The sequence below is a fragment of the Trichocoleus sp. DQ-A1 genome (assembly GCF_039961955.1).
GTDB lineage: Bacteria > Cyanobacteriota > Cyanobacteriia > Cyanobacteriales > FACHB-T130 > FACHB-T130.
In genome coordinates this window covers 57672-114557 of the sequence record NZ_JAMPKE010000017.1, presented here as the reverse complement: position 1 = coordinate 114557, position 56886 = coordinate 57672, and the positions used below count along the sequence as shown (strand labels likewise).

The following is a 56886-nucleotide window of genomic DNA, read 5'->3' as shown; positions in this document are numbered from 1 at the left end:
AATGTACTCATCGGCAAACTGGCGCAAGGTCTTGTTCGCATCCACCACCCGAAATTCTTGGGTCATGGCGTCTTTCGCCACGATCTGAAGCAAGGATTCTTGGAGGGTGGTCATCTGGTCGTAGGAACGGGCGTTGCGAATCCCAAACCAGCCGAGTAAGGAAATCCAGAAGCCACTGAACCACTGATCCTTGAAAGCAATAATCGCCACTCCGACAGCGATCGCGCCCCAACCTAAAATTAAACCGCTTTTGGCTGCCCAACGGACGCCCTGAAAGCGGTCTCCGGTGAACTTCCACACGGCTGCTTTCACAACTTGTCCGCCATCTAAGGGGAGACCAGGAATCAGGTTGAATAATGCCAAGACTAGGTTAATCTTTGCTAAGTCTAATGCCATGACCTGCACGATACCGGAGATTGGCAGTCCATGAGCCACTAAGTAAAATAGCGAGTACAGCACTAGGCTGACCGCAGGGCCAGCGATCGCGACTTGAAAGGCTGCTTCTGGGGTTTTGGATTCCCGGTCAATCGCCGCAATCCCACCAAAGAGAAATAAAGTAATCGAATTTACTTCAATCCCTTGCGATCGCGCGACTAAACTGTGACCCAATTCGTGCAGTAAAACCGAACCAAACAGCAATAAAGCCATTAATAATCCCGCACCCCCGCCGAGGACTGGACCCAAGACGGGTGAGAAATCCAGGGCATTCGCAAAGGCGATCAAAGCTAAAATAAAAAACCACGAATAATCTATAAATAGCGGAATTCCGAATAGAGAGCCAACTCGCCAAGCTGCCTGCATCAAACTTTCCCATCTAAATCCTTGCACTTACCAGGATATACGACGGCTCTTGTAGAAGCATGAATGATGGAAAATGAAGCGTGAAGTAGGAGAGTGAGCCTTGCCGACCTTTGGGGTAATTGGTGAGCAGTGTCCACCCTACTAACTTCACTGAAAAGACAGTTATTATCGAGCGAGGGCTTCTAAAGGAGACCCGTATTGGTCAGTCCTAAGATGGCACCTGTTCCCAGGATATGTCCAAAACTCAAACCCGCAATAAATTGAGCGGCGCTAAAGTTCTTACCAAAACCGGGCAGTGGGAAAGGCAGTTTAGGGCCAACTCCCGGCTTTTGGACAGCGTTGCGGGCCAGAAAAAGACCCAGAATGTTGAAAGCAGTCATGACAATGAATACACCAGGGCCGATTGTTGGTGTTGAAGGAACTGTCTGCTGCAATGCTGCAAGTAAACTTAAGTCAATCAATTTCTTTTCTCCTGCTTTGATAAAATCAGCAACGAAGGGATTATAAAACGCGGAGGGAACTGTTGATTCTTCCTGATGGATGAGCTAAATTTTTAAGTCACCCAAAGCAGAAACAATTGCCTTTTAAAGGGCACCCGCGTTGGTTAATCCGAGGATGACGCCTGTTCCAATAATGTGACCGAAGCTCATTGTCGCTAGGAGTTCAGGCACTGTAAAATTGCGTAACAAAGCGGGTTTAGCGAGAGGCAGGTCTGGTCCTACTCCTGGCTTCTGGATAGCGAAGCGACCGATGGCGATCGCCAACAGGTTGCACAGAATCATCACCAATCCGACCATTGGAGTCCACGATGGGGTCGCGGGAACGGTAGATTGTACGGCGGCGAGTATTGTCAAGTGAATCAAGTTCTTGTCTCCTGCTTGGACACAAATATCAAAACCCAAAGTATTATAGAAACCTCTTAGTAAAAAGTCGGAATTTGTTTTAACAGTTAACAGTTATATTAATTTTTGATACAAATCGAAAAAAATTTAATGCGAGTCAAGATTTGCGGGATTACCAAACCAGATCAAGGGCAAGCGATCGCGCAACTGGGAGCAACCGCCCTAGGATTTATTTGCGTGTCCTCCTCCCCGCGCTACGTCAGTGCAGTTCAAATCCGCTCCGTGATGGAACGCTTACCCCCTGACGTTGAGCGGATTGGTGTCTTTGCCAACACAACGCTGGAAGAAATCTATCAATGTGTTGCCGTCGCCAACTTGACAGGCGTGCAGTTACATGGCGGAGAAACACCAGAATTTTGCCGTCAGTTGCGCCAATTGCTGCCCAGCGTGGAAATCATCAAAGCGCTGAGAGTGAAAACTCTAGAGGATTTAACTCAGGCAGATGTCTATGCAGAGTGTGCGAATACCTTGTTGCTGGACGCTTATCATCCCCAAATGTTGGGAGGTACTGGCAAAACGTTGGACTGGAAGAACCTCCAACAGTTCAATCCTAGCTGTCCCTGGTTGCTTGCCGGTGGCTTGACACCAGACAATATTTTGGATGCGATCGCGCAACTGCATCCTAGCGGGATTGATTTATCGAGTGGCGTTGAGCGATCGCCTGGAGATAAAGATTTAAATCGAGTTGCGGATTTGTTTGAGAAACTGCGGGGAACACGGTTCAAGTTGTAGGGAGCTTCGCTCTTTTGGCACGATCGCTTCCTGCTAATGGGTGAACAGATAGAACGAGAGCAAACCAATCCAGTTAGTTTACCCGACTGTGCGAAGTGACAAGCACTTTCTTAAAAGTACTTTGGAGATGTAGAACACCAACAACTCCAAAGGACTCCACATCATGCTTGCTAACGAATCCAATCAAACCTTCACGAATCAAGCTCAGTTTAATAAACCCGTTCTAGGGTTAGGCAGCTCTGGATCGGTAGTTAGAGAATTACAACAAATATTAACTGATAGATGCGCTTATTTCGGAGCTATTCACGGAATTTTTAATCAAGAAGTAGAATATGCCGTCATTGTTTTTCAGAATTGGGTTTTTCTCAAAGAAGATGGCATTGTCGGGCCGTTGACTTGGCAAGCACTTTATACAGGCGCTCCGGTTAATATGCCCATGCTGAAGCGCGGAGCTAAAGGTGAAGCGGTAATCACACTTCAGCAGGTGCTATTTGTAGCCGGTGACTTTAATGATGAAATTAACGGCGTATTTGGGCCACGCACCGATGCTGCTGTTAGATTCTTCCAAAAACGCAACGGTTTATTAGTAGATGGAATTGTTGGTGAAAAGACTTGGTATGCTCTTTCTCAAGTGCGTCAGCAAATGGGGGGATGCTGATTGTAAAACCATTTTGTTCTTTTGTTTGCAACATCTAGACTTCTTAGCCTCCCAATTTATCGGGGGGTGGGGGAATTGTTAATGTAGCGCTTTATGAACCAAATGGTATAAAAACCCGATCCATTAACCGTTATAGGGACACGGCAAGGCCGTGTCCCTACTTTAAGAAATTAGGAGTTTTTCTCTTGATTAGGAGCGAAATCTCCCTGCTGTTACTGCCAACAACGCTTAAAAGAAAGCGGGTTGGTGACGAATTAAATTAAGGAACTCTTCACGAGTTTTTTGCTCGTCCTGAAATACGCCGACCATCGCACTGGTAACAGTCCAAGAACCGGGCTTCTGGACGCCTCGCATTACCATACACATATGGGTAGCTTCCATGACAACAGCGACTCCCTTCGGCTCAAGAATCGTCTGCACCGCTTCAGCAATCTGGCGCGTCAGCCGTTCCTGTACCTGCAAGCGGCGAGAATACATCTCAACAATCCGAGCAAGCTTGCTAAGACCTACCACTTTTTGGTTAGGGATATAGGCGACGTGCGCCTTACCCATAAATGGCAGCATATGGTGTTCGCAGAGGCTAAAGACATTGATATCCCGGACAAGAACCATCTCGTTGTGACCCTCATCAAAGATAGCTCCGTTGACAAGGTCTTCTAGCGACTGAGTATAGCCACTGGTAAGAAAGCGCATTGCTTCTGCTACTCGCTTAGGCGTTTTGAGTAAGCCTTCCCGTTCCGGGTCTTCACCCACTCCCAGTAGCAGCGTCCTTACAGCACTCATCATCTCATCGTTGAGTTCTTCCGGAGGCGGCTGCAAATTGGGTTCTCTACCATTCATTGTGTTGCGGTCAGGTCGCGGCGGAGCAATTTTGGCGCTCAAATCGCCTGATGGGTTAGAGCCATTAGAACCGTGGGAAGAAGCAGTAGTCATGATTCAGTCTTTGTTAAGGTTTGGAGTGGTTAACGGAGTGATGAGTTCGTTAGGGATTTTTTGAGACTGTTGAGTGATGAATTTAGGTTTAATTCATCATTCAAAACTTACAACTCATAAAACGCCAGCGTTCGGCATTAAGGTTAATTCCTCAATCACTGCCTGTTCTGGCACGAGAGCCATGTGCAGAATCGACTGGGCAACGATTTCTGGTGTTAACATGGCTGAACGGTTCAGTTCGACTTGAACCGTTTCTGTGTCCCAAATTGGGGTATTGACAGCACCTGGAGAGATCGTTACAACGCGAATGCCTTTGGCACGTTCTTCTGCTGCGAGGGTTTTCGATAAGGCAATCAGAGCCGCTTTGCTAACGTTGTAGGCACCCCAGCCAGGAAAAGGTTGCTGACCGGCAATAGATGCCACATTAATAATTATCCCAGAGCCGCGATCGCGCATCGAGGGCAAAATTCCCTGGATACACTGAAACGCGCTGGTGAGATTTAGGTCAATCACTTGTTGCCATTCGGATAAAGGTGTTGACATAATCTCGCCGGTGTAGCCCATCCCGGCATTGTTCACCAGAACATCAATCGAGCCAAAGGAGTCAGCGATCGCGGCGACCTTTTCTCTTACCTGCTCAATATCGGCTAGATCCAGGGCATACGCTTTTGCTGTCACCCCAGTCTTCCGAGCAGCTTCAGCGACAGCCTCTAATTTAGACTCAGAGCGGCTGACTAAAGCCACATGGAATCCTGCTTTCGCAAATGCCAAAGCTGTCGCCTTGCCAATCCCACTACTGGCCCCGGTAATCAAGGCACGCCGTTCGATTGGAGAAGTCATCAATTCTTCCCGTATTTTTTGATTAGGTAGCCATCAGCTCTTTGCTTACTTTTCCTACTTGGTTTGGCTACCCTGTAGGAAAGCAAAATAAGCTCAAGCGATCGCCTAGGGGAACGCTTACTACGTACAGTTCTCATTTTTTGAGTCGTTGTCTACGATCGATTCGCTGCCGCCGTTAATTGCTTGCCAGCTCAGCGCTAATTTCTTAAAAGACAACTCCTCTCAACTGAGAACTTGTAATAATTTGTTACCTTGTTGATTATACCACTCGTCACAGCGTCTTCTAAGGTAAACCCCCGCTAGGCAGAGATTTCCGTATAAACGCCAATACTCCGAAACTTTTGATAACGTAGCTCCCGCCGCTGTTGAGAGGTCATCTGGGAGAGTTCTTCTAAGTTTTGCAACAGAGCGTCTTTTAAGATGGCAGCTGCCTTTAGCGGTTCGCCATGAGCGCCGCCAACAGGTTCGGGCAACAGAACATCGAGAATGCCTAAGTTTTTCAAATCCCAAGCCGTAATTTTTAGTGCTGTGGCTGCTTGGGGAGCTTTAGAAGCATCTTTCCACAAAATTGCTGCACAAGCTTCGGGGGTCGCAACGGTATAAACGGCGTGTTCAAACATTAATAGTCGGTCGCCGACGCCAATTCCCAACGCACCGCCAGAACCACCTTCCCCGATAACGGTGCAGAGGATCGGGACATCCAAGCGGAACATCTCCCGCAAATTATAGGCGATCGCTTCTCCCTGCCCCCGTTGCTCGGCTTCCACACCCGCCCAGGCTCCCGGCGTATCGATAAACGTGAGAATCGGCATTCCAAAGCGATTGGCGTGTTCCATTAACCGCAGCGCCTTGCGGTAGCCGCCTGGAGCAGGCATCCCAAAATTCCGGGCGACATTATCCTTAGTATCGCGGCCCTTTTGATGACCCAGCATCACAACGGGACGCCCACCCAGACGAGCTACGCCGCCGACTAACGCTGGGTCGTCATTCCCACCGCGATCGCCGTGTAGTTCCATCCATTCATCGCTCATGGCCTGGATGTAGTCTAATGTACTGGGACGCCGAGGATGCCGAGCCAGTTGCAGCCGCTGGGACGGGGATAAACTATTGAAAATCTCCTCACGAAGTTGCACTGCTCGTGCCTCCAACTGACGAATCTGATCGGAGACATCGACGTCCTGATCTTCTGCAAGTTCGCGAATTTGGTCAATTCGTGCCTCTAGTTCGGACAGAGGCTTTTCAAAATCTAGAAGTAACGGCTTGCGCTCAGAAGAAGTTGACATAGTTCCTAGTCAGCGATCGGTGGTCAGTAGTGCAGCGACGAGCATAGGGGGTCGCCCTTACAATGCTCAGTAGTCAGTCAGTTGTCAGTAGTCAGCCGTCAGGAGTTAGGAGTCAAAGAAAGAAGTAACACTAGACAAAAAATAACTAGCCTTTTTCTATCAACTGACAACTGACTCCTGACTCCTGACTAATAAGTCAACAAAGGTCGGAATCCATGCCTCACGGAGGATTCACCGATTTGCTCCATCTTCTCCACGGTAATTTGATTGCGTCCCCAAGAAAAGTTGGTGTGCCACTTTTCAAATTCCAATAGCATCGATTCGGCAAAACAGGCGAATAACTGGCGTCCCGGAGCTTCCATCAAATTGACGATTTTCATAATCCGCCAGTCAATATCCAGGGAATGCTCAACAATCCCCCCATTGACGACATAGACGCCCGGATGCTGAATTTTTGTTGACAGGTTTTTCGGGTAGCCCCCATCAATCAGCAAACAAGGTTTTTTCAAAACCGTGGGATCAATTTCCATCCCTTTGGGCATACTGGCTACCCAAACTACAATATCAGCCAAAGGCAGCGCCTCTTCCAATCCCATGATTTTGCCTCTGCCGAGTTCCGCCTGCAAAGCTTGCAATCGCTCTTGCTTCCGGGCAATCAGCAACAGTTCTGGCACTTCAGTTCGAGCATCTAGCCAACGACAGACAGCGCTGCCAATATCGCCTGTAGCTCCACAAACCGCCACAGTTGCTTTACTGAGATCGATGCCCAGCTCTTTCGACACTTCTTCCAATTGGCGACAGATAATGTAAGCCGTATGGGTATTGCCGGTAGTGAACCGCTCAAATTCCAGTTTGATATTGCGAACCTGCTTACTTTCATGCAGGTTGAATTCTTCAAAAATAATCGAGGAAAAGCCGCCCAGCGCACTAATGTTAATGCCATGTTTTTGAGCATGAGCCATTGCGTTGAGAACTTTCCGGACTGCTGTCTTACCTCTCCCACTGGCTAGCATTTCTGGTACAAAGCAAGATTCCACATACCGACCTTCGATTTTTTGCCCGGTAATGCTGGTGACAGTGATGTGATCGACGATTTGAGGCGGAGCGCTACACCAAAAATCTAGCCCTTGATCGGCATATTCTGGGTAGCCAAGCTCTCTAGCCACAGATTGAGCGTGTTGCAAATTAGTAAGGTGACCGATTAAACCAAACATGAATGGTTCTAACTACGCCTCTGGATAGGAAAGGAAGGTGGAAGGGAAAAAATAGTTAAATACTCTTAACAATAGTACAAAAAATTGCCGCTCTTCTGAGCGGCAGGTTGATTTACATTGATAAATGGCTGTTTTCTTGCCTTCTAGCGAGCGAAAAGCTCGGATCAGACGTTTACAAGCGCGGGTTTTTGTTCGGTTGAGGCTGGCGTAGCGATCGGATCGTAGCCGAGCTGTTGGGTAATCCGTTCTCTGGCTAAAAGGCGGTACTCCCAAAAATGCTCTCCAGCGGCACATAAGCCGAGATACATATTTAGGAATTGAGGCTTTTGGCGTAAAATCAGCCAAAGCTGTCGCCAAAATTGACCGCGAATTTCAGGTCGCCGAATGCCCTGATGCCAAATTAACTGGGCGACTAGCCGCAGTCCTTTGCCAGCGGGGAAGTACATATTTTGCGTTCTTCCTGGCGGTGGAACGATGTTGAGGCATTGATTAAAACAGCGTCTGAGATAGTTCTGGGGTTCGTACATTGTCCAGAAGCCTTCTACATACTCTCTGGCAATGTCTGCTAGAGGTCGGCTGGGCGTAAAATTCATCAAGGAATTCTGATCGCCAACTTCGGTGATGCCAACTCCTTCTAATAAACGCTGCTCTTTTTGGAGCCGAGTCCACAAAGCCGTATTCGGCAAGGCCTGCAAAATGCCGAGCATGGGTTGAGGAATACTAGTTTCTTCGACAAAGGCTTGAATGCGATCGCCAGCACCCGCGCGTTCTCCATCGAAGCCGAGAATAAATCCTGCATAAATTAGCATTCCGGCTTCGTTGATCTTGCGACACGCTTCTAAAAGCGGGTTGCGGGTATTTTGAAGCTTTCGAGTGACTTGCAGGCTGTCTTGATCTGGGGTTTCAATACCGAGAAAGACGGCGTAAAAACCGGCTTTTTTCATCAACTGTAGTAGTTCATCATCCTCTGCTAAATTAACAGAGGCTTCCGTCATGAAGGTGAAGGGATAGTTGTGTTCCTGCATCCAAGGAATCAATTCTCGTAGCAGGCGCTTGACGTTGCGCTGATTGCCAATAAAATTGTCATCGACGATGAATAGGGAACCCCGCCAGCCTAAGTCATAGAGGCTTTGCAACTCTGCCAACACTTGAGCCGGTTCTTTGGTACGCGGTTTGCGACCGTAGAGGCTGATAATGTCGCAGAATTCGCAGTTAAATGGGCAACCGCGAGAAAACTGAATTGCCATCATCAAGTAGGCATCTCGCTTCAGTAAATCAAAGCGAGGAAGGGGACTTAGGGTAACATCCGGCTTTTCGATGGAGCGAAAAACACCTTTTTCTTGACCCTGCGCGATCGCTTGCAGGAAGTCCGGTACTGTTAATTCTCCTTCATCCAAAATCAGGTAATGCGCGCCTGAAGCGAGAGCATCTTCAGGAACAGACGTTGGATAAGGCCCTCCAACTGCCACCTTTTTCCCCAACTGGACAGCCTTTTTGATCAGGAAATGAAAATCTTCCCGTTGTGCCAGCATCGCCGATAGAACAACGATGTCGCACCACTCCCAATCGGCCTCCGTCTCAGTCTTCACATTGCGGTCATAAAACTTGATTTCCCAATCTTTTGGCAACAGTGCTGCAACTGTAATAATTCCCAAGGGAGGGATGACCGCTTTGAGTCCAGCGATTTCCATAAAACGGTCATAAGACCAAAAAGACTGGGGAAAAGTGGGGGAGAGTAAAAGTGCCTTCATTGACTCTGTCCTCAAACTAGATGACTTGCCTTCAGGCAATTCCCCAGTCTTACTATTGCACTACCTGACTTGACATCCCCCGCAAGCTATACTAGGAAACTATGCAGCGGCAAGCCCGTAGGCTGACATCCGCATGATATCGCGGGTAGTAAAGCCAATATTGCTCAGCGCTTCGCCGTATTGAATCATGAAGTCTTCAACCAGAGATTCTTTGTCCATTCCCAGAACACTGGCGTCCTTCTCAACTTCGTTAAGCATCCGCCAGACGATGGGAAGGTTCTGACGATTGGCTGCTTCAAATTCTGCTTTAGATTCCTCGAAATGGTTTTTCAGCCACACTTCGCCGTAGTTAAGATGGCTGTATTCATCTTTAACAACACCCTCAGTAATTTTACGGGCGAAGTCATCGGCAACCGGGATATAGATGTTGTAAGCAGCGATCGCAAAGCATTCGATAATTAATGCTTGAATCAACAGGCAGGTAACAATCCCGCCTTCTGCTGCCGCATCTTGGAAATTTTGGTGCAATCCGGAGAAGAACTTGCGAGCAAATTCTAAATCTGGCGTCACTTGGAGATTCCGCCCGCAGGCTTCAAATCCTTTCTTGTGACGATTCTCCATTTTGGATAAACGGATTAACTCCTCCTTATCCTCTGGCAGCAATTCTGCTAACTTGATGTAATTCTCATGAGCCTCTTGTTCGCCTTCAATCACAATCGCATTGATGCGGCTGTAGGCGTCCTTGTAGGTTTCACTGTGGAAATCAATTTCTAGGCTGGTTTCAAGCGACGGCATAAATCTCCTGTCTGCTCCTCACGAATAGGTCGGTCTCGGATCGACCTAAATTTCTGTGGAATAGTAACGTAACTTAATCTAATAATTGTACTGTACCTATCCTGGAGCCAAACGGGATCAGTCAATTTAAGTAAGTATTCATGCCTAAGGAAAATCCACAGGATCGATTGTCAGTCACTCAGCTTTCCCAGTTTGCAATCCCGCTGTTGCTGTTGCTGGGCGCTTGTGTCGTGCTACTACCGCTTGGCATCGTCTTCCTTACCTCTTTTGACGAAGTGGGTGCGACACCTGGAGGAAGCTTCTTTCCATCTCACCCCGGCTTTGCCAATTACCGCGAAGCTTGGAGGCGCGGTAACTTTTTATTAGCGTTTGCCAATTCAACCCTAGTGGCGCTAGCTGTAACGGGGTTTCAGACGATTACCGCTGCACTCGCCGGTTATGCGTTGGCGCGGCTGAAGTTTCAGGGGCGTCAGGCAATTCTGCTGATTGTCTTGGCTACGCTGGTAATTCCCTTTCAACTGTTGGTGATTCCAATTTTTTTGGTTTTAAAGTGGGGACACTTGATCAACACTTACTGGGCGCTGATTTTACCTACGGCGGCGAATGGATTTGGGATTTTTCTGTTGCGCCAGTATTTTCAAACCATTCCAGTGGAGTTGGAGGAAGCAGCGGCGCTGGATGGGGCAAACCGCCTACAAATTCTGTGGCGGGTGATGCTACCGTTGTCTCGTCCGGCATTGGTGACGCTGTTTTTATTCACATTTATTGGGGAATGGAACGATTTGTTTAAGCCCCTAATTTTTACAACGCGACCGGAATTGAGGACGGTGCAGCTAGCGTTGGCAGAGTTTCAGGAGCAATTTACGAATAATTGGCCTTTGCTGATGGCGGCTGTTGCGATCGCTACTGTACCTGTCGTGTTACTGTTTCTCGTCGGACAGCGTCAGTTCATTCGGGGGATTGCGGCGACGGGGATTAAGAATTAATCTGACGCTTGCAGGGGATGTCTTCTATATCCCTACAAGATATTGTGCATATATCCTGTCAATCTTGTTACAGTTTGTCACAATCAGGAGTATGCAGAAACTCGGTATATTTTTAATTGTTTTCTCTTTCCTGCCTTGGGTGGCAATCCTCTCAGTGGTGCCCTTGCTACCGCTAGCGATCGCCCAAAAAGCCATATTAGTTCCGATTCTTGCGGTTGTGGGAGAAGTTGCGTTTTGGGTGGGTTTAGTGCTAGTCGGAAAAGAAGCCGCAACCAAATATCGGGCTTACTTGAATCCGCGAGCAATTTGGAGGAAAGTTAAAAAATCGATCCGCCCCAAGAAAAGATCGAATTGACCTATCTTGGGATATCTCTGGAGAAACGCGATTAATCGCCTCTGAAGAGAGCGTTTTAGGCGTTATCTGCGATGACTTTGAGGCGAATCGTGCGATCGCCTTCATCATCCAAACTCACCTCCACAACTTCACCCGCAAGGCGTTCCAAACAAGAAAGGAGCGATCGCAAATGAGGGCTACTTGCGCCAGTGTCTACATACAGCCTATCGGTCAGACTGCCCAGCCGCTTCCAGGTCATGTAAAATTTGGCAATCGTCTGTTCCAGTTGCGCCGCCTGCTTCACCATATCGGCGGCGGTATTTAAACAACCCAGACGCAAAGCTTCCTCTAATGCCATTTCCACGTCAATAGAGGTGCGCTCAATTGCCTGAACTTGAGCGGCGGCGTCTAAGTATTTAGATAAATTCCGGGCATCTGATGTTACCTGTTTAACCGTATCGACATCGGGGTTCCCGGCGACTTCCTCTTTCAGGGCGCTGATGTGAGATTCAGGTAATTTCTCCATTTCCCGCACTAGAGGAGACAGAAAGCGAGGGGGAAGAGAACCCGCGGCTGCCTTTTCCTTGACTTCATCTGGTAGCAATTCTGAATTCATCGCTGTCCATTCGTCGGAGAGTTGCCGCACTTCGCGCCTAGTAATGCGATCGCCTTTATTCGCTGCATCTGTCACCAGTTGTTGGATCTCTGGAGAAGCTTTAGAGGTTTCAATGAAGGCGCGTTTGCTGAAGCTACGAATCGCATCCGGGTCAAGATGTCCCTCTTCTAAAAGGGTATCAGCACTATTTGCTAGTTGAATTAAGGAATATGCCTGACTTTTACTGATTTCCCGTTCTTTCAGCCAATTGAGAAATCCGGTACCGCGTCCGTCACCGCCTTGTTTCTCTCTATCTCGGACTATCCGCAAAATCCGCCCCCGCCAGATTTCTGTCTGCAAGTCGAAGCGATCGCACACCAGCCAAGCATTCTCTACCAGTTGCTGAAACTCAAACTCTGGAATCTGCTCATCCTCTGGATCGGGCAGATCGAAATTTAGATCGACTGGGTTCTGAAGGGCAGCAGCAAGTTCGCTGGGAGATTCGGGTGATTGCACCATTAGTAGCGCTCTATGGGGGTCGATCGCCTTATTATGACACAACCCGTAGCCGCAGACTCTCTAACACAAAAGCGCGATCTTTGCAACGTTAAAATATAAGTCAAATCTTATAGAGGTAAATATGTCAACTAGGACCAACATTGGAAAATTAATTGTGCGTACTCCAGAAATCTGTAGAGGTCGTCTGCGAATTGCAGCGAGGAGAGTTTCTGTTTAAACAATCGCCCTAATCCAACCCGAGCAACAGCATATTTTAAGTGCAGGTCGCTTAGAGCAAAATTCCCTCAATTGCTACCGTTGCATCTGTGGCTAAGATTCTGGCGTTTATTTTGATTCTTCAACCGGAGGTGTAGGGGAAGCTTGAGGAATAACGGTAGCACCTCGATATTTTAATCCCGATGTCGGTTGAGACACCGGCATATTTTCTGTTTTGCGGACTTTACAAACCTGACCCCGGTATTTTCCTGTAACTTCAACTTCTGCTACTTCAACAGTTGAAGGGGTGGATTCGTAGTTAATCCCGCGATAGCTGAGTTGAGTCTTGTCGTCTTCCTGAAATTCAGGCTGAGGCTCAATCTTAGGCTCAGATTGCGTGTCAAATTGAGCCTCGACTACAGGCTGACATTGCTGCAAAAGTCGTCTCGCGCTTAGCAGTACAACCAATAGCAGCAATACCTGAATTTGCCAAGGCGCTACAACCAAACTTACAAATAAACCAACAAGAGAAATTGCGGCGGCGAGATAGGAAATTTCGTCAGCAGAATTTTGAAGTATATAGACAGCTAGCAGGGTAATCGCTAGCGGCATGATGAAAGACAAGGACATATTTATCACTTCTGAAGTTACCTCTGAAACTAGAGTGCGAAGTGTATTTAAAAATATAAGCGAATTATTACTAATCAGCCTACTACTGGTGGATTAATTTGGCTCATCCTTTTGGTTGAACAGTTGAATCCTAAATCGGTCGTATTTAAGAACTGGCTGAGGTTCCAAGCAGAGAAGAAACTATCATAACTGGCGGGAAAGCGATCGCAGCCTAACAATACGGCGACAGATCTCTCTCAGCGCTCACTTTTGACAGCGGTGCGGACTTTGTTTATATAGCGAGTAAGACGAGAAAATCCCGCCTCTACTGGAATTTAGCATCAAATGAACAATACTTAGGAGACTTTTACTGCTAAAAACGATACAAAGATTCTGAATTTAGAAAATCTGTATCGCGCATAAACTCAAGAATCTCGGACGCGATCGCATCTGCGTGACTTCCCGCCGCATCATGACCGCAGTCGGGGATAATCTTAAACTTAGAGCTGGGCATACAGGCATGAAGTTTTTTGCCATCAGCAACTGGGAACCATTGATCTTGATCGCCCCAAAGAATTAGAGTCGGACAGGCGATCGCACTCAGGTTATCTTGAACGTTACGAATTAAATTCGGTTCATTCTTTACCAATCGCTGAATTTCTTGCGCCGCGTGTTGTAAATCCTCGGCAGTTTTTGTCAAAGCATTCGGAAATTCAACATACGGATAAGTAATCCAGTAAACTTCTTCGGGTGTGATTCGTGTCCAATCCACTACAACTTCCCGACGCCCGAAGGCTACAATTTGCCACAGTAGCGGTGCAAACAGTTGAGTCACGCGCAGATGATCCGCTATCTTAACTAAATCTAACGGCAAATCTGCTAATAACTGCATCCCCCAAAATGGCAATCGTTTGAGGAAAATCGGTACATTAATTACAACTAATCGATCGAATAAATCTGGATGCGCTTGGGCGGTGGCGAGGGTCACTAATGCCCCCAAAGATAGGGCTACCACAACAGCCGGTTCATCGCATAACGCTCGCACGATCTGCTCTAGTTCGAGCGATTGATGACCGAGTATTTCCGGGTGTGATGGCATCTCGGAAAAACCGTGTCCTTTCGCATCGAAACAGATGACGCGAAAATGTTGTGACAACGGCTCAATTGCGTAACGCCAATTGTAGCTCCAGCTCGCCATTCCATGCACTAAAAATAGCGGTTTACCTGTACCTTTTTCGCCATAAGCAATTTTTACAGGATTCCCGTTAGCATCAGAAATGGTTATCGTTTGACGCCCGTTTGGAAATGTGGCTTCCCACCAGTCTTTCTTACTCATCTGTTGTACAATTCCCTTGAGAATCGAATTCAAGGGTTAGCCAATAAACTTTGCTTGCAAGGAATTAAAAATATCAGATTGGAAAAGAGAAACGAATTAAAGTTTTTAATTTTTAATTTTTATTTAGTTATCGTTTGCCACAGCAGATTCAGGATAAAAAGACTGAAAGCAGCAATGCAAATCACAAAGAGCATCAACCCACCCAACAGCAGAATGATAAACCACCAATCTGCCTTTTGACTCTGCCGAGGAGAAGCGAGATGAGCTTCTAGAAGCATCATGTTTTTAGCATTCGCTTTCCAGGTAGCGTCAAAGAAATCCCCCAACACCGGCACAGTGCCAACTAAAGTCTCAAAAATAATATTTAGCACCATCCGCACCAAAGCTTCGCGCGGTAGTCCCAGCAGCGCTGCCTCCAGCACGATATATCCTGATAAGGCACTTCCTAGTATATCTCCGCCTCCAGGGAGCAGTCCAAGTAGAGGATCGATGCCCACGCGGTAGGAAGTTCCCGGAATCGCGATCGCATTATCCAGAATATAAGTAAGCGATCGCAGGCGCTTAATTCTAGCTGACTTGGCGTCCGTCGATCTTATAGGAGGTTTGGGAGGAGGCTGAGACATCAGAATCGATAATGGGGGAGTGAGTAGCGGATAGGGAAAAAATCGTTACCACCTACTACTGACGGAAAAGGAACAAAGCTTCGTCTTGCTATTGGAACGTCTTGCTGTTGGCATCAGTGTTCAACACCTCAAACCCATCCCTTCTGGAGGTACGGAAGACATTTCTTGCTCCATATCCGTTAGCGTTGTCAGCGTTGAGCTAGGAGTTGCAACTTGTTCGATTTGAGTTAACAGGGTTTGCGCTTGTGTCTCTCCCTTGTCAGCCAGTTGCTCTAGGTAGAGCTTGAGTTCGTCGGCAAGGGCACTGGGAAGGTACATGGCTACCACTCCGTCTTCCGGTGTGAGCTTCTTTTATGCATCATAGCTTCGTCGGGCACTAGAATTAAGCCCCGATTCTTGCAAGTTAACAACTTGCAAGTTAAATGTTTAAACTAACCTAAAATTTCTCCTCCTTTCAAGCTTTAATCTTCTATTCCCAAAGACGGTTGACATCCATCAGCGTGTTTGATAGCACCTATCTATAGGTTGAGATTGTTTAATAGACGACAGACAGCTTAGAAGAACTCGCTAGAATTAAGAACAGAGGAGGTTCAAATATTTCCCCTCTTTTCACTGTTTCATTTGATCGTGTTGAGTTTGCAATTATCTTTTTATGGAATTAAGTAGCCAGTCCTCTAACTCTTCTGACCAACCTCCTCCGCAAAGGTGGGCAGAGTTACTAGGAACTGCAATTGCTTTGTTGACTTTGACCTTACCTGTGTTTGCGATCGCTCACTACTCTCCAAGCGGCGCTCAAAGCTTGCAGCAGCAAACCAGCTATTCAATCCCGATACCCGAAGACTGACCTTCAAGATACAACAAATGGATATCGCGTAATCCTGGAATCTGGGTAAACAGAAGATTCTGTGTTGACCTTCTTCCCGTAGAATGCTCACAAGGGCTATCTGAAAGGATGAAGGATGAAGGAGGAATATTCTGATTCCTCCTTCAACAACGGGTGCGATTCGTAGCGGCTGTAAAGTAACTACGTTAAGCCTCTACAGCCTTCAAACTGAACATCAGGGCACCCCTAATACTTTGTGTTGCTTGGAGAAACTGGAGAAACGTTTTGGATTTAACACGCATTCCTGCTCAACCCAAACCAGGTCTCATTAACGTCCTGGTTGAAATTACCGCTGGTAGCAAAAATAAGTACGAGTACGATAAGGACTTACAAGCCTTTGCCTTAGACCGGGTGCTTTATTCTTCGGTGCAGTACCCCTATGACTACGGCTTTGTACCCAACACCCTAGCAGATGATGGCGATCCCCTGGATGGCATGGTGTTAATGGAAGAGCCAACATTTCCAGGGTGTGTTATTCAAGCGCGACCTATCGGAATGTTAGAGATGATTGACGGGGGAGATCGGGACGAAAAAATTCTGTGCGTTCCCGACAAAGATCCGCGCTATGCCCAAGTCAAATCTCTCAAAGACCTTGCGCCACACCGACTAGACGAAATCGCAGAATTTTTCAAGACCTACAAGAATTTAGAGAAAAAGGTCACGGAAATTCTGGGTTGGCAAGATGTCGATAAAGTGATGCCACTGGTGGAACAATGTATTGAAGCTGGCAGCAAAGGGTAGGCCTACGAGCGCTAGGTGAGCGAACTAGGAAAAAATTGAGGGATGAAGTGGTTTGAGAACGTTAGAATCAGCTTTAGCTGAGAAAACTTTTCATGCGCCGAACCCTAGTGCTGATAGATACAACATGAGGAAAGTGCAGGCATAGCAGGAGAAGCAATCAGCGCCTTGCACTTTCTCAATGGTGTTAATTACCTTTCTTGTATGCAGCGATCGCTTCTTCTATCAAAAATTCATAGTTGCACGCTTACTAGGGCAAATCTTGACTATGTAGGGAGTATCAGTATTGATAGAACCCTGTTGGATGCCGCAGGTATACTACCTTATGAACAGGTACAAGTCGTGAATGTCTCGAATGGAGAGCGCTTGATTACTTATGCAATCGCGGCACCTGCAAATTCAGGGGCAGTCGAACTCAATGGTGCGGCGGCTCGTTTGGGAATGAAGGGCGATCGCTTAATCATCATGACCTACGGGCAATTTAGCCCAGAAGAACTGAAAACTTATCAACCTAAAGTTGTCCTCGTAGACGGGCAAAATCGGTTAATAGAAGTCCGCCGCTACGACGATCTGCTAAGCGTGCAGCTAACTTCTTGAGCGAATATATGTCTTCAAAAGAACCAGCGGCACCAAATCCTCAAATCTCCAATCCTACAGCAAGTCAGTCAACCCAAGCTGACGCAGAGTTTGTGGTGCAGTTTTGGGGTGTGCGGGGCAAAATTGCCGCCGCTGGCAAGGAGACGCTTCGCTACGGCGGCAATACTCCCTGTGTGGAAATGCGGGTAGGCTCCAAACGATTAATTTTTGATGGCGGCACCGGCTTGCGGTTACTGGGTAATCAATTACTGCGTCAAATGCCGGTGGAAGCTTACGTATTCTTTACCGACTCCCAAAGCGATCGCATTCAAGGCGTTCCTTTTTTCGTTCCTGCCTTTATTAAGGGCAATTGTTTTCATATTTATGGGGCAGCAGGATCTGATGGAGCATCGATTCAACAAAGTCTCAGCGACCAGATGACGCCTCCGAATTTTCCAGTCCCTATACAGGTGATGCAATCAGAACTACAGTTCTACGATCTAACTCCCGGCGAGACGCTCGCGGTAGACGATATCACGATTGAAACCTGTTTAACCAACAATTCCCTGCGGACAATAGGCTACCGAGTTACCTGGCAGGGACGCACGGCTGTTTACGCTACGGGTGCAGACAACGATCCGAATGCCCTTGATGAAAATCTGCTGCACTTAGCCCGTGAAGCCGATTTACTCATTTGCAATGCGACTTCCCCGGAACTAGACCAAGGTTTGGGGGCAAACGGTGAGTCTTCTCATGCAGGTGACTTTGCGATTCAACCCTGCGAAAATCCCTTCTGGCAAACCTGCGTTAAAGCGGCTGATGCGGCTAACGTCAAAAATTTGGTGATGTTTAGCTACGAACCAGACTACAGCGATGACTTTCTCGACCAAGTAGAAGGACAAATCCAGTCGGCGTTTCCGAATGGATTACTCGCCCGTGAAGGAATGATTTTAGCCGTTGAGTAATCGGTCATGAGAGTGTAGAGTTTTGAGCCACAAAAGAGTTCTTTAATTCAAAATTCAAAACTTTTTTCTGGTAATTCAGAGTTTTGATCCCTCTTTTGTTACTTTAGGAAAAGAGGGATGAGTGACAAAAGAGTTCTTAAATTCAAAACTCAAAACTCAAAACTCAAAACTTTTTCCTAATCCTCCTCCTACCGACTACTGAAGACTGAAGAACTTAAAGAAGAAATCACCCGACTAATCTCCTGTAGTTTCTGGGCAACTTGACCGCTACCCAATAAAGTTTCTGCCTGAGTCAAACCGGATGATAAATCTGGGGCGAGACCGCAGTGCCATAGGTAAAAACCACCGTTCCAGATAGCTGCTTGCATAAGTTCGCTCTTGTTACCTTGCAGCACGGCTTGCATTTCTTGTACCAATTCAGTTGCGGAGTCTAGGGCAACTTCCTTTCCCTCAAAGCCGTAGTCACGGGGATGAAGCAGGAGGCGTTGCGGAGACGAACCGGGTTGCCAAGTTCCAATAATCGCCGTGCGATCGCGCGGTAAATCGCAGCTACCTTCTAATCCTTTCACCGCTGTGAAATACTGGGGGTTGCCTCGCAATGCCGAAGAGTCTTGAAACATCCCTTCCGTGGGAGGATGGACAAACCCTGCCACAACGTGAGCTTCCCCTGCATAGGGACACCACATTAACTCCATCGTTGCAAAGGGGGGACGTTTGCCAATTTGGTCGCGGTAGGGAACCAGTCCTGCCGCTTGGGGGAAATGCTTGGGCAAATAAACAAATCCGAGTTGAGTTGCCTCAAACACCTGCTGGACGACAGGGAGGGATAACTCAGCCCAATTGACACCCAACGCCTGCCAAATCTCAATCAGTGGCAAGCCTTCCTTGGTAGGCATCCGGTCGCCCCCGTGCATCACCACCGCCTGTCCAGTGGTTGCCAAGATTAAAGCTGTCAGTGGCGTTATGGGTGCCGTGCGCGATCGCCCATCGTAGGGCGTCCCCAGAACGATAACCGGGCGTTCTGAGTCGATGGGTTGCAGTTTTGGCCCTAGTGCGTCGTAAGCGTCTAACATCCCTGCCAATTCTTCGCCGGTGGGACGCTTAATCCGATGGGCGATCATAAATGCTCCAATCTGCGCTGGTGTTGCTTCCTGTAGGAGCATCATCCGTGTCGCTTCCTCAGCTTCGGAGCGACTTATATTTTCGCCCGTATGGACGCCACTACCCACTTTTCGCAGAATTTCCCTGAACTCATTACTCATAGTATTTTGTCGTAGTCAATCGTTATCAGTTTTTGCGAATGGCTAATTCCCAAAAGATTTTTTGCAATAGCCATTAACCATTAGTTAACAGGTATAGAAGCATCCGAACAGATTATTGTGTTGCCAATCGCTCCTGCAAATTGCATCGGGACTAACTCGCGTACCATCTGGCAAAAGTGCTGAATGGGGGGAATCAGCAAGCGATCGCGCGTTGTTACCATCACGACCTGACGAGACAAGCTGGGATCTGCCAGCGAGTCGGCTAAGTTTGGCGTCCCTGGCGCGGGTGTGGAATCAATGACTCGAATCGCCAGCGTTGCATCCTGGCGAGCATCTACCAAAGCTGACTGGGGCAAAAGGGCAATCAATTCTCCTTGCCGCACAACACCGCGAAAGGCATCAAGCGTATTTAACTCCATCACCGCCTGAAGATTAGCGCCTTGCCGCAAAAATCGCTCTTGTACCAAGCGTTGCATCCCGTACCCATCCTTAAATACCACTTGCGGGTAGTGAACGAGTTCTGACCAGGGCACCTGTTGGTACTTAGTCAGGGGATGATTTGCCGCCATCAAGATTTCGATGCGTTCATTGTATAAGACATCGACCACCATATCCGGGCTAGCCGTTAAAAAGCGGTTATTCATCACGATCGCGACATCGACCATTCCGTCTCGCAAAACTTTGAGAGCGCGATCGCTTCCAAGCGAAGTTACCCGCAGCTGCACCGCCGGGTAATCTCGGCAAAACTGCTGCAACACGGACGGCAAGTATTGGGCGCAAACCGAGTGAATCGCCGCTACACAGAGTTCGGGTTGCTTTCCTGCCAACAAGTCTGCTAATTCTTGCGTGGCTTGTTGCCACTCTTGACAAATTTTGCGGGCGCGGGGCAAAAAGCGTTCGCCTCCGACTGTTAGCTTTGCCTGAGCCGTGCGATGAAACAGGGAAATACCGAGATCCGTTTCCAGAGACTGGATTTGCCTGCTAATAGTGGACTGAGTGAACCCACACTTTCGCGCCGCTTGCTGAAAACTGCCGGTTTCAGCAACTGCTAGAAAGGCTTGCAACTGCTCTAGTCGCATGATATGTAGCCTAAATTACATTTAAAGCCGATGAAATGAATTTAGCGGATTTGCTTAACTGTTTTGGTAGGGCTTGATACAGCAGCTTAGTCAGGGTGGCACAAGCGGGTCTTACCATAGCATGAACGGGAAAACCCTTGGAAATAAATACGATATACGCCAATCGTATACTCAGCGAAGCGATCGCCTACGGCATCGCATCAAAATGAGTGATGAAAAAGATACCCCTTAGCACTCTCTGATGAATCAGCATGAAGAAACAAACATCGCTCCTAGTCGCCAGCCGAAACCACCACAACTTGCAACTGATCGCACAATTCTTGATTCAGGAAGGATATCCAATCCTCACCGCTGACAGCTTGGAGGAGTTTGAGCAAGCTTTGAGACATTCTGCACAAATCAGTCTCGCTATCGTAGATATCTGTAGTCTAGACAGTCGGATTTGCGAATGGCTGCGGCACGAGGCAATTCCCATTCTGATGCTTTCTAACCAGTCTGGCTCAACGGACTGGCAGTTTACACTGATCGCTGGCGCTGCCGATCATCGGATCAAACCCATCGGTAAAGCAGAACTACTGACGCGAGTTAGTTCGATTTTGAAACACAGATCTAAATTTGAGCTTGGGAAAGCCCGCGACAACCGGCTATTAAAAGCGGCACCCAATTTACAGAAGTCTAACCCAAAGGTAGATGACCTAGTTTTTAGAGACGCGCTGACAGGAATTGCTAATCGCCAGCATTTTGAAGAAATTTTAGAACGGGAATGGAGACGTGCAGCAAGAGAGGCAAGGTTTCTGTCGTTGATTATGATTAATCTTGATTTTTTTAAAGATTTTAAGGATACCTACGGACTTCAGCGAGGCGATTATTGTCTGAGAGAAGTTGCAAAAGCTTTAAGTGCTGCTGTGAAAAGATGTGGAGACGTTGTCGCCCGATATGGGGGTGAAGAATTTGTGACACTTCTCCCCGATACCAATCGCTCTGGGGCGATTGTCGTGGCAGAGGCAATGCGTTTAAATGTGGCAGATGTAAACATTTCCTACGCGAATTCTCCGATTGGCGACCGAGTAACTATCAGTTTAGGGGTTGCCACGTTAATTCCTGAGAGAAATTCCACCCCACAAGCCTTGATTGCTGAGGCGCAAAAGATGCTATCTGTAGCAAAAGAGGAAGGAAGCGATCGCTTCAAAATTTATCCGATTTCAGGCTAACCTCAAGATCCAAATAACTGAATATTGAGCCATTGTGAGCCATATCACGGCACTTATGACTGAATTACGATAGCACTAGAGAGAACCCAAAACAAAGGGGGAAATTTGAAGGAGCAACCGTTTATTTTGGCGGCAGAGCGAAACCCGTGCTACCTGGAACTTGTGGCTCAATTCCTCGGCAAAGAAGGGGATTGTGTCAAAAGTGCTAACCTTTTAGAGGCACTCGATCTAGCCCTAAGCCAGTCAAAAGCAATCGGTTTGGCGCTGGTGGACATAGACGGTTTTTACCGGCGTGTTTGGAAACGCTGCGAACGAATTCGGGATCGGCAAATACCCTTTCTAATACTCTTGCCTAAGCAAAGTGTCGCGATTGAGCAGCAAAACCTAGCTCACGGAATGCAAAGTACATTAGTTAAACCGCTAGTCGTCAAAAAGTTCCTAGTGATCGTTCGCAGTCTACTAAGAGATTAAGTATGAGCCGGATTTTGTTGCTTGTAGAGCAAAAAGAAAACCGCCGCCTGCTCTCAGAGTGGCTTGCTGGGCATCACGAAGTATTGCTACCTGACGAAAAAGAGACGGGGAGCCGAGGAGCTAAGGAGCAGGAGAACAACAGAGAAATTTTACTCAATACTCAGTCTTGTAGAAATGGGATAAATTGGCGTCTTCTCAGTTCTCAGCCGGAACGGGGTTTCCCCACCCTGGCTGCGCTGCTCAGCACTCAGCACGGGCAGGGTACTGTTCTACCCTTACCGCTTAGCCCTCAGTCTTTAATCCTGAACACAGCTTTTGACCTATGCGTCTTAGATAGCGTGGCTCTAAAGCAGTTTTGGGAAGAGGTGCAAGCTAGAAAAGCCGCTGAATTACCAGTTTTTCTGCCATTTTTGTTGATCGTTCCTCGTCAGGATGTGGGGTTGATGACTCGACACCCGTGGAAAAGTGTTGATGAGTTAGTCACAATCCCCATCGAGAAGATGGAGTTGCAGACGCGGATGAAGATGTTGTTGAGGACGCGACAACTCTCGTGGGATCTCAAACAGCGCAATGCTGAGTTAAAGGAGACAAATGAGCGATCGCAACAGGAAATTGTCAAGCATCAGCAAGCAGAAGCCCAACTCCGACAAAGCGAAGAAAAATTCCGGCAATTTCTAGAAGCAGCACCAGACGCGATCGCGATTGTTGGCGCAAGCGATCGCATCGTTCTCGTTAACACTCAAATTGAGAAAATGTTTGGCTATGAGCGCGATGAATTGCTTGGCAATACTCTGGAGATGTTGCTACCCGATTACATCCGGCGCGTACACGATCGAGAACGCACTGATTCCTGTTGTGAACCTCAAGTCCCACCGATGGGAGTGGGGTTTGAGCTATTTGCCCGACGCAAGGATGGCACTGAGTTCCCCGTAGATGTCAGCCTCAGCCACATCGAAACCCCGCAAGGATTTCTCGTTACTAGCATTATTCGCAACATCACCGTTCGCAAGCAAGCAGAAGAAGAAATTCACAAGGCGTTGGAACAAGAGCGACAATTGGGTGAATTGAAATCTCGCTTTGTGTCAATGGTTTCCCACGAATTTCGCAATCCGCTGACCTCAATTTCTCTGTCTGCCCATATGTTAGAACATTGCTCTAATGAATGGTCTCAGGAGAAAAAAAGCAAATATTTGCTGCGGATTAAAGACATCGTTAGAAATATGACCGACCTGTTAGAAGATGTGCTTTTAATCGGCAGAGCAGATGCCGGAAAATCAGAATTTAATCCAGTCCCCCTCGATCTAACAGAATTCTGCCGTAATTTAGTAGAAGAAATCCAACTGAGTGCTAGCAATCAGCACGAGATAAATTTTGTCAGTAATCAAACGCAATTCAAACTTGAAAATTTCAATACTGATAATTACTCTCTTCAAGGTTCTAATCTGGAATGTTTGACCGTCACTGAAAACGAATTTGAGACAATCGTTTCTATGGATGAAAAATTGCTGCGACAAATCCTGAATAATTTGTTATCAAATGCAATTAAATATTCCCCCGAAGGTGGCATCGTTCATTTTGGCTTGACTTGCCAGAACGGAGAGGCAACTTTCCAAATTAGAGATGAAGGGATTGGCATTCCTCCAGCAGATTTAGCGCGACTCTTTGAAACATTTCATCGAGCCAAAAATGTTGGCAAAATTCCTGGAACTGGCTTAGGGCTGGCGATTGTAAAAAGGTGCGTAGAAATACACGGAGGCAAGATAGCGGTGGATAGCCAAGTTGGGTTAGGAACAACTTTTACCGTAACGCTTCCGTGTTAATAGTTAATAGCGAGTGGCTATTAACTATTCACTGTCCATTCTTTTAAAGCGATCGCTACCCCTTCTTTTAATTCTGGGGTGAGATTTTCGGTGGTAGCGAGTTGCTGTAATTGCTGGTAAGCAATGGGAAATTTTTTGAGAGCAGCGATCGCGTGCAGTTTTACCCCTGCATCGGGATCTTCTAACAGTTCAATTAACTGGTTGATCGCAATGGCATCTCCTAACTGTCCCCATGCCATTGCCACCGCTTGTTTAACCTTGGGATCTTGAGCAGTTGAGCTTTCTGATTCAAGTGCTGTCACCAGGATTTTAGCGGCGGTTGGGACTAATTTTGGAGAATCCACTCGCCCTAAAACGGTGACAATTTCCTGCCATAGCACCGGAGACTCAACAGAAAGGGCTTGTTGCAAATACTCCAAGGCGGCTGCTGTTTGGGGGAGCGATCGCACGATGTCTACTTGCAAGCTAAGCGGTGTATTCGGGGATGAGAGTACCTGAAACAAGGCAGCGGCGGCTTCATCTGTTCCCAATCGTCCTAATGCGATCGCACTCTGCTGGCAAACTTCCAAATTGAAGTCAAATAGCAGCGGTTGCAGCTGATTTACTAGATCCAATTCTTCTAGTAAATCAGAGCGCATCCCCAAGCCAATTACCGCTTCTTTTCTCACCTGTGCGGCTGGATCTTGCAAAGCATCCATCAATACTGGTGGAATCCGGCTGTCGTGAAAGCTACCCAGTGCTTCAATCGCAGCGGCTCGAATCGCAGATTGGGGATCTTGAACCACGTTCAGGAGAGGCGCAATCGTTTCAGAACGGCGGATCTGAGCAAGCGATCGCACGGCTAACAGTCGTGTCTCTGGCTCTGCTAATAGTTCCGTCAAAGCCTCCACAGCCGGAGAGCCGATATGCGCTAAAGCAGCCGCTGCTGCCACTGTAAGTTCTTCATCCTCAGATGTTCTCAGCAGCTCTACTAAGGCGGTGATGACGGCAGGATTGTCAAATTCTCCCAGAATGCGACCAGCAAACCAGCGCTCCTCCAAGTCGGCGTCTTCGTCTTTCAGAATGGAAATCAAAGGTGCGATCGCGCCTTCCCCTAATTTGGGTAACACCTTCGCCACTTCCCACCGTTCCTGAAAATCCCCTGCATCAAGTACATCTAAAGCCAGGTTCAATAATTGCTCTAAGTAAAGCGAGTTAGAATCTTCTCCTGTTAACGACTCTCCTTGCCTTCCCTCTTCTTTGTTAAGTGGCAGTTGCTGCAAGCATTGGTTTAATAATGACCAGTTTTTTTGCTGTGCCGCAATAGTAGCCTGCTCTAAAACACTTAATAACATCATTTAAATCACTTTTACTCAATTTTAACCCGACACGCTTGACGTACACTAACGACCCTTGTTTCCTGAACCTGGATGCCTTTAAGTTTCACAAGCTAGTTTACCTAGAATCTTGGTGGAGATACTAGATTTGCCAATAAATCAGTATAGAGGCTGTGCTTGCTTTATTTTCACGAATGGAAACCTTTCTCAATCAATTCCTACTTCGTCTTTCAATGTAAAACAAGCATTGATTTAATGCTTTAATTTCATTATTAAATAATTTTATAATTAAAAAGCCTAGATTGCAGCCTTTTTCTTTTATAACTAATTTTTAAAATCAATATTGACTAACCGTATAGGCTTTTTGAAAATAGATAGTTTTATAAAATTGTTGTGTATCTCTACAATCAATATGTCAATAAATTTCTTCTTGTTCGCAGAGCCTCAAAGTAGGCAACTAAACATTTTGGATAAGACAAGCTGATGCTAATCACGATGGAAATGCGCTGGTTTGAGCGCGGCGAAATCCCCACAGAGATTGAACGCTGGTTCAATCAAGATAGTCTCGGTGGACAGATAAAGTCACCAGAAGACCGAGAAGACTAGTATTTATACTTACCTAACAGTAACTACCTGGGTATCAAACTGCGGCAAGGAAAGCTGGAAATCAAGTGGCGTCAAGCCGAATTAGAAGTGCTGCGTTTTGGGGATTTGGTGCAGGGGAAAGCAGAGAAATGGGCGAAGTGGACGTGTGAAGATCCCACCTCAAAATGCTTTATTCCCGCAGAGGTGGCGGGAAAAGAGTCGTGGATGAGTGTGAAGAAGATGCGATCGCAGCGTGTTTACCAAGACTGTGCTGTTGAACTCACTCAGCTAAATATTAATGGCAAGGATTCGTGGAGTTTAGCTTTTGAAGCTACAGGCGAAGATGACAAGCTAATGGATAACCTTGAAACGGTAGCTAGCCAGGTATTTCAAACTTACCAAGGTTCAAAGTTGCAAGGTAAGGATTCTTTTGCTTATCCTAGTTGGCTGTCTGTAGTTGGGGAGTGACGCTAGGGCACTAACCCAATCTATAATCTTTATTCACTCAACAGTATTAACCGTGGAATCGTAACGCGACGATTGGCAGTAAGCTATTTTACGGCGTTCGTGGCGATTCAACATGGCAACGATTAACGATAACTATCTCAAACTCAAAGCTGGCTACCTGTTTCCCGAAATTGCGCGGCGGGTGAATGCCTTCGCAGAGGCTAATCCTGACGCAAAAATTATACGGCTGGGGATTGGCGATGTCACCGAACCCCTACCAGAAGCGTGTCGCACGGCGATGATTAAAGCCGTTGAAGATATGGGCGATCGCGGTTCCTTCAAAGGCTATGGCCCAGAACAGGGTTATGCTTGGTTGCGCGAGAAAATTGCCTCACACGACTTCCAAGCGCGGGGATGCGAAGTTGATGCTTCCGAAATCTTCATCTCCGACGGTTCTAAGTGCGACACGGGTAATATTCTCGATATCTTCGGCGACGATAACGCGATCGCTGTCACCGATCCGGTTTATCCAGTCTATGTAGACACCAACGTAATGGCGGGACACACTGGCGCTGCTAACGATAAAGGCGAGTTTGGCGGCTTGGTGTATATACCCATCACCGCAGAGAACAACTTCACCGCTGAGATTCCTTCGCAGAAAGTTGACTTAATTTATCTCTGCTTCCCCAATAATCCTACGGGAGCAACCGCCACTAAGGAACACCTGAAAGCGTGGGTGGACTATGCGAAAGCTCATGGCTCAATCATTTTCTTTGATGCGGCTTACGAAGCTTTTATAACCGATCCCGAGCTTCCCCATTCCATCTACGAGATTGAAGGTGCAAGAGATTGCGCGATCGAGTTTCGCTCGTTTTCCAAGAATGCAGGCTTTACCGGAACCCGATGTGCGTTGACGGTTGTACCGAAAACGCTGAAAGCAAAAGCCGCCGATGGTTCCGATGTGGAACTATGGAAACTGTGGAATCGCCGCCAGTCTACCAAGTTTAATGGCGTGTCCTACATCGTCCAACGCGGAGCCGAGGCGGTTTACTCTGAGGAAGGACAAGCGCAAACAAAGGCGCTAGTCAACTTCTACATGGAAAACGCCAAAATTATCCGCGAACAACTGACAGCAGCCGGATTAGCGGTGTATGGCGGAGTGAATGCGCCCTACGTCTGGGTGAAAACGCCCAATGGTTTATCGAGTTGGGATTTCTTCGATAAGTTGCTGCAAACCTGCAACGTTGTCGGTACTCCTGGTTCTGGTTTCGGTGCTGCGGGTGAAGGTTATTTCCGCATTTCGGCATTTAATAGCCGGGAAAATGTGAATGAGGCAATGAAGCGAATTACCGAGAAATTTAAAGTGTAGGAGGAGCAGGTTTGATCGCTAATTTTTCCTTTTTTCGTTAAACTTATCAGTTAGGTCACAAAGGTTGTGGTGGGCAATGCCCACCATATCCAGTAGCTTAAGATAGCTCTAACGCTAGGAATTTTTATGCATTTATTACGAATTCAAGTGCCGGATTTTCGTGTTTTAAAGGCCGTAGACATTACTTTTGAAAACGAATTTGTTCCTACTGTTTTTCCATTAGGTAGCCAAAATGGGGGTGGAAAAAGTACACTTCTACAATTAATTTTTGTTTTGTTGCACTGTTCTGGTGAATCCAATAAAAAAGTTTTTTTGAAGAATATGCTTTATGGATTCAAGAGCAATAATGATTCAAATCAAAAAATATTAGCAATAATTGATATTTTTCATAATAATAAGGTCATCCAACTTAAATTTTTCTGCAACAAAAATTCTTATTTTGATAATATATCAAATTTAAATAATAGGGATAAGGCGTATGATGATGAACTTCCAAAATTTTCAGCTTCAAAAAAATTGGATTCGATCAATAAGGATATCACAAGACTACATAAAGAAATTCACATTTTAGAAAGAGATATTAATCGATTGAAAATCCTCAAAGGAATTAAAAATCATGACGAACGGTTGTTTCGTCTCAGAGAACTAATTGAAGAGATCAAGGAATCCAATATGAGATATTATAAAATGATATCACCTGTCAGAAGTAGACAATCTGTTGAAGAATTCCAAGAAGAGCTTCAAGGAATATTAGATGTGTGCAATTTAAATCTTGACAGATTCTTTAAAGAACGTGAAGAAGTAGAACGTATTATCCAAAGAGTGATGAAATACTTGCAATCCGAAAACTTAATTTACATATGTAATTATTATGCTAATGAGAACAAAGGAGAAGAAGAGGTTTTGCTTTGTCAGGTTAATAATATAGAGATGACAGAAGTCGAAAGTTTCTTGAAGGAGCTATCCCAAAAAGTATTTCTTGCAGCTCCTGCTACTCAAGTTTTTCTTTTCTTATCTCAGGAGTCTAGAAAACTATTATTCAAAGATAAAAATAGTGGAAATGATTATTATTCGCAACTTGAAGCTGCAAAATCTAAACTCACAGGTTTTTTTACTTATGATTTCCTGGCAGTAGATATCCTTATTGCATCTTTTAAAGCTGCTCGAGATAAAGATTTTAGAGAAGCTATAGAAACAGGTAACTATGGGAATAGTTATAAAACGCTAGTAAGTGATTTAAACTTAATACTAAGTAATAAAAAAATAAATTTAGACACTAATCTATCCGGAGTAACATTCAAAGTAGACAGGGATGGCGAGGATATGGAGCTTTATCCTGAAGATTTGAGTCACGGGGAGCTAAAAAGACTTAGTATTTATATGTGGATAAAGTATTACAACATAGGAAACGCAATTGTTTTAATGGATGAAATTGAAATCGCTTTTCATCCCGATTGGCAGTATCAAATAATTGCCGATCTTAAGCAATGGTCGCCAACAAATCAGTATATCCTTGCAACCCACTCATACGAATTATGCCAAGCTGTTACACCTGCTCATGTTAAGGAACTAGAGCCTAAACTGCTAAAACAAGAAGCCTAATACCGGATATGAGCCTTAGTCCAGAACAACTAGAGAAACACTGTCGAACCATTATTCAATCTTCTAAAATTAAAAATAAAATTGTTGTAATATGTGAAGGTGAGATTCAAAAAACTCAGGGTAGACCATCGCCTCAATCATATAAAAACATGGAGCATATGCCAGATGCAAACTTTTATAAGGCATGTGTTCCAAGATGGTGGAGTCAGAAGCTGCCCCAATTTTTCAACTGTGGAGATCGTAAAGATGTAATAGACACTTATTCCACTCTCTTAAACTTACATAATCAAGACAGTAGTAGTTCCTATTTACATCCCGATAAACTTTTTGCAATTATAGATCTAGATCTACAAATACAAAATATTCACGATTACAGTTTTGCAGATACAGAAGAAATTTTCCACGCTCTTTATAATAAATTCAAAATAAACGATGGAAATGCAGCATCTCATCGTATATGGGTTACAGGGTTAATTCATAAAGAAGCATATTTTTTAATACCTGAGCTTCAATCATTATTCAATAAATTTTCTACTTCTCCCCTCTATAATGAAAACCCTATCGTACTTAAAGATATGTATGTTGATATGGCAGATGCAATTATTAGTGACATTGACTTAAAGAATAATTTACCAAGAGCAGTTGATCGTATTAGTTGTTGTCCTGGATTAGATTGTAGTGAAATAGAAAAATTAGGAAAGTCATGGAAATATCAGTTTAAAAATTCCAAAGATGATAGGGAGAAAAATGAGTTAGTCCTAGCTTTATTAACAATCAAAAAAGCTAAGGATTATTGGAATAAAGTTCAGCCCTGTAGCGAATGGACTCGTACACACGAAGCATTTAGGGAGCAAATTTCGTTAGAGATAGGAAGATTTTATTCAGAACAAAGTAGTGACCCTAAATACCATATTCCTTTTTTTTTGAAAACCCTATATGAATTTGTTTAATTATGCACAGGATAAGCAAAGTTCACAAAGCTTGATTTATCAGTTAATTTTAAAACTCGCTCATTCACATTAAGGATTGCAGGCAGCAATGCTGTCACATAGAGTAGATGTAAACTCTGTGTGGTGCAGCCCTGAATCAAGTCGCCTGCAATTCCGGTAAATGCGATCGCATCTTTACTGCAATCGCTCCCATAAATTCAAGTCAAGGCGCGATCGCTTAAATAAATCGCGATAAAGATGCGAGCATACGTTGTTTGAATCAAACCTTGACAACTTTCCACAAGATGAAACCAACTACTGCAACTGCAATTCCACCCAGTTGTAGTACGTTATGCAACACCGCACCTGAAATTCCCAGGAAGACCAGTACAATTGATACTGCGAGCATTCCTAATCCAATAGTGACAAGGATTTTGCCCCATTGAGGAGCTTTGCTATTTTTCGGTTCGTTCATAAGTTAGGAGTGTATGAATATTTGCCTAGTCAAGAGCCTCTAAAAGTCATGTAAATCTCTGAAATTATTATATGAGAAAGTGGTTCTGCTGCCGATTAATTTGCTACTTTCACTATCAAATTATGATAAGTAAAGCTCAATTAACTACAAGCTTGAATTGCAACTAACATCCTCAGACTACAAAAAGTAAAGACCAGCGCTGGAAGCTTTGAGTAAAGTTGTATGTAAGCGGGAATGCGCTCTCAAGAAGAGTACGTTAGCGAAGCGTTGCATAACAAATCGCGCAAATGAATAAAGGGAAAAGTGCGATTGCCATTAGGTTGGAGCGAATAGTGACATTGTTTAGTACAGCTCTGAATGAAATTATTTGCAAGCTGAACACATATAATCAGAATAAAGGTGCGATCGCTTCCGCACGACAACCCTAACCAATTAACTTCTCATTCTCAACCAGCCAAAAATTTGCTCTGCTGTCAATTCAAGCTCAACACCGTCTAACACAGCTAAGCGATCGCTCCCATAAATTGACGGGATTAATTGTCGGGAAAGTGCGATCGCAAACTATATCAGGGGGTAGAGCTTGGTATGGCGGGGTGGTCTACCTTAAGGTTCTATCCAGTTCATGAGAAATTTCTTAGCCTGAACATATAGCCCACTCGTGCATAGAAAAAAAATTTGTATGACAACCGACGTTTCTACTGATATCAACAAGAACAAAGGTATTAATGGATCGCTTTTGACTGGCGCTCTACTGATTGTTTTGGGGATAGTTGCGATCGCTGTACCGAATGTCTCGACAATTGTCGCTGAGACTTGGATTGCTTTGATCTTAGCGAGTGCGGGAGCGACCAAGGCAGTATATGCCTTTCAAACCCGCGAGCAAGGAGGTTTCATTTGGAAACTCCTGTTGAGCGCCCTCTACATTGCTACAGGCGTGATGCTATTTTTCTACCCCTTAACAGGTGTCCTGACGCTGACTCTGTTGCTAGGTAGCTTTTTGCTGACCGAAGGTGTATTTAACCTGATCCTGGCATTCCGGGTGCGTCCGCAACAGAATTGGACATGGGTACTGACAGACGGCATCATTACGCTGGTGTTGGGCGCAATGATTTGGTTCCAGTGGCCCTTCAATGCCCCTTGGTTGATTGGAACCCTGGTGGGTGCCAGCGTTCTGTCCACAGGAGTTTCTCGCGTGATGCTATCGCTGAATAAGCGTTCTGCCTTGAATGAGTCTAACCAAGCTGCTTAAGCCTAAAGCGCTGTGGTCAGGTGTAAGGCGGGTAATGTATTAAGAATAATTGCCCGCAAGTTCCCTAGAAGCGATCGCATCCTGATGGTGATCGCTTTTATCTCAGGAAGAGTGCGATCGCGTCCTTAATTCAAATAATTACTCAAGCGAATCCTGATACAAAGTTTGCAATAAATTTTCTAACTTCTCTTCAGGACAGCACTCAATCAACGCTTCAAAAACTTCTAACAATTTTGCAGCACTTTCTCCCAAAGTGGGACTCAATCCCCAAACATCTTGTACCCAATCTTTAGGACGTTCATCTTCAAAAATTAAGCGTTCTAGAAGTTGCTTTGATTCTGTCTTGGAGGTAGGCATCGGGTTTCGCTGATGGGTAAAAATATCATCAAAATCTCTCCATCATTAAACAGCATATAAGTGATTTGCTCGCCCGCATAGCATGAGCGGGCAGTACCAATCTACTGCTCAGATGATTTCAGTTTGTGCGCCGTTCTCAAAATTTGTCCAGCTAAGATAGCCGCACCGAAGCCATTATCAATATTCACTACGCCCACCCCTGCTGCACAAGAGTTTAGCATTGTCAGGAGTGGCGCAAGTCCGCCGAAACTCGCACCATAGCCGACACTGGTGGGAACTGCAATCACGGGACAATCAGCCAAACCAGCGACGACGCTGGGTAAAGCACCTTCCATCCCGGCAACGACGATTAGCACATTCGCCGATTCAATGACGTGACGGTTACTTAACAGGCGGTGGATACCCGCGACGCCGACATCCCAGAGGCGCTGCACCTGGAAGCCACAAAGTTCTGCTGTAACCGCTGCTTCCTCAGCGACGGATAAATCGGCAGTACCGGCACAGAGGATGGCAATTGTGCCCGAATACTGGGGTTCTAGAGTGGCAGGAGAAATGGCACAGATTCGCGCCGAAGCGTAATATTGGAGACCTGCTACTTTTTCCTGCAACTGGGCATAAACCGCCGGTTCAATCCGCGTTGCCATGACGACAGGGTTGCGCGATCGCATCGCCTCCATAATCCCCGCAATCTGTTCGGGTGTTTTTCCTGGCCCCCAAATCACCTCTGGAAAACCCGTTCGCAAGGTGCGGTGATGGTCAATTTTGGCAAAATCGCCCACGGGTTCAAAGGCAAAATGCTTGAGTTTTTCTAACGCTGCTTCTGGGCTAACGTCACCAGCGGCAACCGCTGCTAATAAGGATTGCAAAGCTTCAGGTTGAGTCACGACTTCAAATTAAGGATAGAAAATGCAAAAACAAGAATTGGCGATGTAAATTTTGCCGTTAATCGGTCACTTTCAGCTCATAAACATTCCAGAGGGCACCGCCAAGAGAAGAGTATTTGATGCCGGTAACGCGATCGCGCACGGCTGACATTGACAGCGGGTTGACTAGATAAATCATCGGCAAATATTCCTGCGTAATCCGTTGAGTTTGGGCATAGATTTCTTTGCGCTTGACCTCATCTAATTCTTGGGCAGCTTTAATGTACAGACGCCCAATTTCCGCCTCCCAAGCAGCCACCTCTCGACCCTGAATCGGCTTTGACCCCGACACAGCATCCTGATTGAAGCTGTGTAACCCGCCATCTGGCAACCAGACATTCGCCCCATTATGGGGTTCAATGCCGCCAGTAAAACCGAGCAAATAACATTCCCAATCTAAAGTGTTTGCGAGTTTATCTACAAGCGTGTTGAAGGCAATTGGGGTAAAATCTACTTGAATGCCAATTTGGCTCAAACTTTGCTTAATTTGCGCTCCCAGTGACACGCGGGTTTGATTTTCAGCATTCGTTATTAATGTAAACTGCACCCGATTTCCATCAGCGTCTAACAACTGACCTTGATTATTATATTTAAACCCTGCGCTTAATAGTAATTTCTTAGATTTTTCGGGATTATATTCGTATACTTTCAGACCTTCTGCCGAAGTTATATAGTAAGAGCTTTGTACAGAAATTGGTGAATTTTGCATTTCACCCAGACCGCGCAAAGTGTTGTTAATCATCGCTTGCCGATCGATGGCATAAGCAACCGCTTGTCTGAATGATAGATTATTGAACCAGCGAGATTTAACTGGATCGATCAAAGGGCGTCCGTTCCGGCGTCCTTTATTTAGATTAAAAGAAATAAAAGTCGTGCCCGATCGCGGTCCACCTGTATAAACTGTAAATTTTCCGCGCTTTTCTTCTTGCTTTAAAAGTGGAAAATCTTCAGGACGCAATCGCCCCCACCCGTCAGTCGTATCTAAACCATTAGAGCGGAACTGAAGCAGCTGAGTATCCATATTTTCCGTAATTTGCCACACGATCCGATCGATGTAAGGCAACTGATTGCCTTGTACATCTCGTCGCCAGTAATACGGGTTACGCCGAAATACGACCCGTTCGCTAGTGGTGTAACTTTCTATTTTATAAGGGCCATTAACAATTATTTCCGCTGGATTGGTATCCACTCCCCAGATAGACATCAACCTGGGTTTTTCCTCTGAGTTTTTCGACTTTACCGCGTCCTCAAGGGCGTGTTTTGGCAAAATCACGATCGCATCGCTTTTTGAGCCGGTCGTAGTTCGCAAAAAAGGAGCAAAGGGTTCTGGCAAAATAAATTCAACCCGCCGTGCATCTAGCTTTCTGACTTGCGGAAAAGCACCAGATGTACCAATTTTTAGACTATCTCTGGCATCGGTAAGAATCTCTTTATTAAGAACCACATCTTCATACGTGAAGACAACATCATCCGCTGTCAGTGAATGACCATCTGACCATTTCAATCCTTCTCGGAGGGTAAAAACGATTCGCCGTTTATCCTCTGATATTTCCCAAGATTCAGCTAATGCAGGCTCAATTTCACCCGTAACGCTATTTTCAGACGTTAATCCTTCGTAAGTGAATAGAAAAACATGGGGAAATTCTTGATTAAGTACCCAATTAAAAGTTTTGGGATCGCTTAATGTGGCTGTCACCAACTGGGATACTTTCTCAGTTGCCTGAGATTTAAGTAAAGTTGGGTGACAGCCGAATAAAGCAAAAGGGAAAAGCAAAAAGCAAAAAGATAGAAAAAGAGGAAGCAGGAAATTAATCTTTCTTTTCCCTGCGCCCAATTGTTTTTTGCCTTGTTTACGGAATGTTTTTGTTTTCTGCGACTTTGAGTTCATAAAGATTCCAGAAGGCTCCACCAAGGGCAGAGAATTTAACGCCCTGAACGCGATCGCGCACTGCCTCCATTGAAAGCGGATTTACCAGATAAATAAAGGGTAAATTTTCCTGGGTAATGCGTTGGCTTTCGACATATATTTCTCGCCGCTTACTTTCATCAAGTTCGCTGGCACCTTTAATGTAAAGGTTTTCGATTGCCAATTCCCAGTCATCAACCTCCCAACCCTTCAGCGGAGGTTCTCCAGCTTGCGGTCCTAGGTTAAAAGTGTGTAAACCCCCTTTAGTTGTCCAAGTGTTTGCCCCACCATTTGGCTCAATACCGCCACCGCCAATTTTGCCAATATAGCTATCCCATTTCCGTTGGGTATAAACTTTTTCAATCAACGTATTGAAGTTAATCGCATTAAAGTCTACCTGAATCCCAACTGCGCCAAGGTCTTCTTTAATCTGAGCACCGATAGCCTCCCGCAGCTTATTCCCTGAATTGGTCAGCATACTAAAACGAACTCGATTGCCATCTGCATCGAAAAGTTGACCCTGTGGGTTATATTTAAATCCAGCTTTTCGCAGCAATTCTTTCGCCTTTTCTGGATTATAGTCGTAGACTTTGAGACCTTGCTCTGGGGATAAATAGTAAGGACTTTGCTTATAAATCGGTGAGTTTTGCGGTTCTCCCAGCCCTCGATAGAGATTGTTCAGCATTTTCTGACGGTCGATGGCGTGAGCAACCGCTTGGCGAAACTCAAGCTTATTGAACCAGCGAGACTTAATTGGGTCTACGAGAGGCTGATTTTGAGAATTTTTGGCTTTATTTAAATTGAAAACCAAAAAAGTCGTGCTGAGTTCTGGGCCACCCGTGTAAATTTTAAATTTTCCCCGATTTTCTTCTTGCTTAAGGAGAGAATAATATTCCGGCGCGATCCCTAGAGTATCTAAACCGCCAGAACGATATTGGATAAAAGATGTGTCGGTATTTTCGACAATTTGCCAGACAATGCGATCGATATATGGCTGTTGATTACCCTGAGTATCCTTGCGCCAGTAATAGGGATTTCGTCGAAATGTCACCCGCTCGCTAGTTTGATAGTTTTCTAGCTGATACATTCCATTGACAATAATTTTTTTGGGATCGGTGTCGATTCCCCAGCTAGACAGAAACTTGGGTTTTCCATCTGAATCTGTAGTGACAATGGATTCTCGCAGCGCATGAGCAGGTAAAATTGCAAGTCCGGTGTAGCGCAAAAACGGGGCAAAAGGTTCTGGAACTGTAAATTCAACCCGTCGTTCATCAAGTTTACGGACAGTAGGCAGCAGGCGATCTTTGCCAATCTTTAGAATGTCTCTAATATCAGTAGGAATTTTTTCGTTGAAATAGAGTTCATTGTAAGTAAAGATGACATCATCAACGGTCAGTGGTTGACCATCAGACCATTTCAAGCCCTCCCGCATGGTAAAAACAATTCGCTTTTTGTCTGGGGCGACTTCCCAAGATTCAGCTAAGGCGGGTTCAAGTTCACCATTGCCGTTTTCAGTAATTAACCCTTCGTAAATTAAGCTAAAAACGTTGGGTGATTCTTGACTTAGAACATAGTTAAAAGTTTTTGGATCTTGCAGAATACTGTCCACCAACTGCGGCACCTGAGCGGCTTTTGTATTAAATTGATTCAGGCTACAGCTATGGAGCGCGATCGCGCTTATCATTGCCAGCATGACAGCGAACAAACGACGCCAGATTAGGGGAATAGTTGCAGATAATTTCATAATGATTGTCTGTACGAGTATTAATTAAAACTTACTGAGACTCTAACCAACCGAGGAAATCCTGTGTGCGGCTAAAATATTTATCCGCGCCAGCATCACGCAAAGCGGCTTGAACTTCCGGCGGATTAAATTCTTTAACATTGGCGCTGAGGAACACTTTCCTATCTGTGGTATGCAGCCGTGCATGATTAAGAATGCAGTGCAAAATCAAGTTATCCGTTGGGTCTTTGTTGATAAAACGTGTATCTAAGCTTGCCTGAAGCATATCGCCAGTTAAGGGAATTATCTCTGCCTTGGTGTTGAGATGATCGAGGGCTTGAAAGAGACGGTTTTCGACATCATTGAATAGCGCCTGATTCTCAATTAAGGCCTGTTGTAAATGAGAAAGGAGAGACTGGGCGTGGGATGAGGTGATATCTCGACGTAACTGGCTGATTTGTTTTTTTAGTTCATCCATAAAACGATTGCGGCGCTTCAGTTCATCCTCTAATGCAGAGAGAGCTTCCATGCAGCAAATACTTGGTATCGCTATCTGGACTGATGTGGTCGGATTCTCTAGCAAAGTATTCGCTTGGGAGTCGCGTCCTGTGGCAATGCTCATCAAGAAATTTGTCTCAACGTAAAGTATTACCAAGAAGCGCCACCTTCAGAGTAAGTATCTCCATCTTCCAGCACCTGCAACAAACCGATGGTTGCCAATTCTTCCGATCCTGGCGGGGTTTCCGACTTCCAGTGATAGGCTAAGTCTCGCAGCCAAGCTTCAACGAGTGTCTGATGGTATGGCCCAAATATCCGTTTGCTGCTAAATTCGGGGTCGTAATGATTAAGCACTGTAGCAGTCTTAAGTACGCTAACGGGTTCCGATAAATTAGCCCCGTCCCCTTGAAAAATCTCAATGTTTTCAAGGTCAGCCAGCATGGCAAAGGGAATTTTCGTGTTCGCCGCTTGCAGGTAGGATTTTAGTTTCTCGATCGCCCATTGTTTGGCTTTACTATCTTTGAGTTTAGTAGCTTTGACTTCAACTACTAGAACCGTTTGCCCTTCAGGGTTGCAGGCAATAATATCAACAAGAGAATCGCCCTGAGTAAGTTCAAATCTTCCAGCTTCCATTGCCTTAATGCTCCCAGCGCGTTGAGAGTCTCTGTCTTATCCGCCTCTCGTTCATTCCTATCCTAGACATTTTCAACCTTTTGACTCGATAGGTTTGAGCCAAGTTAATCGGAAGCTACCAGTAAGGCTACAGCATAAGCTGCGATACCCTCTTCGCGCCCAACTGAGTCTAATTTTTCATTTGTAGTGGCTTTGATGCCTATTTGGTCGGGTTTTAATTCTAGGACATCGGATAAGCGATCGCGCATCTTCTCAATATGCGGCTTCAGTTTCGGACGTTCTGCCACTACTACTGAGTCAATATTCTCAATTTGCCAACCTCGTTCCCGAATTAGCTGATGCACCTGCTTGAGCAGTTCCAGACTATCAGCCCCTGCCCACTGGGGATCTGTCGGGGGAAAATAATGACCAATATCGCCTAAACTCAGGGCACCGAGCATCGCATCCATAATCGCATGAGTCAGCACATCGGCATCGCTGTGCCCCAGCAATCCTAATTCATGCTCAATCTTCACTCCTCCCAGAATTAAAGGACGCCCAGTAACTAAGCGGTGAATATCGTAACCGTTTCCGATGCGAATCTTAGCCATTTATCCGTTTTCAGCAAAATTTCAGCAAAAATACTTGGCTTGGCGACTCGAAGCCGCAGCTACACAAACGAAGTCCGCGCAACGCGAGACTATAAAATTATTTCGGCTTGAAGCCTGGGTCGGCAGGCTTTGTTTGTATAGCCCCAAACTTACAGTCTGAGGGCATCGAAGGACTTTTGCAAGCGGTAGGACTAAACGCTGCGACTATATCTGCGCCATATCCGTGTATTCAGTTAATAGCTCATCGTAGGTAAGGCTATCGGTTTCCGCTTGGGGACTCCATAGCAGTTCAAACACCATCAGGTAGTCAGGGGAGATGGACGCTACTTTCTCTAAAGCTGACTTCAAAGCTTCAGCGGTGCGAATTTCTTCAAATAACGGCTTGTCATCCGCTGTTCCGACGAGCAACGTGACCACAATATAAGCTGCTGGGCCATCATCCAAGTCAGGCATCGCGGGTTTTTGTTGTCTGACTCTACCACCCACATTTGTAAGGGTTTCCGCACTAAATTTGCTGCGTTCTTGTATAGAAACTTGGTTGAAAATTGCCTCGGCGTCCTCTCGACTTTTCACCGTCTGCGAACTCGCTAGAACATGAGTCCAATTTTCGGGCGATCGCAATAATGCCAAAGCTGATTCTTGTAGCAGCTGCACCAATTCCTCTGAAGTATCGGTATCAACATTCAGGCTCAGTTCCGTCAGCTGAGATTGAATGCTTCGAGCTTGAGCCAGCAACGCCACCTGTATCTTACTGACCGTAACCGTATCATTCTCTAGCTCTTGAGCCGCACTCCCACCCTTCTTCTTCAAAAAGATGAAATAAGCCCAAAGCCCAATACTCCCAACTGCCAACAACATTAATAAGAAAAGCCAAGGAAAGTCACTCGATGAGTTAGTAGCGTTAGAAGAATAGCCAGAATTGGTTGGTACTTGAGCGGGAACAGAATTTGCCGTTCCCGGTACAGTTTGAGGGTACGTTGATTGATTCGCAGGAACGTTATTGGGATAATAATTCGGCGGAACGCTATTGGGATAGGTATAAACGGGCGGCGGTGCAACGGGAACCGGCACGATGACAGTGCTTCCCGGTTGTCTATAGTAAGGTTCATTCCAAGACGAGTTCGGGCGCGTCGGTTGAGTTCTCACTGAGGACGGCGGGGGAGTGGTTCTTTGAAAAGAGCCGCCGCCTGCTCGTCCACCTGTATTGCCCCTACTGGGCTGCGACGGTGTAGAGTATCTGGGAGCGGAGCTACTCCCGCTACTGGAGCGACTGGGACTGGAACTAGAACGCGACGGTGAAGAGCGAAAAGAGCCGCCACCGCTTCGTCCGCCACTACTTCTAGCCTCGGCTTCATTGCCAATCTTCAGCCCGGTTTCTTGATTGCCGATGGGCAGATGAATATTCACACTGTTGACTACCGTGAAACTCAGGACTGTAGCCCAAAGCAACTGAAGTTTTACGTTTCGTAGCATTTTCGCCGTTCCATTCTTCTCCTCTACGCTAGCTTTTTCTTATCGCTATTGTCGAGATAGAAGATTAAGACGGAAAGGTCGAAGTCAACGTGCGGATATCTTTAGATTAATTTATCAATAGACTGTCGCAGAAATGACGTTTTTCTCTACTCACACCTTCTGGGAAACTGACACAAGCATCCCAAATCTTAAACCTGGGATACTTTCACGAATATCCTTCTAAGCGCTTGAACCACTCATCAATAATGTTGAAAACTATCGCACTCCTCAAGCAAATCGCACTGAATCAAAAACCGTAAAATAAATTTACAGTTTCATTCCGAAAACCATTTGAAATAGGTTGGAATCATTATCCAGATAGCTTTAGCTAACTTTAGCGATTAGCCCAAAAATTATTTCAGGGCGGATCTACGGATAAAGTTAAACTTAAGTCAGCGCCATTACTCCTAAATGAGTTTTAAGCCTTAATTAACCGTGTTAGCGATCGCTCTTGTGGCGGAAATGCGCTTAGCTTGCATCCGAGTCAGTAAATATTTGAAAATAATGATGCTTTCAAAATTGAAGCAACCTCGAAAAATTCTTATTTTCTCGATTATAGGTTTAGGTCTAGCGGTAGGAGCTTACCATGCTTGGTTTTTTTTGCGAGACTACCAGACCTTATCGCAGGTGCAGGCAGATCAAGAAAAGATTGCTATCTATCGCCAAAAGACTCAAGTGACGCCTACCGATCCTCAAGCCTTTCTCAAACTTGGCGATGCCTACATGACGTTTTGGGAAAGTTCAGGTAAAGGGATTCGGATCGCTAACCAGTTACAACAACAATCTTTGGCATGGCAGTGGCTATTATCTAAACCGAAGATGCTCAGCGAAGCTGTATTAGCTTATAACAAAGCTCTGCAACTTGACCCAAAGTTGGTTGAGGCCCGCTATGGTCTGTGTTTTGCGTTAGTTGAACAACGAGAAAGTGCAAAAGCGATCGTGCATTGTCGCTCTTCCGCCGAACAGCAACCCGCAAAAGCCAAGAATCATCTATGGTTGGGGCTTGCCTTAACTTATGAAGGTCAATGGAACGAAGCAGAGACAAGTTTTCGCAAAGCTCTTGAGCTAGAACCGAAGAACGACGATGCATACTACTTGCTAGGTAACGTCCTGCTGGCAAGCGGAAAAACCAATGAGGCAGTAGACGCATATCGTCGCTCGATTGAATTAGAACCCAATGCCAACCTGACATACCTGCGTTTAGGTGACGCTTTTACTGTACAAAAAAAACCAGAGGAAGCCATTGCTGCCTACAAAAAATCAATTCAGGTTGTACCTAATTATCATCTGCCTTACGAGGGGCTGGGGTGGATACTGGCTGAACAAAACCGATTAGATGAGGCGATTGTGGCTTACCGCAAAGCGATTGAACTCTATCCTTTCTATACAAATGCTTATCAAGAGTTGGGACAGGTTCTGGTTAAACAAAACAAATTAAATGAAGCAGTTGCTATCTACCGCAGAGGCATTGAACTGAAATCCAAAGATAAAGATAAAGACGGAGACATCTATTATTTTTTGGGAATAGCTTTGATGAAACAGAAAAAGTTACCAGAAGCGATCGCAGCTTTTAAGCAATCCCTGAAACTCAACCCCAATGATGCAGATGCCCGCCAGAGCTTGCAACAGTCAGAAAAACTTAGAAAGTCTCAGATTAATCAACAGGGAGGTAGTAGACGATAGATATGGGTTGTAGTTTAGTGCAACTGCTGTATCATCTGACACCTCAAGTCAGAATGTAATTGGACATTCTCAACAGTAATTTAAATGAAAAGATTTTGGTGGAAAGTCCTGGGAACACTCTGTGCCATTGCCGGGATTCATCTCCTGACAAAGATGTTCGATATCCTTCCTGCTTTGCCTCCTGAAAGGCGATTGGAATCCTTCTTATGGGGAAGCGGATTGATAGGGATATGCTTCGTCAGTGCAAGCTTGTGCTTTTTCCCGCGCAGCCATTGGATTAGTTTGCGAATTCTGGGCGGGTATGGGATCGCAGCATCCATATTCAATATTGTTGAAGGATTTCGTACCGGTGACTATTCCAAACTAGGGATAACTTTGTTTTTTTGGCTACCCGGTTCGATTTACTTGATCTGGAGTGGCAAGATGACTAACTCAAAGAGCGATCAATAATGACGATAGACAAATCTTTGGCATGGAAGAAACTTTTGTGGCAATGGTTAGTTGCCTGTATCGTAGCTAAACTGCTGCAAATCATTGTGGACGGAGTTACTGGAGCGGTTGCATCAGCAACAGGGGGAGGAGCCACTGGCGGTAGCACTACCCTTTTGTCGATTCCAAAGCAAATGTAATTTGTACAATTTAAATAGGGGTTTAAATGAATAGAATTTGGTGGAAAATACTGGGAACACTCTGTGTCATTCCTGGGATATATCTCCTAACAAGGATGTTCGATATCCTTCTTATTTTGCCTCCTGAAATGCGACTAGGATTTTTGTTGTTTGCAAGCGCAATTATAGTGATATGCTTCCTCAGTGCAATCTTATGTTTTTTCCCGCGCAGCCAATCGATAACTTTGCGGATTTTGGGTGCATATGGTGTCGCAGCAGGCATGCTTATTATTTTTGAAGGATTTTGTACCCATGACTATTCCAACATAGGGATAATGTTATTGTATTGGCTATCAGGTTCGATTCACTTGCTCTGGACTGGCAAGATGACTGATGACTAACTCAGAGAGTGATTAATAATCGCGATTATTAATTCTCTAGTACGGCAGAGATGTTTGTGGCAATATAGCAATTCTATTTGAGTTTTGAGATGCCAGCAGTTTAGATACCTGACTTGTTAGAAAAGTCGGGTATCTCGCGTTTAGAAATTATTTATGATTGCTATAAACTATCCACAAATTAACCTAGAAGCTATTCTTTGGGGCGATGGCTAGTTCTAGCGAGTGGAAAAGGACTGCACAACACTCTTGACATCATTTCCCACAGCGTTACTGCTTAAGAATAGGCGATCGCCATTGAGAACAAATCGATAAATATGGCTTTCACGGAGGAGCGGAGTGTGCCAAACCAGTTGTCCGCTTGTCGCATCGAATGCATTCACCCGACTATGGTTCTTTGCTGAACCATAGAAACCGAGAGCGCTAAAACCTTCGATCTCCATATCACCTGTATAGATAATATTATTCGCCAGAGCGATGGGTCTGGGTTCCCGGTCATCCTGGCGCGATAAGGTAAATTGCCGACGCATGGCACCCGTCTGTCGCTCCAGAACGACAAATCGCGTACTTGTTTTAGCATCACCATCCCAAATGAATACTTCGCGATCGCTAGCTATTTTGGCTTCACCGCCCCGCATTGTATGAGTCCAGCGTTCCTTACCCGTTTTTAAATCGAGTGCCTTGACCCAACCAGGTTCCTTTCCTGCACGGTCTTTGCTATACACTGCCGGATATACAGTGTCTCCTAAAACTGTGACATCCGTTAGCTCAGCTGAGGTGTTCCAAGTCCAGAGGACTTTGCCTGTAGCGGCATCCAACCCGGTGAGTTGGTATCCTCTTTGGGGCGTACTGGGATTAATTAAGATGGGCAAAAAGACTACCCCATTTTGAACCACGGGCGATTTGGAGTCTACACTCTCAAAGGTAGAAACCATACTGTCTTTGGGGGTGACAAACTTCCAGAGCAGTTTATCTGGAGTCCGGGCAGAAATTTCGTTGCGATCGCTTTCTACTCCCTGTTTGACATAACTGTTGAGAATGAAGGCTCCCTGAAATACTCCGATCGCTCCCTCAAAGTCTGGATTGTCCAGTGGCAATACTGCTTTTGTTTTCCCTGTGTTGGCATCAAGCGTCACCAGGTTTTTGGGATCGTCAACCAGCGACAGTGCCCCAAAATCGCTGGCATAGATAGTATTACCCTCTACAGCAAACACCCTGCCAATCGGCTGCTGACTCTGCCATTGCACCTTCCCTGTGGCAGGATCGAGGGATTGAAGAGCTGAAGGCTTTGTATTCCCCGTTGGCACGAGCAATCGGCTTTCTGTAGGGATTAGTGCCGTACTAGCGTGTAGGTTTACTGACCACACAGGCTGACGAGTCGATGCCGCACTAATGGCAGAAGCGATCGCGTGGTAGCCCAGCACCAGCACTACACCTACCAGTACATATTTGAAAAGCTTTTTAAACACCGGGACGACTCCACTTCAACCTGAGAAAATCATAATTTGGAACAAACTAAACCCGGCTGATTTTCTCCATAATTTAAGCTTTTTAGCCTGCAAGCAGTCAGTTGTAAAACTTGAGATTAAGCGATCGCTACCAGGTCACGGTACTCGCTCAAAAGTTCCTCTTGAGTAAGTGCATCAGTTTCTACCTGAGGACTCCAGAGTAGTTCAAACACCATTAGATAGTCGAGGCTGATGGCTGTAACTTTCTCTAAAGCAAGCTTTACAGTATGTGCAGAATTGAGGTTTTCAAATAACGGCTGATCGTCAGCCGTGCCGATTAGCAATGTTACGACGATGTATGCAGGTTGTTCTTCATCTGGATCGAGTTCAACTTGTTGCTGGGTAACTTTGCCATCTACGTTAGAGAGGGTTTCAGCCGTAAATTTGCTACGTTCTTGTAACGAAAGTTTGTTGAAGACTGTTTCAGCTTCCTCCCGACTAGAAACTGTCTGTGAACTCCCCAACACATGAGTCCAGCATTCGGAATTTTCTAGCAGTGCTTGCACAGATGCTTGTAGTAGCTGCATCAACCCTTCCTGGGTTTGAGTATTAGCCGTAAGACTTAATTGAGACAATTTTGATTGAATCGTACCAGCTTGGGCTGTTAGCGCTATCTGTAGTGTGCTAACGGTGACGATATCATTTTCAAGCTCATTCTGATTCATGGTTTTTGGTTTTTGGTTGGAACTGGAATCTTGCAACCAAGCAGCAAATAAATCGGGACGGCGATCGCGCGTTCTCTCGATTTGTCTGTCTCGCCGCCAGCGTTCAATCTCCGCATGATTCCCCGATAGTAAAACATCCGGCACCTTCCACCCGCGAAAGTCAGCAGGACGGGTGTATTGAGGATAATCTAACAACCCCGCCTCGAAACTTTCTGCTTTTAAAGACTCTTCCTTCCCCACCGTTCCCGGTAGTAGGCGAATGGTGCCGTTGAGTAGTGCCAGCGCCGGGATTTCTCCACAAGTCAAGACAAAATCCCCTAAAGATACCTCCCGTGTCACCAAATTCAGCACCCGCTCATCGACACCTTCATAATGACCGCAAATAATTACCAATTGGTCATAATTGGCTGCCAATTCTCGAAACAGCGGTTGCTTCATCGGTTCTCCCTGCGGCGTCATCAGGATCGTCTCGCGTCTGGCTAGAACTGGCAGTGACTCCACAGCACCAAATATCGGCTCTGGCTTCATCAACATCCCTACTCCGCCGCCGTAAGGCTCATCATCCACGCGGCGGTGTTTATCGGTGGCAAAGTTACGGGGATCGATCAGATGCACAGAAGCAATCTGTTTGGCTAAAGCTTTCCCTAACAGTCCCGAACTCAGAGGAGAGGAGAAAAAATCTGGAAAAAGAGTAACAATATCAAATCGCACAGCAGAAGTCGGTGATAGTTAAGTAGTAGGTTGATTTTACCCATTCCCTACGAATTCCTACCGATTACCCACTACCCGGTATCCCTAATCGCAAGATAATGTTAAATATTTTATAAAAAAAGTTGACTCGATCTGGCATTATGCATATAGGATTAAGCCCAAAAGCGACAAAGTAGGGGCGATCTGTAACGTTTGTTACTCAACAACCTAGAAAAACAATTAAATTGTTTGGTGATGTTGATGGAACGGCTGCCAGAAAGATTGATAAGGAAATTGAGACGATTGACAAGCGTGAAAGTAGGGATTGTCCTGGTGAGCAAGGGGGTTAGAGAGAGTTGAGCAAGAACCATGCATCAGGATAAATTAGCATTCCTATCAACTGGCAGAACGATAGTATTCGATATCACCCTATGGTCAAGAGCAACATGATGCTTCAGTTAGAACCTCAATCCTTAGTACAGAGGATGCCCCAATCAACGAAAACCGCCATCATGGTGATCGGCGGTGCGGAAGACAAAGTTCACGGACGAGAGATATTACAAACCTTTTTTAATCGTGCTGGCTCGACTGATGCCTGCATTGCGATTATTCCGTCAGCATCCAGAGAACCTGCGGTGATTGGCGATCGCTACCTCACCATCTTTCAAGAAATGGGTGCGAAAGTCGTGAAAGTGTTAGATATCCGCGAACGGGAGCAGAGTTACGATCCCTTGATGCAGGAGTACATTGAAGAGTGTACAGGGGTTTTCATGACTGGAGGCGATCAACTGCGACTCTGTGGACTGCTTGGCGAGACGCCATTTATGGAAAGAGTCCGATACCGCGCGCAACTGGGAGAGATTACGCTGGCAGGAACCAGTGCAGGAGCGGCGGTGATGGGACATCATATGATTGCGGGAGGTGGTAGCGGCGAGTCTCCCAATCGTTCCCTAGTCGATATGACGCTAGGGTTAGGGATTTTACCGGATGTGATCGTAGATCAACACTTTCACAATCGCAATCGCATGGCGCGTCTAATTAGTGCGATTTCGGCTCATCCAGACAAATTAGGGATCGGGATTGACGAAGATACCTGCGCCTTAGTGGAGGCAGATGGTCTTTTGCAGGTAGTCGGTAAAGGCACCGTGTCTATCGTCGATCCTGGGGAGATATCTCACACGAATCAATCTTTAGTGGGAGCAACCGACCCGATTAGTATTTTCAATCTACGGTTGCATATTCTCAGTTATGGCGATCGCTACCATTTACACCAGCGAGTCATCCTGCTACCCGATGGCTGATGAGTGAATATTACTAGCGGTACTTCAATTCCAAATTTAAAACTTGTCATGATTGCCTTTTTGGCAAAAAACTGTTCGTGGAGAACAGTCTAGTGACTTTTTAAAGCTGGAAACTAGGGAATTGCTTAAAGTAGCAGCGGATTCAGTAAGGGCGAAGCCTTTCTGGCAAAGTTTTCTCTTAAAAGCAGCAGATGTGAAATCGCTTGCATCTTCGTCCCTACCCGCGATTCGACAGCCCACATCCTCTGAATCACCCGCAAAAGTAGCCATGAGAATTTTAAAAATCCAGACATTACGGGGTCCCAACTACTGGAGTATTCGACGGCAAAAATTGGTCGTCATGCGCCTAGATTTAGAAGAACTTGCAGAAAAGCCATCCAATCAGATTCCTGGCTTCTACGAGGGATTAATCCAGGTGCTGCCAAGTCTGGAAGAACACTTCTGTTCCCCTGGCTGTCGAGGTGGTTTCTTGAGCCGAGTCAAAGAAGGCACGATGATGGGACACATCATCGAACACGTTGCCCTAGAACTCCAGGAACTCGCTGGGATGCCATCTGGCTTTGGTCGTACCCGCGAAACAGCCACCCCAGGCATTTACCAGGTGGTCATTGAGTACCACGATGAACAAGCCGGTCGCTATGCCTCCAGAGCCGCCGTGCGCCTTTGTCAGAGTATTGTAGACACCGGCACCTACTCCGCTCAGGAGTTAGCACAGGATCTCAAAGACCTGAGGGATTTCGCACGGGCTGCTGCCCTCGGTCCCAGCACCGAAACCATTGTCAAAGAAGCCGAAGCGCGGGGAATTCCCTGGATGCCTTTAAGCGTTCGCGCCATGATTCAGATAGGGTATGGCGTCTACCAGAAGCGGATGCAGGCGACTTTGAGCAACCACTCTAGCATTTTGGGTGTCGAACTTGCCTCCGACAAAGAAGGCACCAAAAAAATGTTGCGCCAAGCCGGGGTGCCGGTTCCGCGCGGCACGGTAATTCACTACCTGGACGAACTTGAAGACGCCATTCAAGAGGTGGGGGGATACCCAATCGTCCTCAAGCCCCTCGACGGCAACCACGGACGGGGCATTACTATCAATATCACCGACTTCCAACAAGCAGAAGAAGCCTATGATGCTGCCAAGAGTGCTTCTAAAACTCGCTCGGTGATTGTTGAACGCTACTATACTGGAAGCGACCACCGAGTATTGGTGGTCAACGGCAAATTGGTGGCAGTTGCGGAACGAGTCCCCGCCCATGTGGTAGGAGATGGCACATCCAGCATCGAGCAATTGATTGAGCTAACCAATAGCGATCCCCATCGGGGTGAAGGGCACGATAACATCCTCACCAAAATTGAAGTAGATCGCACCACCTTCACGCTGTTGCAACGGCAGGGGTATACCCTGGAGACCGTGCTACCCGCCGGAGAGATTTGTTATCTGCGGGCAACCGCCAACCTCAGCACTGGCGGGATTGCTGTTGACCGGACTGACGAGATCCATCCCGAAAATATCTGGCTTTGCGAACGAGTCGCCAAGATTATCGGGTTGGATATTGCTGGAATTGATGTGGTGACATCCGATATCAGCAAACCCTTGCGAGAAATGGATGGGGTGATTGTTGAGGTGAACGCCGCCCCCGGATTCCGGATGCACGTTTGTCCCAGCCAGGGTTTGCCGCGAAATGTAGCTGCCCCAGTGCTAGATATGCTCTTTCCGCCTGGAGCGCCCACTCGCGTTCCCATCATTTCCATTACTGGCACCAACGGTAAAACAACAACGACTCGTCTAATTGCCCACATCTTCAAGCAGACGGGGAAAACGATTGGCTACACTACCACCGATGGCACTTACATTGGGGATTATATGGTGGAACCGGGGGATAACACCGGCCCTCAAAGTGCCCAGCTGATTCTTTCAGATCCCACAGTAGAAGTGGCGGTGCTAGAAACGGCGCGGGGAGGGATTCTCCGCTCTGGTTTAGCCTTCAGTGCTTCTGATGTGGGTGTCGTCTTAAACGTGGCTGCCGACCACCTGGGAATTGGCGATATTGAAACGATCGAAGATATGGCTCATCTCAAGAGCGTCGTGGTGGAATCGGTGATGCCAGAAGGCTATGCCGTCCTGAACGCCGACGATCCCTTAGTAGCAGCGATGGCGCGGCGGGTGCAAGGACAAGTGGCTTATTTCACCATGAATCCAGAAAATGAGCTGGTGCGAGAACATACCCGTCGGGGCGGTTTGGCAGCGGCTTATGAAAATGGCTATTTGTCGATTTTGAAGGGAGATTGGGTACTACGGATTGAACAAGCGGTGAATGTGCCGCTGACGATGGGGGCACGGGCACCTTTTCAGATTGCCAACGCGCTAGCGGCGAGTTTGGCGGCTTTTGCGGAAGGGGTGAAGATTGAGGAAATTCGTCAGGGCTTAAATACGTTCCGCGCTTCAACTGCTCAGACACCAGGACGGATGAATATGTTCGAGATGGGCAAATATAATGCTCTGATCGATTATGCTCACAATGCAGCCAGCTATGAGGCGTTAGGTGGTTTTGTCCGCAACTGGCCTGGTGAGAGAATTGGTGTGGTGGGTGGCCCTGGCGATCGCCGCGACGAAGATTTCGTTACTCTGGGCATACTCTCGGCTAATATGTTTGACCGCATCATCATCAAGGAAGATGATGATACGCGGGGGCGTCCTCGCGGTGAGGCAGCTGCCTTAATCTCTCAGGGAATTCAGCAAGAAAAGCCAGATTCCCGCTATGAAACCATTCTGGATGAGACGACCGCCATAAATACGGCGCTGGAGCAAGCTCCAGAAGGCAGTTTGGTGGTCATTTTGCCAGAAAGCGTCACCCGTGCGATTAGCTTAATTGAGGCGCGTCGCCCTCAAGGGGAAAACGGACATCAGCCGGTTGCACCGTCGATAGAAAATCAAAATAGCTTGAAGGCGTCTGTAGCACAGACCCTTTAAACGCTCATCAGTTATGTATTTGTAGGGACACGGCAATGCCGTGTCCCTACCCGTTATTTGAGGTCTTGATTTTCATCTGATGGTTCCTCGTCCACGCCCCTTACTCCGTCCTTGAAGCCGCGTAAAGTCTTACCCAGCGAACTTCCCAGTTCGGGAATCTTTTTGGGACCGAAAATTAAAATCGCTGCGATCGCGATTACTCCCACTTCAGGCCATCCTAAACCAAACATACCCGTTTCCTGCGAACTATCCACAATCAACTATAGGAGACTATCGAGCGCCTGGAGGAAGATAATCTCTTGTAATGGGTATTTCCAACCATTCGCTAAGTTCTTGGGTTAACCATTCGAGTTCCGCTTCATGGATGCCGCCACTCTCAGCGTTAAGTTCATACTGCCTTAATCCTGCCTCAATAATGATTTTGCCTGGAACATCAACCCGGTTTCCTTCTGAGTCTTTTTTATGGTGTTTCGGGATGTATACCAACCTGTTAATATCCTGTCTCAATGCTGGACGAGGACGATGGAATTTAAATCCAAATATTTCCCATGTCAGTGAAATTTGCTTTTGATTGCTATAAAGCTGCGATCGTCCAAATAACGCAAAGAGAATCTGCCAGCTCATACTCACGCCAGCAAACCAAAAGGGTAGTGAAAACAACACCATAAACAAGTTGAAGCCTAGTGGTGCAAATAGGACAGAGCTTGTCCACACGAAGATGAATGAATTCCAAGCGATCGCAAAAAAGCACAACCCTATCGTAGAAGCAGTAAGTCCCTTCGGAGGGATACTAATTTTAATAAAATCTGCATTTTTAGTCAGTGAAATTTTGCTACCAGTTGGTTTCTTGACAACTAGAGGAAAGCTATCTGCTGTTGGATGTTCTTGTTTTAATGCTTGTAGTGCTTCACTAGCAGAAGCCAAGCGTCGATTTAAGCTGGGATGTGTCATCCGCTTTAACCAATTGATTAAAACAGGACTGAGATTGGCAGTTTTTTCAAATTTAATTTGCAGGTTATCTGTTTGAGGTAAATCAGCAGGATGTTGACCTGTTGCCAGATAAATTAAAGTTGCGCCTAGACTGTAAATATCGGATGCGGGAACTGCACGTCCGCCAAATTGTTCTGGCGGCATATAACCATAAGTTCCCACAACTGTAATTGTCCCGCCTTCCCTGGCGGCGAGAGTCTGCACCGCCCCAAAATCAACTAAATAAACTCCGCCAACATTATTACCAGAACGGCTGGTTAATAAAATATTGCTGGGTTTAATATCTCGGTGGATAACTGGAGGTTGACGACTATGCAAATAGTTGAGAATTTCGAGAATTGCAGTGCTAATTTGCTTGATATCTGCTTCGCTGAAAGTTCGTCCTCCTTTGAGATGTTCCTCTAGAGATTTCCCTTCCACGTAGGTTTGGACGAGGGCAAATCCTTTGTAGTTCGGTGAATTTAGCTCAAAATAATCCAGGTAGCGCGGAATAGCTGGATGTGTCAAAGATTTTAAAGTTTCCGCTTCCCGTTCAAATAACTTAAGATGCTCCCACTCAAAATCACTGCCAAAAGTCAATAGTTTGATTATTACTAATTGTTGCGTTTTTTGGTCACGCGCTAGGAGTGTGCGTCTTCCAGCGCGTTTTCCAAGCTGTTGTTCGATTTGGTAGCGATCGCCAAAGACTTCACCCTTCATACTTATCGCCTGCCCCTAGCTATTAGCTGTTGTTATAACTCTGGGTTATCGCGCGTGGCAAGCTGATATCCTTAACCTACCTGCCTTTATTACTGGATTCTTGTACGCTAAAGAAAACAAATTTTAAAAAAATGCTCGAAACTTCTAAGCCTTCCCTACGCGAACAACAACACCCTCTGATTCGCAATTTAGCGGACACTATCGAGGCAGTTTGGCACCGCCATCTCGACCTTTCTCCCTACCACCTGCCAGAAGAGTTGGGGTATGTGGAAGGGCGATTAGAAGGTGAAAAGCTAACGATTGAAAATCGCTGCTACCAGTCGCCGCAGTTCCGCAAAATGCACCTGGAATTGGCAAAAGTCGGCACAATGCTGGATATTTTGCATTGCGTGATGTTTCCGCGTCCAGAATACGCGCTGCCAATGTTTGGCTGCGATTTAGTCGGGGGACGGGGACAGATTAGTGCCGCGATCGCCGATCTTTCTCCTACAAGCAGCGATTCCGCTAGCGCGGATAACTACGCTTCACGCACCTTACCGGCAAACTATACCGCTGAACTTCAGGCACTACCAGCCCTTCAATTTTCCCAACCGCGCGAACTACCCGCTTGGGGCGCAATCTTTTCAGAATTCTGCATCTTTATTCGACCCAGTAATCCAGAGGAAGAAACCCAGTTTCTCTCTCGCGTCGAGGCGTTTTTAGAAATTCATTGTGTTAATGCCAAAGCCGCCAAACCCGTTTCTGCCGAACAGCAAGCTGAAATTTTGCAGGGTCAACGCAACTACTGCACCCAACAGCAGCAAAACGACAAAACGCGTCGAGTGCTAGAAAAAGCCTTTGGCGAGGAGTGGGCAGAACATTACATGACGACCGTTCTGTTTGACTTACCGAGTGCTTAATCTGCTAGTAAGATTCCCTCGCCAGATTGATGCCTACCTCTTAAGATTAATTAATAAAAATAATTTCCTTAGAGGCTATGGCACAGGAATCTGGCTCCAAGAATCAACCATTCGTAAAACCTGTAGGGCGGTGGGCGATCGCGGTTGTCGTGGCTGGTGCTTTAGCAACCAGCGGCGTTACCGTTTACAACCTCTATGCCTTGCGAGAGGCTGCTCAGCAGCCGGTGCCAGCAGTAGAGCCGAGTACGCCTCCTAAGCTTGCTGTGACTGCCTTGGGGCGTCTGGAACCGCAAGGGGAAGTGATCAAACTCTCTGCTCCTATGTCGGTTCAGGGCGCTGCTCGCGTGGATCAACTTTTGGTCGGTGAGGGAGATAAGGTCACAAAAGGTCAAGTGGTGGCAATTCTCGACAATCGCGATCGCTTACAAGCAGCTTTGGACAAGGCAAAACAACAAGTCAAAGTCGCCCAAGCCGATCTCAATAAAGTTAAGGCTGGAGCGCAAACCGGGGAAATTACCGCTCAGAAGGCAGCGATCGCTCGTACTCAAGAGGAGTTACGCGGGAGAATTGCCACTCAACAGGCGACGGTAGCTCGCTTAGAAGCCGAACTGCAAGGGGAAAAAAATGCGTCTGTTGCCAAGATTGCCCGCCTGACTGCCCAGATGGATAATGCGAAAAAGGAGTTTGAGCGCTATGAGCAGCTATATCAACAAGGTGCAGTTGGAGCTTCTCTCTTTGACACCAAGCGCTTAGAAGTAGAAACGGCACTTCGGCAACTCAACGAAACTCAAGCAACTGCTAACCAGAAAGTAGCCACCCTGGAACAGCAAATTAACGAAGCCAAAGCCACTGCTAAAGAGACAATCGCCACTCTAGAACAGCAAATCAACGAAGCGAAAGCAACGTTAGAAAAAATTGCGGAAATTCGTCCCGTCGATGTCCAAGCAGCGCAAGCCGAAATTGAGAACGCGATCGCATCCGTCAAACAAGCGCAAGCCGACTTGGAATCAGCTTATGTCCGCGTACCTGTTGCCGGTCAAGTTTTGAAAGTTCATACCCGTCCTGGAGAAACCATTGGTAATAATGGAATCGTCGAAATTGGGCAAACCGATTTGATGGTTGCTGTCGCAGAAATCTATGAAAGTGATATCGGAAAAGTGCGGCTAGGGCAGCAAGCGACGATTAACAGCGAGGGCAATGCTTTTGCTGATGAACTCAAAGGAACGGTCAATCAAATTGGCTTGCAAATTGGGAAAAAAGATATTTTAAATACCGATCCAGCCGCAGATGTAGATGCCAGAGTGGTGGAAGTAAAAATTCGCCTAAATGCAGAGTCCAGCCGCCGCGTTGCCGGTCTAACTAACTCTAAAGTCACCGTCAAAATTCGTATTTAGCTATCTGTACTAATGGCTTTTGAACAATTAGCCATTAGCCCCTTGCCAACAAGTTTTGTAGAATCATGCCAAAAATTCCTCTAGCCTGGTTACAGCTTACCCGTGAAAAAATGCGGCTGCTGGTGGCACTTGCCGGTATTGGTTTTGCTGACATTTTGATGTTTGTGCAGTTAGGGTTTCGCGATGCCCTTTTTCAAAGCTCCGTAAGCTTGCATGAAAATATGCAGGGGGACGTTTTTTTGGTCAGTTCCCAGTCCACGGCTTTGATTGCCATGAAAAGTTTCCCACAGCGGCGACTGTATCAAGCTCTCAGCTTTGACGGAGTAGAATCGGTCAGTCCAGTATATCTTGGCTTTGGCTTGTGGAAAAATCCAGAAAATCGCCGCACTCGCCAATTGATGGTAATTGGATTTAATCCCGCAGCAGAAATTCTAAATTTACCCGAAGTTAAAAATAACCGAGATAAAATTAAACTTCCAGATGTTGTTTTATTTGATGAAGCGTCTCGTCCAGAATTTGGGGCAGTTGGTGATTGGTTTAAGCAGGGAAAAACTGTTGAAACAGAAGTAGAAAGCCGTCGCGTCCAAGTACAAGGCTTATTCACGCTAGGCGCATCATTTGGAGCCGATGGTAATTTGATAACGAGCGATTTGAACTTTTTTCGGATGTTCCCTAGACGACAGAGAGGATTGATTGATATTGGAGTGGTTAATTTAGAAGCCGGTGCGGATGTAAGTCAAGTTATTCAAAATATGAAGGAGTCCTTTAATTTAAAGAAGAATGATGCGAAATGCCAAGACTTAAAAAATATGGATAAAGATTGTACAGATGTACAAATTTTGTCCCATGAAGAATTTATTGAGTTTGAAAAGACATATTGGCAAACCAGTACATCAATTGGATTCATTTTTGGTTTAGGAACCTTAATGGGATTTGTTGTTGGTACAGTTATTGTCTACCAAATCCTATATACTGATGTTGCCGATCATCTAGCTGAATATGCTACGTTAAAAGCGATAGGCTATACGGATTTATACTTACTAATTGTTGTTTTTCAAGAAGCTTTAATTTTATCAGTTTTAGGTTATATTCCTGGCTTTTCGTTAGCGTCAGGGCTTTATATTTTTATAAAAGGCGGTACAAATTTGCCGATTGCAATGACTGTTGTTCGAGCAACCGTAGTGTTGCTTTTAACTATTTTTATGTGCTTGATTTCAGGTGCGATCGCAGTCCGTAAGCTCCGAGCTGCCGACCCCGCTGATATTTTTTAAATGGTATTTTTTAACATAGCTAGTTGCTAATTTTAATAAAATTGAAAAATTATGCTGCAAGAACCGATTGTTGCAATTAAAAATCTCAATTATTACTTTGGCAAAGGTTCGCTCAGAAAACAGATTTTATTTGATATAAATCTGGAAATGCAACCGGGAGAAATTACAATCATGACTGGGCCATCAGGGTCAGGAAAAACCACATTATTGACTTTAATGGGCAGTTTAAGGTCTCCTCAAGAAGGTAGCCTGAAAGTATTAGGACAAGAACTAATTGGAGCTTCTAAAAGCCAAATGGTGCAGGTACGGCGGCACATAGGCTATATTTTTCAAGCTCACAATTTGCTGAAGTGCCTAACAGCGCGACAGAATGTACAAATGTCGGTGGAACTGCATCGGGATATTCCGTCACCGGAAGCTGCAACCAGGTCAGCCGCGATGTTGGAAGCGGTGGGGTTAGGCGATCGCGTAAATTACTACCCGGAAAATCTTTCTGGGGGACAAAAACAACGGGTAGCGATCGCGCGTGCTTTAGTGAGTCATCCTAAATTAGTATTAGCTGACGAACCTACTGCTGCTTTAGATAGTAAGTCCGGTCGCGATGTTGTCGAGCTGATGCAGCGATTGGCAAAGGAACAAGGATGTACGATTTTGATGGTAACTCACGACAATCGTATTTTAGATGTTGCTGACCGAATTATTCACATGGAAGATGGGCGTCTAGTCCGCGATACAGTTATTTCCGAAAAAACGCCTGCTTAAGTCAGATTTCTGAGTGAAAAATCCGATTGAAGTGGGTTGATTTCTCTTTATACACTACATAGTTTTTGGCGAATGGCTCATTCTACAAAAGGCAATCTTTTCATTTGCCATCTACACTTCAAGAAAGCCTTTTGTTTAGAGATGATTGTAACTAAGCTCATATCTTGCATCAAGATGTCAGAATAGAATGCTGGGACGATTGCATTCCAAATTTAAAAGCGCGGACTAACCGAAAACAAGGGTTTTGTAACCTGCTCTCGGCAGGTTTCGTTTGCGTGCTTCCTATCGCTGTGCGGTTTCAACTGCCCGGAGCAAGATGTCACTAAAGAATAACTAAGCAGAATCCACCCTGGTTGCTGATGGAAAAAAACTTATTTCTCAACATCCTAGCGCTTCGTGCGAATAGTGACATTGCCACCTTCACTTAATTGTTCTAGCACCAATAAAGGTGTCGGTTTGGCTTTTTGATCCCATTGTAGTTTTGCAAGACGACCCTGAATTGTGGGTTGCCAAGTATCGTGGTCTTCCGCTGGACTGAGGAATGTTTCAATACAATCAATAATTTGGCTAATCGTAGCAGAAGTCGCTTGGGTAGGTAATTTCATTAACTTGATTTGAATGCGGAAAAGCACCCGCTTAGAGCGCTTCGTACCCTCTCCCGTCTCATAAATGACATCAAAAATCTCATCAACTTGGCGTCCCGCTGTACTGGCAATGCCCACTGAGGCTTGTGATGCTTGGGTAGGACGCAGGGCGATAGTGATTAAGTCTTTTACTCTGACTTTGATTTGATTAACAATGGCAAAGTGAAATACCTCTTCATCCATT

At 46.0% G+C, this 56886-nt stretch carries 56 protein-coding genes and 1 pseudogene (2 of these 57 running past the window's edge); 25 read left to right on the top strand and 32 right to left on the bottom strand.

Annotated features, from left to right (window positions below; translation table 11 throughout):
* From NDI33_RS17265 to psaK (NDI33_RS17255), 3 genes are all read right to left on the bottom strand, one after another.
* On the bottom strand, window positions 1–801 hold the 5' portion of the coding sequence (locus NDI33_RS17265; protein ID WP_190678735.1) for a site-2 protease family protein. The gene continues 399 nt to the left of window position 1, outside the view; only the first 801 of its 1200 coding nucleotides appear in the window; the start codon lies at window positions 799–801; its stop codon lies off the left edge, out of view.
* 182 nt (window positions 802–983) lie between these two features.
* Complete coding sequence (gene psaK / locus NDI33_RS17260) at window positions 984–1262, bottom strand: photosystem I reaction center subunit PsaK (RefSeq protein WP_190412368.1); 279 nt, start codon at window positions 1260–1262, stop codon at window positions 984–986.
* 123 nt (window positions 1263–1385) lie between these two features.
* Window positions 1386–1664, bottom strand: a complete 279-nt coding sequence (gene psaK / locus NDI33_RS17255) for a photosystem I reaction center subunit PsaK (RefSeq protein ID WP_190412367.1) — start codon at window positions 1662–1664, stop codon at window positions 1386–1388.
* Between the two features lie 129 nt (window positions 1665–1793).
* On the opposite strand from psaK (NDI33_RS17255), the gene NDI33_RS17250 reads away from it, so the two are divergent.
* Both NDI33_RS17250 and NDI33_RS17245 read left to right on the top strand, forming a co-directional pair.
* Complete coding sequence (locus NDI33_RS17250) at window positions 1794–2435, top strand: phosphoribosylanthranilate isomerase (RefSeq protein ID WP_190430705.1); 642 nt, start codon at window positions 1794–1796, stop codon at window positions 2433–2435.
* Window positions 2436–2598: 163 nt separating this feature from the next.
* Window positions 2599–3093, top strand: coding sequence for a peptidoglycan-binding protein (locus NDI33_RS17245; RefSeq protein WP_190412365.1), 495 nt, complete (start codon window positions 2599–2601; stop codon window positions 3091–3093).
* A gap of 228 nt (window positions 3094–3321) precedes the next feature.
* Here the strand turns inward: NDI33_RS17245 and folE are convergent, their stop codons facing one another.
* The 6 genes from folE to NDI33_RS17215 form a co-directional block, all read right to left on the bottom strand.
* Window positions 3322–4026 carry a GTP cyclohydrolase I FolE gene (gene folE / locus NDI33_RS17240; RefSeq protein ID WP_190412364.1) on the bottom strand — a complete coding sequence of 235 codons (705 nt, stop codon included), beginning with the start codon at window positions 4024–4026 and terminating at the stop codon, window positions 3322–3324.
* Between the two features lie 114 nt (window positions 4027–4140).
* Window positions 4141–4866 carry an SDR family oxidoreductase gene (locus tag NDI33_RS17235; RefSeq protein ID WP_190528750.1) on the bottom strand — a complete coding sequence of 242 codons (726 nt, stop codon included), beginning with the start codon at window positions 4864–4866 and terminating at the stop codon, window positions 4141–4143.
* 299 nt (window positions 4867–5165) lie between these two features.
* Window positions 5166–6149, bottom strand: a complete 984-nt coding sequence (gene accA, locus NDI33_RS17230; RefSeq protein WP_190412362.1) for an acetyl-CoA carboxylase carboxyl transferase subunit alpha — start codon at window positions 6147–6149, stop codon at window positions 5166–5168.
* A gap of 188 nt (window positions 6150–6337) precedes the next feature.
* Window positions 6338–7363, bottom strand: coding sequence for a long-chain acyl-[acyl-carrier-protein] reductase (locus NDI33_RS17225; protein ID WP_190412361.1), 1026 nt, complete (start codon window positions 7361–7363; stop codon window positions 6338–6340).
* Window positions 7364–7527: 164 nt separating this feature from the next.
* Window positions 7528–9114, bottom strand: a complete 1587-nt coding sequence (locus tag NDI33_RS17220; protein ID WP_190678718.1) for a B12-binding domain-containing radical SAM protein — start codon at window positions 9112–9114, stop codon at window positions 7528–7530.
* A 99-nt stretch (window positions 9115–9213) separates the two neighbouring features.
* On the bottom strand, window positions 9214–9909 hold the full coding sequence (locus NDI33_RS17215; RefSeq protein ID WP_190678717.1) for an aldehyde oxygenase (deformylating): 696 nt from the start codon (window positions 9907–9909) through the stop codon (window positions 9214–9216).
* 140 nt (window positions 9910–10049) lie between these two features.
* Between NDI33_RS17215 and NDI33_RS17210 the strand changes: the two genes are divergently transcribed.
* The gene (locus NDI33_RS17210; RefSeq protein ID WP_190678715.1) at window positions 10050–10895 is read left to right on the top strand and encodes a carbohydrate ABC transporter permease; all 846 of its coding nucleotides are present in this window, start codon (window positions 10050–10052) and stop codon (window positions 10893–10895) included.
* A gap of 91 nt (window positions 10896–10986) precedes the next feature.
* The gene (locus tag NDI33_RS17205; protein ID WP_190678714.1) at window positions 10987–11250 is read left to right on the top strand and encodes a transporter suffix domain-containing protein; all 264 of its coding nucleotides are present in this window, start codon (window positions 10987–10989) and stop codon (window positions 11248–11250) included.
* A 55-nt stretch (window positions 11251–11305) separates the two neighbouring features.
* Here the strand turns inward: NDI33_RS17205 and NDI33_RS17200 are convergent, their stop codons facing one another.
* From NDI33_RS17200 to NDI33_RS17180, 5 genes are all read right to left on the bottom strand, one after another.
* Window positions 11306–12343, bottom strand: coding sequence for a hypothetical protein (locus tag NDI33_RS17200; protein ID WP_190678712.1), 1038 nt, complete (start codon window positions 12341–12343; stop codon window positions 11306–11308).
* A gap of 324 nt (window positions 12344–12667) precedes the next feature.
* A complete protein-coding gene (locus tag NDI33_RS17195) occupies window positions 12668–13168 on the bottom strand; it encodes a DUF4278 domain-containing protein (RefSeq protein WP_190678711.1) in 501 nt (166 codons plus the stop codon).
* 352 nt (window positions 13169–13520) lie between these two features.
* Window positions 13521–14483, bottom strand: a complete 963-nt coding sequence (locus tag NDI33_RS17190; RefSeq protein ID WP_190430697.1) for an alpha/beta hydrolase — start codon at window positions 14481–14483, stop codon at window positions 13521–13523.
* A 119-nt stretch (window positions 14484–14602) separates the two neighbouring features.
* Window positions 14603–15106 carry a DUF4112 domain-containing protein gene (locus NDI33_RS17185; protein WP_190412352.1) on the bottom strand — a complete coding sequence of 168 codons (504 nt, stop codon included), beginning with the start codon at window positions 15104–15106 and terminating at the stop codon, window positions 14603–14605.
* A gap of 120 nt (window positions 15107–15226) precedes the next feature.
* Entirely contained in the window at window positions 15227–15424 is a 198-nt protein-coding gene (locus tag NDI33_RS17180; protein ID WP_190434305.1) for a hypothetical protein, read from the bottom strand.
* Window positions 15425–15758: 334 nt separating this feature from the next.
* Here NDI33_RS17180 and NDI33_RS17175 point away from each other — a divergent pair, with 334 nt between their 5' ends.
* From NDI33_RS17175 to NDI33_RS17160, 4 genes are all read left to right on the top strand, one after another.
* Entirely contained in the window at window positions 15759–15950 is a 192-nt protein-coding gene (locus tag NDI33_RS17175) for a hypothetical protein (RefSeq protein ID WP_190412350.1), read from the top strand.
* 264 nt (window positions 15951–16214) lie between these two features.
* Window positions 16215–16730 carry an inorganic diphosphatase gene (locus NDI33_RS17170; RefSeq protein ID WP_190430695.1) on the top strand — a complete coding sequence of 172 codons (516 nt, stop codon included), beginning with the start codon at window positions 16215–16217 and terminating at the stop codon, window positions 16728–16730.
* A gap of 201 nt (window positions 16731–16931) precedes the next feature.
* A complete protein-coding gene (gene panD / locus NDI33_RS17165) occupies window positions 16932–17324 on the top strand; it encodes an aspartate 1-decarboxylase (RefSeq protein WP_190412855.1) in 393 nt (130 codons plus the stop codon).
* Between the two features lie 8 nt (window positions 17325–17332).
* Window positions 17333–18268 carry an MBL fold metallo-hydrolase gene (locus NDI33_RS17160; protein WP_190678709.1) on the top strand — a complete coding sequence of 312 codons (936 nt, stop codon included), beginning with the start codon at window positions 17333–17335 and terminating at the stop codon, window positions 18266–18268.
* A 188-nt stretch (window positions 18269–18456) separates the two neighbouring features.
* Here the strand turns inward: NDI33_RS17160 and NDI33_RS17155 are convergent, their stop codons facing one another.
* Window positions 18457–19530, bottom strand: a complete 1074-nt coding sequence (locus tag NDI33_RS17155) for an anthranilate phosphoribosyltransferase family protein (protein WP_190412347.1) — start codon at window positions 19528–19530, stop codon at window positions 18457–18459.
* A gap of 80 nt (window positions 19531–19610) precedes the next feature.
* Complete coding sequence (locus NDI33_RS17150; protein WP_190412346.1) at window positions 19611–20609, bottom strand: LysR family transcriptional regulator; 999 nt, start codon at window positions 20607–20609, stop codon at window positions 19611–19613.
* A gap of 251 nt (window positions 20610–20860) precedes the next feature.
* Between NDI33_RS17150 and NDI33_RS17145 the strand changes: the two genes are divergently transcribed.
* The 3 genes from NDI33_RS17145 (at window position 20861) to NDI33_RS17135 (ending at window position 24111) form a co-directional block, all read left to right on the top strand.
* Window positions 20861–21820, top strand: coding sequence for a diguanylate cyclase (locus tag NDI33_RS17145; RefSeq protein ID WP_190678707.1), 960 nt, complete (start codon window positions 20861–20863; stop codon window positions 21818–21820).
* A gap of 105 nt (window positions 21821–21925) precedes the next feature.
* A complete protein-coding gene (locus tag NDI33_RS17140) occupies window positions 21926–22291 on the top strand; it encodes a response regulator (protein ID WP_190678698.1) in 366 nt (121 codons plus the stop codon).
* A gap of 2 nt (window positions 22292–22293) precedes the next feature.
* Window positions 22294–24111 carry a PAS domain-containing sensor histidine kinase gene (locus NDI33_RS17135; protein WP_190678697.1) on the top strand — a complete coding sequence of 606 codons (1818 nt, stop codon included), beginning with the start codon at window positions 22294–22296 and terminating at the stop codon, window positions 24109–24111.
* 20 nt (window positions 24112–24131) lie between these two features.
* On the opposite strand, the gene NDI33_RS17130 is transcribed toward NDI33_RS17135, so the two are convergent.
* Window positions 24132–25448, bottom strand: a complete 1317-nt coding sequence (locus tag NDI33_RS17130) for a HEAT repeat domain-containing protein (protein WP_347275948.1) — start codon at window positions 25446–25448, stop codon at window positions 24132–24134.
* A gap of 462 nt (window positions 25449–25910) precedes the next feature.
* On the opposite strand from NDI33_RS17130, the gene NDI33_RS17125 reads away from it, so the two are divergent.
* The 5 genes from NDI33_RS17125 (at window position 25911) to NDI33_RS17105 (ending at window position 30380) form a co-directional block, all read left to right on the top strand.
* Entirely contained in the window at window positions 25911–26033 is a 123-nt protein-coding gene (locus NDI33_RS17125) for a hypothetical protein (RefSeq protein WP_277878947.1), read from the top strand.
* A gap of 87 nt (window positions 26034–26120) precedes the next feature.
* On the top strand, window positions 26121–26480 hold the full coding sequence (locus NDI33_RS17120) for a hypothetical protein (RefSeq protein ID WP_242033275.1): 360 nt from the start codon (window positions 26121–26123) through the stop codon (window positions 26478–26480).
* A gap of 112 nt (window positions 26481–26592) precedes the next feature.
* A complete protein-coding gene (locus NDI33_RS17115) occupies window positions 26593–27828 on the top strand; it encodes an LL-diaminopimelate aminotransferase (RefSeq protein ID WP_190678695.1) in 1236 nt (411 codons plus the stop codon).
* A gap of 126 nt (window positions 27829–27954) precedes the next feature.
* Complete coding sequence (locus NDI33_RS17110) at window positions 27955–29430, top strand: AAA family ATPase (protein WP_190678694.1); 1476 nt, start codon at window positions 27955–27957, stop codon at window positions 29428–29430.
* An 8-nt stretch (window positions 29431–29438) separates the two neighbouring features.
* The gene (locus NDI33_RS17105) at window positions 29439–30380 is read left to right on the top strand and encodes a hypothetical protein (RefSeq protein WP_190678692.1); all 942 of its coding nucleotides are present in this window, start codon (window positions 29439–29441) and stop codon (window positions 30378–30380) included.
* A 259-nt stretch (window positions 30381–30639) separates the two neighbouring features.
* Here NDI33_RS17105 and NDI33_RS17100 read toward each other — a convergent pair whose 3' ends face one another.
* Window positions 30640–30834, bottom strand: a complete 195-nt coding sequence (locus NDI33_RS17100; RefSeq protein ID WP_190678690.1) for a hypothetical protein — start codon at window positions 30832–30834, stop codon at window positions 30640–30642.
* Window positions 30835–31513: 679 nt separating this feature from the next.
* On the opposite strand from NDI33_RS17100, the gene NDI33_RS17095 reads away from it, so the two are divergent.
* On the top strand, window positions 31514–32083 hold the full coding sequence (locus tag NDI33_RS17095) for an HdeD family acid-resistance protein (protein WP_190430537.1): 570 nt from the start codon (window positions 31514–31516) through the stop codon (window positions 32081–32083).
* A gap of 138 nt (window positions 32084–32221) precedes the next feature.
* Here the strand turns inward: NDI33_RS17095 and NDI33_RS17090 are convergent, their stop codons facing one another.
* The 8 genes from NDI33_RS17090 to NDI33_RS17055 all read right to left on the bottom strand — a co-directional run bounded on the left by NDI33_RS17090 (window position 32222) and on the right by NDI33_RS17055 (window position 40186).
* A complete protein-coding gene (locus NDI33_RS17090) occupies window positions 32222–32440 on the bottom strand; it encodes a hypothetical protein (protein ID WP_190434334.1) in 219 nt (72 codons plus the stop codon).
* Between the two features lie 101 nt (window positions 32441–32541).
* The gene (gene larB / locus NDI33_RS17085; RefSeq protein ID WP_190528712.1) at window positions 32542–33324 is read right to left on the bottom strand and encodes a nickel pincer cofactor biosynthesis protein LarB; all 783 of its coding nucleotides are present in this window, start codon (window positions 33322–33324) and stop codon (window positions 32542–32544) included.
* Between the two features lie 58 nt (window positions 33325–33382).
* Window positions 33383–35251, bottom strand: coding sequence for an ABC transporter substrate-binding protein (locus NDI33_RS17080; protein WP_190678688.1), 1869 nt, complete (start codon window positions 35249–35251; stop codon window positions 33383–33385).
* On the bottom strand, window positions 35214–37013 hold the full coding sequence (locus NDI33_RS17075; protein ID WP_190528708.1) for an ABC transporter substrate-binding protein: 1800 nt from the start codon (window positions 37011–37013) through the stop codon (window positions 35214–35216). Before NDI33_RS17075 ends, NDI33_RS17080 begins: the two co-directional genes overlap by 38 nt.
* Window positions 37014–37044: 31 nt before the next feature.
* The gene (locus NDI33_RS17070) at window positions 37045–37647 is read right to left on the bottom strand and encodes a PIN domain-containing protein (protein WP_190678686.1); all 603 of its coding nucleotides are present in this window, start codon (window positions 37645–37647) and stop codon (window positions 37045–37047) included.
* Window positions 37641–38123 carry a type I restriction enzyme HsdR N-terminal domain-containing protein gene (locus tag NDI33_RS17065; protein WP_190536337.1) on the bottom strand — a complete coding sequence of 161 codons (483 nt, stop codon included), beginning with the start codon at window positions 38121–38123 and terminating at the stop codon, window positions 37641–37643. Before NDI33_RS17065 ends, NDI33_RS17070 begins: the two co-directional genes overlap by 7 nt.
* Window positions 38124–38227: 104 nt before the next feature.
* Window positions 38228–38713 (bottom strand): 2-C-methyl-D-erythritol 2,4-cyclodiphosphate synthase, encoded by a 486-nt coding sequence (gene ispF, locus NDI33_RS17060; RefSeq protein ID WP_190678685.1) that lies wholly within the window; start codon window positions 38711–38713, stop codon window positions 38228–38230.
* A gap of 204 nt (window positions 38714–38917) precedes the next feature.
* Entirely contained in the window at window positions 38918–40186 is a 1269-nt protein-coding gene (locus NDI33_RS17055; protein ID WP_190678683.1) for a DUF1517 domain-containing protein, read from the bottom strand.
* 543 nt (window positions 40187–40729) lie between these two features.
* Here NDI33_RS17055 and NDI33_RS17050 point away from each other — a divergent pair.
* Together NDI33_RS17050 and NDI33_RS17045 are read left to right on the top strand one after the other, a co-directional pair.
* Window positions 40730–41908: a tetratricopeptide repeat protein gene (locus NDI33_RS17050; protein ID WP_190678681.1), complete on the top strand. Its 1179-nt coding sequence runs from the start codon at window positions 40730–40732 to the stop codon at window positions 41906–41908.
* A 449-nt stretch (window positions 41909–42357) separates the two neighbouring features.
* On the top strand, window positions 42358–42537 hold the full coding sequence (locus NDI33_RS17045) for a hypothetical protein (RefSeq protein ID WP_190678679.1): 180 nt from the start codon (window positions 42358–42360) through the stop codon (window positions 42535–42537).
* 595 nt (window positions 42538–43132) lie between these two features.
* On the opposite strand, the gene NDI33_RS17040 is transcribed toward NDI33_RS17045, so the two are convergent.
* The 3 genes and pseudogenes from NDI33_RS17040 to trmD all read right to left on the bottom strand — a co-directional run.
* Window positions 43133–44383, bottom strand: a complete 1251-nt coding sequence (locus NDI33_RS17040) for a PQQ-binding-like beta-propeller repeat protein (RefSeq protein WP_190678677.1) — start codon at window positions 44381–44383, stop codon at window positions 43133–43135.
* A 116-nt stretch (window positions 44384–44499) separates the two neighbouring features.
* The gene (locus NDI33_RS17035) at window positions 44500–45087 is read right to left on the bottom strand and encodes a DUF1517 domain-containing protein (protein ID WP_242033277.1); all 588 of its coding nucleotides are present in this window, start codon (window positions 45085–45087) and stop codon (window positions 44500–44502) included.
* Between the two features lie 27 nt (window positions 45088–45114).
* Window positions 45115–45798: pseudogene (gene trmD / locus NDI33_RS17030) on the bottom strand (tRNA (guanosine(37)-N1)-methyltransferase TrmD); the annotation flags it as partial.
* Window positions 45799–46226: 428 nt separating this feature from the next.
* On the opposite strand from trmD, the gene NDI33_RS17025 reads away from it, so the two are divergent.
* The gene (locus NDI33_RS17025; RefSeq protein ID WP_190412853.1) at window positions 46227–47078 is read left to right on the top strand and encodes a cyanophycinase; all 852 of its coding nucleotides are present in this window, start codon (window positions 46227–46229) and stop codon (window positions 47076–47078) included.
* Window positions 47079–47346: 268 nt separating this feature from the next.
* Window positions 47347–50043, top strand: a complete 2697-nt coding sequence (cphA, locus tag NDI33_RS17020) for a cyanophycin synthetase (protein ID WP_190429450.1) — start codon at window positions 47347–47349, stop codon at window positions 50041–50043.
* Between the two features lie 53 nt (window positions 50044–50096).
* On the opposite strand, the gene tatA is transcribed toward cphA, so the two are convergent.
* On the bottom strand, window positions 50097–50273 hold the full coding sequence (gene tatA, locus NDI33_RS17015; RefSeq protein ID WP_190412322.1) for a twin-arginine translocase TatA/TatE family subunit: 177 nt from the start codon (window positions 50271–50273) through the stop codon (window positions 50097–50099).
* A 40-nt stretch (window positions 50274–50313) separates the two neighbouring features.
* Window positions 50314–51732 (bottom strand): serine/threonine-protein kinase, encoded by a 1419-nt coding sequence (locus tag NDI33_RS17010; protein WP_190678674.1) that lies wholly within the window; start codon window positions 51730–51732, stop codon window positions 50314–50316.
* Window positions 51733–51863: 131 nt separating this feature from the next.
* On the opposite strand from NDI33_RS17010, the gene NDI33_RS17005 reads away from it, so the two are divergent.
* The 4 genes from NDI33_RS17005 to NDI33_RS16990 all read left to right on the top strand — a co-directional run bounded on the left by NDI33_RS17005 (window position 51864) and on the right by NDI33_RS16990 (window position 56058).
* The gene (locus NDI33_RS17005) at window positions 51864–52631 is read left to right on the top strand and encodes a phycocyanobilin:ferredoxin oxidoreductase (protein WP_190678672.1); all 768 of its coding nucleotides are present in this window, start codon (window positions 51864–51866) and stop codon (window positions 52629–52631) included.
* A gap of 77 nt (window positions 52632–52708) precedes the next feature.
* The gene (locus NDI33_RS17000; protein WP_190678670.1) at window positions 52709–54025 is read left to right on the top strand and encodes an ABC exporter membrane fusion protein; all 1317 of its coding nucleotides are present in this window, start codon (window positions 52709–52711) and stop codon (window positions 54023–54025) included.
* A gap of 65 nt (window positions 54026–54090) precedes the next feature.
* Window positions 54091–55296 (top strand): ABC transporter permease DevC, encoded by a 1206-nt coding sequence (devC, locus tag NDI33_RS16995; RefSeq protein WP_190678668.1) that lies wholly within the window; start codon window positions 54091–54093, stop codon window positions 55294–55296.
* Window positions 55297–55347: 51 nt separating this feature from the next.
* Window positions 55348–56058, top strand: a complete 711-nt coding sequence (locus tag NDI33_RS16990; protein ID WP_190678666.1) for a DevA family ABC transporter ATP-binding protein — start codon at window positions 55348–55350, stop codon at window positions 56056–56058.
* A gap of 386 nt (window positions 56059–56444) precedes the next feature.
* Here the strand turns inward: NDI33_RS16990 and NDI33_RS16985 are convergent, their stop codons facing one another.
* Window positions 56445–56886: the 3' portion of a hypothetical protein gene (locus NDI33_RS16985; RefSeq protein WP_190678664.1), read on the bottom strand. Its footprint extends 359 nt past the window's final position; the window shows 442 of its 801 coding nt (coding positions 360–801); its start codon lies off the right edge, out of view — the gene reads right to left on this strand; it ends in the stop codon at window positions 56445–56447.

What these genes read in the sequence shown, in the direction of transcription:
- NDI33_RS17250 (WP_190430705.1), top strand. Translation starts at nt 1,794, where the DNA reads ATGCGAGTCAAGATTTGCGGGATTACCAAACCAGATCAAGGGCAAGCG.
- NDI33_RS17245 (WP_190412365.1), top strand. Translation starts at nt 2,599, where the DNA reads ATGCTTGCTAACGAATCCAATCAAACCTTCACGAATCAAGCTCAGTTT.
- folE (WP_190412364.1), bottom strand. Translation starts at nt 4,026, where the DNA reads ATGACTACTGCTTCTTCCCACGGTTCTAATGGCTCTAACCCATCAGGC.
- NDI33_RS17235 (WP_190528750.1), bottom strand. Translation starts at nt 4,866, where the DNA reads ATGACTTCTCCAATCGAACGGCGTGCCTTGATTACCGGGGCCAGTAGT.
- accA (WP_190412362.1), bottom strand. Translation starts at nt 6,149, where the DNA reads ATGTCAACTTCTTCTGAGCGCAAGCCGTTACTTCTAGATTTTGAAAAG.
- NDI33_RS17225 (WP_190412361.1), bottom strand. Translation starts at nt 7,363, where the DNA reads ATGTTTGGTTTAATCGGTCACCTTACTAATTTGCAACACGCTCAATCT.
- NDI33_RS17220 (WP_190678718.1), bottom strand. Translation starts at nt 9,114, where the DNA reads ATGAAGGCACTTTTACTCTCCCCCACTTTTCCCCAGTCTTTTTGGTCT.
- NDI33_RS17215 (WP_190678717.1), bottom strand. Translation starts at nt 9,909, where the DNA reads ATGCCGTCGCTTGAAACCAGCCTAGAAATTGATTTCCACAGTGAAACC.
- NDI33_RS17210 (WP_190678715.1), top strand. Translation starts at nt 10,050, where the DNA reads ATGCCTAAGGAAAATCCACAGGATCGATTGTCAGTCACTCAGCTTTCC.
- NDI33_RS17205 (WP_190678714.1), top strand. Translation starts at nt 10,987, where the DNA reads ATGCAGAAACTCGGTATATTTTTAATTGTTTTCTCTTTCCTGCCTTGG.
- NDI33_RS17200 (WP_190678712.1), bottom strand. Translation starts at nt 12,343, where the DNA reads ATGGTGCAATCACCCGAATCTCCCAGCGAACTTGCTGCTGCCCTTCAG.
- NDI33_RS17195 (WP_190678711.1), bottom strand. Translation starts at nt 13,168, where the DNA reads ATGTCCTTGTCTTTCATCATGCCGCTAGCGATTACCCTGCTAGCTGTC.
- NDI33_RS17190 (WP_190430697.1), bottom strand. Translation starts at nt 14,483, where the DNA reads ATGAGTAAGAAAGACTGGTGGGAAGCCACATTTCCAAACGGGCGTCAA.
- NDI33_RS17185 (WP_190412352.1), bottom strand. Translation starts at nt 15,106, where the DNA reads ATGTCTCAGCCTCCTCCCAAACCTCCTATAAGATCGACGGACGCCAAG.
- NDI33_RS17180 (WP_190434305.1), bottom strand. Translation starts at nt 15,424, where the DNA reads ATGTACCTTCCCAGTGCCCTTGCCGACGAACTCAAGCTCTACCTAGAG.
- NDI33_RS17175 (WP_190412350.1), top strand. Translation starts at nt 15,759, where the DNA reads ATGGAATTAAGTAGCCAGTCCTCTAACTCTTCTGACCAACCTCCTCCG.
- panD (WP_190412855.1), top strand. Translation starts at nt 16,932, where the DNA reads ATGCAGCGATCGCTTCTTCTATCAAAAATTCATAGTTGCACGCTTACT.
- NDI33_RS17160 (WP_190678709.1), top strand. Translation starts at nt 17,333, where the DNA reads ATGTCTTCAAAAGAACCAGCGGCACCAAATCCTCAAATCTCCAATCCT.
- NDI33_RS17155 (WP_190412347.1), bottom strand. Translation starts at nt 19,530, where the DNA reads ATGAGTAATGAGTTCAGGGAAATTCTGCGAAAAGTGGGTAGTGGCGTC.
- NDI33_RS17150 (WP_190412346.1), bottom strand. Translation starts at nt 20,609, where the DNA reads ATGCGACTAGAGCAGTTGCAAGCCTTTCTAGCAGTTGCTGAAACCGGC.
- NDI33_RS17145 (WP_190678707.1), top strand. Translation starts at nt 20,861, where the DNA reads ATGAAGAAACAAACATCGCTCCTAGTCGCCAGCCGAAACCACCACAAC.
- NDI33_RS17135 (WP_190678697.1), top strand. Translation starts at nt 22,294, where the DNA reads ATGAGCCGGATTTTGTTGCTTGTAGAGCAAAAAGAAAACCGCCGCCTG.
- NDI33_RS17130 (WP_347275948.1), bottom strand. Translation starts at nt 25,448, where the DNA reads ATGATGTTATTAAGTGTTTTAGAGCAGGCTACTATTGCGGCACAGCAA.
- NDI33_RS17125 (WP_277878947.1), top strand. Translation starts at nt 25,911, where the DNA reads ATGCTAATCACGATGGAAATGCGCTGGTTTGAGCGCGGCGAAATCCCC.
- NDI33_RS17115 (WP_190678695.1), top strand. Translation starts at nt 26,593, where the DNA reads ATGGCAACGATTAACGATAACTATCTCAAACTCAAAGCTGGCTACCTG.
- NDI33_RS17110 (WP_190678694.1), top strand. Translation starts at nt 27,955, where the DNA reads ATGCATTTATTACGAATTCAAGTGCCGGATTTTCGTGTTTTAAAGGCC.
- NDI33_RS17105 (WP_190678692.1), top strand. Translation starts at nt 29,439, where the DNA reads ATGAGCCTTAGTCCAGAACAACTAGAGAAACACTGTCGAACCATTATT.
- NDI33_RS17100 (WP_190678690.1), bottom strand. Translation starts at nt 30,834, where the DNA reads ATGAACGAACCGAAAAATAGCAAAGCTCCTCAATGGGGCAAAATCCTT.
- NDI33_RS17095 (WP_190430537.1), top strand. Translation starts at nt 31,514, where the DNA reads ATGACAACCGACGTTTCTACTGATATCAACAAGAACAAAGGTATTAAT.
- NDI33_RS17090 (WP_190434334.1), bottom strand. Translation starts at nt 32,440, where the DNA reads ATGCCTACCTCCAAGACAGAATCAAAGCAACTTCTAGAACGCTTAATT.
- NDI33_RS17080 (WP_190678688.1), bottom strand. Translation starts at nt 35,251, where the DNA reads ATGAACTCAAAGTCGCAGAAAACAAAAACATTCCGTAAACAAGGCAAA.
- NDI33_RS17075 (WP_190528708.1), bottom strand. Translation starts at nt 37,013, where the DNA reads ATGAAATTATCTGCAACTATTCCCCTAATCTGGCGTCGTTTGTTCGCT.
- NDI33_RS17065 (WP_190536337.1), bottom strand. Translation starts at nt 38,123, where the DNA reads ATGGAAGCTGGAAGATTTGAACTTACTCAGGGCGATTCTCTTGTTGAT.
- ispF (WP_190678685.1), bottom strand. Translation starts at nt 38,713, where the DNA reads ATGGCTAAGATTCGCATCGGAAACGGTTACGATATTCACCGCTTAGTT.
- NDI33_RS17055 (WP_190678683.1), bottom strand. Translation starts at nt 40,186, where the DNA reads ATGCTACGAAACGTAAAACTTCAGTTGCTTTGGGCTACAGTCCTGAGT.
- NDI33_RS17050 (WP_190678681.1), top strand. Translation starts at nt 40,730, where the DNA reads ATGATGCTTTCAAAATTGAAGCAACCTCGAAAAATTCTTATTTTCTCG.
- NDI33_RS17045 (WP_190678679.1), top strand. Translation starts at nt 42,358, where the DNA reads ATGACGATAGACAAATCTTTGGCATGGAAGAAACTTTTGTGGCAATGG.
- NDI33_RS17035 (WP_242033277.1), bottom strand. Translation starts at nt 45,087, where the DNA reads ATGAATCAGAATGAGCTTGAAAATGATATCGTCACCGTTAGCACACTA.
- NDI33_RS17025 (WP_190412853.1), top strand. Translation starts at nt 46,227, where the DNA reads ATGCTTCAGTTAGAACCTCAATCCTTAGTACAGAGGATGCCCCAATCA.
- cphA (WP_190429450.1), top strand. Translation starts at nt 47,347, where the DNA reads ATGAGAATTTTAAAAATCCAGACATTACGGGGTCCCAACTACTGGAGT.
- tatA (WP_190412322.1), bottom strand. Translation starts at nt 50,273, where the DNA reads ATGTTTGGTTTAGGATGGCCTGAAGTGGGAGTAATCGCGATCGCAGCG.
- NDI33_RS17010 (WP_190678674.1), bottom strand. Translation starts at nt 51,732, where the DNA reads ATGAAGGGTGAAGTCTTTGGCGATCGCTACCAAATCGAACAACAGCTT.
- NDI33_RS17005 (WP_190678672.1), top strand. Translation starts at nt 51,864, where the DNA reads ATGCTCGAAACTTCTAAGCCTTCCCTACGCGAACAACAACACCCTCTG.
- NDI33_RS17000 (WP_190678670.1), top strand. Translation starts at nt 52,709, where the DNA reads ATGGCACAGGAATCTGGCTCCAAGAATCAACCATTCGTAAAACCTGTA.
- devC (WP_190678668.1), top strand. Translation starts at nt 54,091, where the DNA reads ATGCCAAAAATTCCTCTAGCCTGGTTACAGCTTACCCGTGAAAAAATG.
- NDI33_RS16990 (WP_190678666.1), top strand. Translation starts at nt 55,348, where the DNA reads ATGCTGCAAGAACCGATTGTTGCAATTAAAAATCTCAATTATTACTTT.